This window comes from Niabella beijingensis (genome assembly GCF_020034665.1).
GTDB classification, from domain to species: domain Bacteria; phylum Bacteroidota; class Bacteroidia; order Chitinophagales; family Chitinophagaceae; genus Niabella; species Niabella beijingensis.
In genome coordinates this window covers 1,664,741-1,722,411 of record NZ_JAIQDI010000001.1, presented here as the reverse complement: position 1 = coordinate 1,722,411, position 57,671 = coordinate 1,664,741, and the positions used below count along the sequence as shown (strand labels likewise).

The 57,671-nt window shown below is 47.5% G+C and carries 49 protein-coding genes and 1 other RNA gene (2 of these 50 running past the window's edge); 32 read left to right on the top strand and 18 right to left on the bottom strand.

The window, feature by feature from the left end; all coding sequences use genetic code 11:
* Positions 1-1,006 carry the 5' portion of a UDP-N-acetylglucosamine 1-carboxyvinyltransferase gene (gene murA, locus K7B07_RS07215; RefSeq protein WP_223708572.1) on the bottom strand. Its footprint begins 305 nt before the window's first position, so 1,006 of the gene's 1,311 nt are visible here — the first part of the coding sequence; its start codon is at positions 1,004-1,006; its stop codon lies off the left edge, out of view.
* Positions 1,007-1,081: 75 nt separating this feature from the next.
* On the bottom strand, positions 1,082-2,314 hold the full coding sequence (locus K7B07_RS07210; protein WP_223708570.1) for a hypothetical protein: 1,233 nt from the start codon (positions 2,312-2,314) through the stop codon (positions 1,082-1,084).
* 140 nt (positions 2,315-2,454) lie between these two features.
* Here K7B07_RS07210 and K7B07_RS07205 point away from each other — a divergent pair, with 140 nt between their 5' ends.
* The 3 genes from K7B07_RS07205 to K7B07_RS07195 all read left to right on the top strand — a co-directional run bounded on the left by K7B07_RS07205 (position 2,455) and on the right by K7B07_RS07195 (position 5,318).
* Entirely contained in the window at positions 2,455-3,474 is a 1,020-nt protein-coding gene (locus tag K7B07_RS07205) for a right-handed parallel beta-helix repeat-containing protein (protein WP_223708569.1), read from the top strand.
* A gap of 183 nt (positions 3,475-3,657) precedes the next feature.
* The gene (locus K7B07_RS07200) at positions 3,658-4,191 is read left to right on the top strand and encodes a family 16 glycoside hydrolase (protein WP_223708568.1); all 534 of its coding nucleotides are present in this window, start codon (positions 3,658-3,660) and stop codon (positions 4,189-4,191) included.
* A complete protein-coding gene (locus K7B07_RS07195) occupies positions 4,188-5,318 on the top strand; it encodes a hypothetical protein (RefSeq protein WP_223708567.1) in 1,131 nt (376 codons plus the stop codon). Before K7B07_RS07200 ends, K7B07_RS07195 begins: the two co-directional genes overlap by 4 nt.
* 21 nt (positions 5,319-5,339) lie before the next feature.
* On the opposite strand, the gene K7B07_RS07190 is transcribed toward K7B07_RS07195, so the two are convergent.
* Entirely contained in the window at positions 5,340-5,879 is a 540-nt protein-coding gene (locus K7B07_RS07190; RefSeq protein WP_223708566.1) for a DUF420 domain-containing protein, read from the bottom strand.
* Positions 5,851-6,675 carry an SCO family protein gene (locus K7B07_RS07185; RefSeq protein WP_223708565.1) on the bottom strand — a complete coding sequence of 275 codons (825 nt, stop codon included), beginning with the start codon at positions 6,673-6,675 and terminating at the stop codon, positions 5,851-5,853. The genes K7B07_RS07190 and K7B07_RS07185 overlap by 29 nt, the downstream gene beginning before the upstream one ends.
* 173 nt (positions 6,676-6,848) lie before the next feature.
* Here K7B07_RS07185 and K7B07_RS07180 point away from each other — a divergent pair, with 173 nt between their 5' ends.
* The 12 genes from K7B07_RS07180 (at position 6,849) to K7B07_RS07125 (ending at position 25,173) form a co-directional block, all read left to right on the top strand.
* Complete coding sequence (locus K7B07_RS07180; protein WP_223708564.1) at positions 6,849-8,099, top strand: PQQ-dependent sugar dehydrogenase; 1,251 nt, start codon at positions 6,849-6,851, stop codon at positions 8,097-8,099.
* A gap of 129 nt (positions 8,100-8,228) precedes the next feature.
* Positions 8,229-9,887 (top strand): M28 family metallopeptidase, encoded by a 1,659-nt coding sequence (locus tag K7B07_RS07175; protein ID WP_223708563.1) that lies wholly within the window; start codon positions 8,229-8,231, stop codon positions 9,885-9,887.
* Between the two features lie 96 nt (positions 9,888-9,983).
* Positions 9,984-12,353 carry a S9 family peptidase gene (locus tag K7B07_RS07170; protein WP_223708561.1) on the top strand — a complete coding sequence of 790 codons (2,370 nt, stop codon included), beginning with the start codon at positions 9,984-9,986 and terminating at the stop codon, positions 12,351-12,353.
* A gap of 143 nt (positions 12,354-12,496) precedes the next feature.
* On the top strand, positions 12,497-14,572 hold the full coding sequence (locus K7B07_RS07165) for a ComEC/Rec2 family competence protein (protein ID WP_223708559.1): 2,076 nt from the start codon (positions 12,497-12,499) through the stop codon (positions 14,570-14,572).
* Positions 14,573-14,614: 42 nt separating this feature from the next.
* Positions 14,615-16,153, top strand: a complete 1,539-nt coding sequence (gene purH / locus K7B07_RS07160) for a bifunctional phosphoribosylaminoimidazolecarboxamide formyltransferase/IMP cyclohydrolase (RefSeq protein ID WP_223708557.1) — start codon at positions 14,615-14,617, stop codon at positions 16,151-16,153.
* Between the two features lie 168 nt (positions 16,154-16,321).
* Positions 16,322-16,879, top strand: coding sequence for a TetR/AcrR family transcriptional regulator (locus tag K7B07_RS07155; RefSeq protein ID WP_223708555.1), 558 nt, complete (start codon positions 16,322-16,324; stop codon positions 16,877-16,879).
* Positions 16,876-18,120 carry a beta-ketoacyl-ACP synthase II gene (fabF, locus tag K7B07_RS07150; protein WP_223708553.1) on the top strand — a complete coding sequence of 415 codons (1,245 nt, stop codon included), beginning with the start codon at positions 16,876-16,878 and terminating at the stop codon, positions 18,118-18,120. The genes K7B07_RS07155 and fabF overlap by 4 nt, the downstream gene beginning before the upstream one ends.
* Positions 18,121-18,281: 161 nt before the next feature.
* Positions 18,282-18,596, top strand: a complete 315-nt coding sequence (locus K7B07_RS07145; RefSeq protein WP_223708551.1) for an HPF/RaiA family ribosome-associated protein — start codon at positions 18,282-18,284, stop codon at positions 18,594-18,596.
* Positions 18,597-18,854: 258 nt separating this feature from the next.
* Entirely contained in the window at positions 18,855-19,829 is a 975-nt protein-coding gene (locus K7B07_RS07140) for a ribonucleotide-diphosphate reductase subunit beta (protein WP_223708549.1), read from the top strand.
* Between the two features lie 52 nt (positions 19,830-19,881).
* A complete protein-coding gene (locus K7B07_RS07135) occupies positions 19,882-21,540 on the top strand; it encodes a ribonucleoside-diphosphate reductase subunit alpha (RefSeq protein ID WP_223711350.1) in 1,659 nt (552 codons plus the stop codon).
* Positions 21,541-21,699: 159 nt separating this feature from the next.
* On the top strand, positions 21,700-24,654 hold the full coding sequence (locus K7B07_RS07130; protein ID WP_223708547.1) for a VIT domain-containing protein: 2,955 nt from the start codon (positions 21,700-21,702) through the stop codon (positions 24,652-24,654).
* Positions 24,655-24,771: 117 nt separating this feature from the next.
* On the top strand, positions 24,772-25,173 hold the full coding sequence (locus tag K7B07_RS07125; RefSeq protein WP_223708545.1) for a hypothetical protein: 402 nt from the start codon (positions 24,772-24,774) through the stop codon (positions 25,171-25,173).
* Between the two features lie 16 nt (positions 25,174-25,189).
* On the opposite strand, the gene K7B07_RS07120 is transcribed toward K7B07_RS07125, so the two are convergent.
* The 10 genes from K7B07_RS07120 to K7B07_RS07075 all read right to left on the bottom strand — a co-directional run bounded on the left by K7B07_RS07120 (position 25,190) and on the right by K7B07_RS07075 (position 34,770).
* On the bottom strand, positions 25,190-26,503 hold the full coding sequence (locus K7B07_RS07120; RefSeq protein WP_223708544.1) for a polysaccharide deacetylase family protein: 1,314 nt from the start codon (positions 26,501-26,503) through the stop codon (positions 25,190-25,192).
* A gap of 1,128 nt (positions 26,504-27,631) precedes the next feature.
* The gene (locus K7B07_RS07115) at positions 27,632-29,017 is read right to left on the bottom strand and encodes a LutB/LldF family L-lactate oxidation iron-sulfur protein (protein WP_223708543.1); all 1,386 of its coding nucleotides are present in this window, start codon (positions 29,015-29,017) and stop codon (positions 27,632-27,634) included.
* Positions 29,018-29,199: 182 nt separating this feature from the next.
* Positions 29,200-29,784 (bottom strand): TlpA family protein disulfide reductase, encoded by a 585-nt coding sequence (locus tag K7B07_RS07110; protein ID WP_223708542.1) that lies wholly within the window; start codon positions 29,782-29,784, stop codon positions 29,200-29,202.
* A gap of 70 nt (positions 29,785-29,854) precedes the next feature.
* Entirely contained in the window at positions 29,855-30,886 is a 1,032-nt protein-coding gene (darH, locus tag K7B07_RS07105; protein ID WP_223708541.1) for a BtrH-related acyltransferase DarH, read from the bottom strand.
* Positions 30,887-30,965: 79 nt separating this feature from the next.
* Positions 30,966-31,373 carry a flexirubin biosynthesis protein DarG gene (DarG, locus tag K7B07_RS07100; RefSeq protein WP_223708540.1) on the bottom strand — a complete coding sequence of 136 codons (408 nt, stop codon included), beginning with the start codon at positions 31,371-31,373 and terminating at the stop codon, positions 30,966-30,968.
* Positions 31,370-31,675 carry a type II toxin-antitoxin system RelE/ParE family toxin gene (locus tag K7B07_RS07095; protein WP_223708539.1) on the bottom strand — a complete coding sequence of 102 codons (306 nt, stop codon included), beginning with the start codon at positions 31,673-31,675 and terminating at the stop codon, positions 31,370-31,372. Before K7B07_RS07095 ends, DarG begins: the two co-directional genes overlap by 4 nt.
* Positions 31,672-31,926 carry a hypothetical protein gene (locus tag K7B07_RS07090; RefSeq protein ID WP_223708538.1) on the bottom strand — a complete coding sequence of 85 codons (255 nt, stop codon included), beginning with the start codon at positions 31,924-31,926 and terminating at the stop codon, positions 31,672-31,674. The genes K7B07_RS07095 and K7B07_RS07090 overlap by 4 nt, the downstream gene beginning before the upstream one ends.
* A 176-nt stretch (positions 31,927-32,102) precedes the next feature.
* Positions 32,103-33,251, bottom strand: a complete 1,149-nt coding sequence (gene darB, locus K7B07_RS07085; protein WP_223708537.1) for a dialkylresorcinol biosynthesis protein DarB — start codon at positions 33,249-33,251, stop codon at positions 32,103-32,105.
* Positions 33,252-33,356: 105 nt separating this feature from the next.
* Positions 33,357-34,280 carry a hypothetical protein gene (locus K7B07_RS07080; protein WP_223708536.1) on the bottom strand — a complete coding sequence of 308 codons (924 nt, stop codon included), beginning with the start codon at positions 34,278-34,280 and terminating at the stop codon, positions 33,357-33,359.
* Between the two features lie 7 nt (positions 34,281-34,287).
* A complete protein-coding gene (locus tag K7B07_RS07075) occupies positions 34,288-34,770 on the bottom strand; it encodes a hypothetical protein (RefSeq protein WP_223708535.1) in 483 nt (160 codons plus the stop codon).
* Between the two features lie 267 nt (positions 34,771-35,037).
* On the opposite strand from K7B07_RS07075, the gene K7B07_RS07070 reads away from it, so the two are divergent.
* From K7B07_RS07070 to K7B07_RS07020, 11 genes are all read left to right on the top strand, one after another.
* Positions 35,038-36,891 carry a type VI secretion system Vgr family protein gene (locus K7B07_RS07070; RefSeq protein WP_223708534.1) on the top strand — a complete coding sequence of 618 codons (1,854 nt, stop codon included), beginning with the start codon at positions 35,038-35,040 and terminating at the stop codon, positions 36,889-36,891.
* Between the two features lie 2 nt (positions 36,892-36,893).
* Positions 36,894-38,282, top strand: a complete 1,389-nt coding sequence (locus K7B07_RS07065) for a zinc metalloprotease (RefSeq protein WP_223708533.1) — start codon at positions 36,894-36,896, stop codon at positions 38,280-38,282.
* A 125-nt stretch (positions 38,283-38,407) separates the two neighbouring features.
* Positions 38,408-38,968, top strand: a complete 561-nt coding sequence (locus tag K7B07_RS07060) for a hypothetical protein (protein WP_223708532.1) — start codon at positions 38,408-38,410, stop codon at positions 38,966-38,968.
* Between the two features lie 40 nt (positions 38,969-39,008).
* Positions 39,009-39,851 carry a hypothetical protein gene (locus tag K7B07_RS07055; RefSeq protein ID WP_223708531.1) on the top strand — a complete coding sequence of 281 codons (843 nt, stop codon included), beginning with the start codon at positions 39,009-39,011 and terminating at the stop codon, positions 39,849-39,851.
* Between the two features lie 58 nt (positions 39,852-39,909).
* On the top strand, positions 39,910-40,386 hold the full coding sequence (locus tag K7B07_RS07050; protein ID WP_223708530.1) for a DUF4280 domain-containing protein: 477 nt from the start codon (positions 39,910-39,912) through the stop codon (positions 40,384-40,386).
* A 4-nt stretch (positions 40,387-40,390) separates the two neighbouring features.
* Complete coding sequence (locus K7B07_RS07045; RefSeq protein ID WP_223708528.1) at positions 40,391-43,444, top strand: hypothetical protein; 3,054 nt, start codon at positions 40,391-40,393, stop codon at positions 43,442-43,444.
* Positions 43,445-43,526: 82 nt separating this feature from the next.
* Entirely contained in the window at positions 43,527-44,354 is an 828-nt protein-coding gene (locus K7B07_RS07040) for a hypothetical protein (RefSeq protein WP_223708526.1), read from the top strand.
* A 389-nt stretch (positions 44,355-44,743) separates the two neighbouring features.
* A complete protein-coding gene (gene rpsP / locus K7B07_RS27955; RefSeq protein WP_338041173.1) occupies positions 44,744-45,199 on the top strand; it encodes a 30S ribosomal protein S16 in 456 nt (151 codons plus the stop codon).
* A gap of 65 nt (positions 45,200-45,264) precedes the next feature.
* A complete protein-coding gene (locus K7B07_RS07030) occupies positions 45,265-45,786 on the top strand; it encodes a ribosome maturation factor RimM (RefSeq protein WP_223708524.1) in 522 nt (173 codons plus the stop codon).
* 25 nt (positions 45,787-45,811) lie between these two features.
* On the top strand, positions 45,812-46,894 hold the full coding sequence (locus K7B07_RS07025; RefSeq protein WP_223708522.1) for a hypothetical protein: 1,083 nt from the start codon (positions 45,812-45,814) through the stop codon (positions 46,892-46,894).
* Complete coding sequence (locus K7B07_RS07020; protein WP_223708521.1) at positions 46,812-47,489, top strand: hypothetical protein; 678 nt, start codon at positions 46,812-46,814, stop codon at positions 47,487-47,489. The genes K7B07_RS07025 and K7B07_RS07020 overlap by 83 nt, the downstream gene beginning before the upstream one ends.
* A 13-nt stretch (positions 47,490-47,502) precedes the next feature.
* Here K7B07_RS07020 and K7B07_RS07015 read toward each other — a convergent pair whose 3' ends face one another.
* Positions 47,503-49,242, bottom strand: a complete 1,740-nt coding sequence (locus K7B07_RS07015; RefSeq protein WP_223708519.1) for an SGNH/GDSL hydrolase family protein — start codon at positions 49,240-49,242, stop codon at positions 47,503-47,505.
* 139 nt (positions 49,243-49,381) lie between these two features.
* Here K7B07_RS07015 and K7B07_RS07010 point away from each other — a divergent pair, with 139 nt between their 5' ends.
* The gene (locus tag K7B07_RS07010) at positions 49,382-49,849 is read left to right on the top strand and encodes a DinB family protein (RefSeq protein WP_223708517.1); all 468 of its coding nucleotides are present in this window, start codon (positions 49,382-49,384) and stop codon (positions 49,847-49,849) included.
* Here K7B07_RS07010 and K7B07_RS07005 read toward each other — a convergent pair.
* Positions 49,846-50,181 (bottom strand): hypothetical protein, encoded by a 336-nt coding sequence (locus tag K7B07_RS07005; protein WP_223708516.1) that lies wholly within the window; start codon positions 50,179-50,181, stop codon positions 49,846-49,848. The genes K7B07_RS07010 and K7B07_RS07005 overlap by 4 nt on opposite strands.
* 283 nt (positions 50,182-50,464) lie before the next feature.
* Between K7B07_RS07005 and dinB the strand changes: the two genes are divergently transcribed.
* The 4 genes from dinB (at position 50,465) to K7B07_RS06985 (ending at position 53,929) form a co-directional block, all read left to right on the top strand.
* Positions 50,465-51,637 (top strand): DNA polymerase IV, encoded by a 1,173-nt coding sequence (gene dinB / locus K7B07_RS07000; protein WP_223708514.1) that lies wholly within the window; start codon positions 50,465-50,467, stop codon positions 51,635-51,637.
* Positions 51,638-51,689: 52 nt separating this feature from the next.
* Positions 51,690-51,789: signal recognition particle sRNA small type (gene ffs, locus K7B07_RS06995), an RNA gene on the top strand.
* A 226-nt stretch (positions 51,790-52,015) separates the two neighbouring features.
* Positions 52,016-52,669: a fructose-6-phosphate aldolase gene (gene fsa / locus K7B07_RS06990; RefSeq protein ID WP_223708512.1), complete on the top strand. Its 654-nt coding sequence runs from the start codon at positions 52,016-52,018 to the stop codon at positions 52,667-52,669.
* A gap of 24 nt (positions 52,670-52,693) precedes the next feature.
* Positions 52,694-53,929 carry an ABC transporter permease gene (locus tag K7B07_RS06985; protein ID WP_223708510.1) on the top strand — a complete coding sequence of 412 codons (1,236 nt, stop codon included), beginning with the start codon at positions 52,694-52,696 and terminating at the stop codon, positions 53,927-53,929.
* Between the two features lie 70 nt (positions 53,930-53,999).
* On the opposite strand, the gene K7B07_RS06980 is transcribed toward K7B07_RS06985, so the two are convergent.
* The gene (locus K7B07_RS06980; protein ID WP_223708508.1) at positions 54,000-54,737 is read right to left on the bottom strand and encodes a TrmH family RNA methyltransferase; all 738 of its coding nucleotides are present in this window, start codon (positions 54,735-54,737) and stop codon (positions 54,000-54,002) included.
* A 117-nt stretch (positions 54,738-54,854) separates the two neighbouring features.
* On the opposite strand from K7B07_RS06980, the gene K7B07_RS06975 reads away from it, so the two are divergent.
* A complete protein-coding gene (locus tag K7B07_RS06975; RefSeq protein ID WP_223708507.1) occupies positions 54,855-57,122 on the top strand; it encodes a BamA/TamA family outer membrane protein in 2,268 nt (755 codons plus the stop codon).
* Between the two features lie 80 nt (positions 57,123-57,202).
* Here the strand turns inward: K7B07_RS06975 and truB are convergent, their stop codons facing one another.
* Positions 57,203-57,671, bottom strand: partial view of a tRNA pseudouridine(55) synthase TruB gene (truB, locus tag K7B07_RS06970; RefSeq protein ID WP_223708506.1) — the 3' portion only. 221 nt of this gene lie beyond the right edge of the window; 469 of the gene's 690 nt are visible here — the last part of the coding sequence; the start codon falls outside the window, past its right edge; it ends in the stop codon at positions 57,203-57,205.

Below are 57,671 nucleotides of genomic sequence, written 5' to 3'. Positions count from 1 at the left end.
GCACACTGCCATGCGCCTGGATGGCCGTTACCAGCACAATACTCAGCAGATCGGGTGTAAAGCCCGGCCAGGGGTGGTCGTAAATGGTGAGCACACCGCCGTCAAAATATTTTTGAATGGTATAGCTTTCCTGGGAGGGTATATGGATATCATCACCTATAATTTCAAGATTAATCCCCAGCTGTTCAAAACGGTTCGGTATCACACCCAGATCGGGAACGCTTACATTTTTTATAAGGATATCGCTTTGTGTCATAGCCGCCAGACCGATAAAGGATCCCACCTCGATCATATCCGGAAGGATGGTATGTGTGGTGCCGGAGAGGTAATCCACCCCTTCGATCGTAAGCAGGTTGCTGCCGATGCCGCTGATCTTTGCTCCCATCCGGTTCAGCATCTTGCAAAGCTGTTGCAGGTAGGGCTCGCAGGCCGCATTGTAAATTGTGGTAGTACCGGTAGCCATGGTGGCTGCCATCACCACATTAGCAGTGCCGGTTACAGAAGGTTCATCCAGCAGCATGTAAGTGCCCTTCAGTTCTTTGGCGGACAGGTGAAAAAATCCATCTTCCTCATTATGGTTGATATTGATCCCGAACTTTTCAAAGCCGATCACATGTGTATCCAGCCTGCGGCGCCCGATCTGGTCGCCCCCCGGTTTTGGAATAAAGGCTTTTTTATAGCGTGCCAGCATGGCGCCTGCCAGCATTACCGAACCCCGCAGTTTGCCGCTTTTTTTTCGGAAGGCCTCACTGTGCAGGTAGTCGATATTCACATCCTTTGCCCGGAAGACACAGGTGCTCCGGTCTACCCGGTTCACTTCCACATTCATCTCCGCAAGTAATTCGATCAGCAGGTTCACATCCAGGATATCCGGGATGTTTTTGATCGTGACCTCTTCGGGGGTCAGCAGTACCGCGCAAATGATCTGCAGCGCCTCATTTTTAGCACCCTGCGGGTGGATGGCTCCTTTTAAACGATTTCCTCCTCTTACTTCAAATACATTCATGCCAGGTTATTTGCCGGTTTAAAAATTAATAATGACAGGCAGCGAAGATAAAACGAAACGAATGGATTTTCAGAATTATCCGGCTGGTTTTAGTTCATAAGACCGGATAAAACCAGTGCCTTCAAAACTGACCCTGACACCGGCTATTTTCCCGATGGGATCTTTAAACGGCGCTTCAAATACCGGCTTGTCATTGATCAGTATTTTTATAGTACCCTGCCTTGAAATACAGCCCAGTGTTACCGGCTCATTGAAGGGAACACCAAATGCCGACAGATCGGTTGTGGTGCCGCGTATGAATTGTTGCGGACCAAGCAGCAGGTTCAGCTCTCCCACACAACCGATCCGGGCCAGGGGGATCATGATCGCCCCTTCGGTACCCAGGAGTGTAACGGCAGTTTTTCTGCAAACTGCATTATTGGTATTGTTGCAGGTATTCTGGACCTCCAGCCGCAGCGAAAAATCAGTGCTGTTCAGGTTGATGTCCCTGTTCACATTGGTGAGGATCACCTTCGGTGCTGTTTTTATATAATCAATGTGCAACTCCTTCAGGTCGTTTTCTGTTACCCCCATCTGCCCTGGTGTTTTAAAGATCCGCTCTCCCAGGTAAAGCGGAACAGGCTCCTGGTCGATGGCGCCCATCCAGCCGTTGGATTCTATAAAAACATCATGCTCCTTTACAATAGAGTCGTTCAGTACGAGCTTGGCCCGGTAATAGCCCGGTAAATAATAGGTGCTGTTGTATTGGTTATGGTCCTTATCCACCCGGAACCGTCTTCTGGGATCCCAGCTCTGCTGGATGAAAACACTGTCGGCATTGGACTGCCGGGCATCGTATTCAAATATTACCGTGTTGGGTACCCCCCTGGTAACCGGTTTGCTGGAAAAACGGATGGTGCCGTAACTGAGTTTTTTTGAGGTTTTTTTTATAAGAGCGAACCCGATCAGCAGGGCACCTGTGGCGATCAAAAGGAACCATACGGCGTTTTTACCCGCAGCCCTTTTTTTTCTTTTTGGCGCATCCACGACCTCCGCAGGGGGCTGTGCCGCTGTGAAGGCCCTCCAGTTGGCATGACCGATGAACCGGGCCAGCGCGTCCAGCGTACTGAGATTGGGCTTGCTGTTGTATTGTACTTTCCCCCATACCCGTTTCAGGGTGCTGGTACTCAGAACTACCCCCGTTTCATTAAAGAGTTGCTCGGAAAGATTTTCAAAATCCTGGTTCTGCCATCCGGATGGATCGCCCCAGGCCAGCTTTTTTTCGACGGCTTCCCGGCATTTTAATAAATAATCCGTGTTTTCATCCATAATAGACGCTGTGACGCGATTTGAACAAACTTGAACAGGGTATGAATTTACAATTTCTGGTAGTGCGGGCAAATTTGTGTGGTTATTTTTCACGAAACCATAAAAGAAAGATGAAAATCCTGAAATTGTTCTTGGCCGGAATGCTATTGATTATGTATACCAGGGTGGATGCCCAGCTCTTTTTTGTAGATCCTGTAAAAGGAAGTGATAACGCTCCGGGCAGCTCAGCGGCTCCTTTCGCCAGTCTGGAAAAAGCAGCGGATGCAGCAGCAGCGCTTCCGCAGGGGGCAACCATTACCATTCGGCTGGCGCCCGGTTTGCACCTGCTTAAGAACAAAGTGACAATTACCTCCAAGGGAGCACATTTATCCGATGGCCGGCTGATCATTGAAGCGGCGGTTATGCCTGATGATACTGCATGGACACCGGCAAAGATGCCCGTGATCCAGTCGGTTTCCGGTAATAATAATGACCCGAACCATAAATTCCCGCACAGCGTTGGACTGCTGATTGCGACCAATGACGTGGTGCTGCGGGGATTAAAATTCACTGGCAACGCCAATCCGGATGTAACATATTACTATCCGGTCAAAAAAGAGGATACGCTTTGTCACGGATTAAAGATCTCTCAATGTTATTTTATCGGAGAAAAGAATGCCGCCCCCATCCAGGGCGCCATATGGGCGCACGGACCAGGCACCGGGGTGGAGCATTGTATCTTCTACGGATGTAAGAATGCCCTGCTGCTTTTCCGGGGAATAAAAGATTTTTCGCTTACCCACTCCATAATTTACGATGCTTATGAGGCTGCCGTATGGTTCGGGCCCTTTACCGCTGCATTTACTTTCCGGGATAATATTGTATCAAATTGTAATTTTTTCTGGCTGCGCCCGGAAAATACCTACCCGGAATATACCTTCAGCAATTCCGTTATCGCCAATAATAAACATTATACCGGCATATACCGGGCCGCAGGGGGACTGCTTCCCATTGAGAAAAATAATTTTAAAGAAGAGCGTATCCGAAAAACCGCGTCGGTGGTATTAAATGAAGTGGAGCTGGATGGATTGAAAAAAGGGGACCTGCAGCTTTCTTCCGGATCGGACGGATATGATATCCCCGCCGGCATTTTCAGTAGCGCTATAAAACAAACCAGGTAAAACGACACGGTATCCTACCTCAACATTTAATCAATAGAACTCATGCAAAAAACGATTTTTATTTTTCTGTTTACACTTTTTGCAACCTCGTGTTGCGCACAAAAGACAAACGCAGTCATCCCCGACCTGGAACAGCTTGTTGCTCAAAAAAGGATTACCGCATTTAACCGGAATATAAATCTTATGAAGAATGCAAAAAATAAGATAAGTCTTTATATGAATGCAAAAGAGCACTATGGGGTAGCCTGGCTTACCGGTTATGCGTTCAGCGATGGCACCCTTGAGTTTGATGTAAAAGGAAAGGATGTGTTGCAGCAAAGCTTTGTGGGGCTCGCTTTTCATGGGGTAAATAACCGTACGATGGACGTGATCTATTTCCGGCCGTTTAATTTCCAGGCACCGGATGCCGGCAGGAAAAGCCATTCGGTGCAGTACGTTTCATTGCCGGAGTACGACTGGCAAAGGCTGAGGACGGAACATCCGGATAAATATGAACAGGCGCTGAAACATCCCCCGCAACCGGATGAATGGTTTCATGTGCGTATGGTCATCAAACAGCCGGAGGTAAAAGTGTATGTGAACAATAATCCGGAACCGGATCTTGTAGTGGAACAATTGGGTGACCGGAAAGGGGAAATGATCGGCTTCTGGACCGGGCACCAGTCGGATGGAAACTTTGCGAACCTGAAAATAACCCCTAAAAAATCAAACAAATGAAAAAAGCCGTTTTAATACTTGCCGCTTCTTTGCTTGTTATAAGCAGCATTGCTCAAAAAAAAGCCCTCCCGCGCGAAATGCTCATTCCTATGAAACCGGAGGCCTGGTTGTATAAAGAAGGAAAGGTCTCCTTTGTCGGGCACAATGGTCAGCCGGCAATCAGGTTATTGCAGTCAGCGGATGTGGTAACTTCAAGAGACCTGTTATTTTCCAATGGAATCATTGAGTTTGATGTGGAACCGCTGGAACCGGGCTTTACCAGCGTATATTTCCGGATGCAGGACATGAGGGAAACGGAATGCTTTTACTTAAGGGCCCAGCGTGCGGGCAACCCCGCAGCTGCGGATGCAGTGCAATATGCGCCTTTTATAAGGGGGGTTAACCTTTGGGATCTTCTGCCGCAATACCAGGCCGCTGCGGACATTTTCCTGAATAAGCCGAATCATATAAAACTGGTAGTATCCGGGTTGCAGCTGCTGGCTTATGTGAACGATATGCAGCAGCCGGCACTCCGGGTATCCCGACTTGAAGGCAATACGAAGGATGGAGCCATTGCGTTTGACGGGAAAGTGATCCTCAGCAATGTAAGAGTGAGACCGGATCAAACCGAAGGCCTGCCTCCGGAGGCAGGATTTGATCTGACGCTGAATGACCCCCGCTATATCCGCAATTGGCAGGCGAGCGCTCCGCTGGATTTTCCTGCAGGAAAAGAGCCCTACCAGCAGAACCTACCCGATTCTCTGGTAACCTGGAGCACCGTTATTGCGGAACGGGCCGGACTGATCAACCTGACGCGTTTATATGGCGGTTCCCGCGAACTGAACCGGCGGCTGGTGTGGCTGAAAGCTACACTGGATGTAAAGGATGCGATGAAACGGAAAATGGCCTTTGGATTCAGTGACGAGGTATGGGTGTTTTTGAATGGCAGGATGGTGTTTGCGGATAAGAATCTTTATCTCGAAGGCATGCGCAAAGAACCGGATGGCCGGATCTCCATTGAAAATGCCACCTTCGATTTGAACCTGAAGCAGGGTAGCAATGAATTGCTGATTGGGGTAGCCAATAATTTTTACGGATGGGGGATTATTGCCCGGCTGGCGTCGATGGATGGGGTTGTGGTAAAATAAACGGAAATTTGATGTACCGCATTAATAATACGGACTGATCAGGATATAAATAATGGGTCCGGTAACAGCCACATAAAACCAGATGGGCCAGGTGATGCGGGCGATCTTGCGGTGGCGGGGGTACTCGCCGATCAGACCTCTGTAAGCGGTAAATAAAATAAAAGGAAGGATGATGCCCGCCAGCGGAATATGCGTGCCGAGAATAAAATAATAAATAAAGCGGATGGCACCGGTGCCGCCGAATTTGGTATCTCCCGCCAGCAGGTGGTGGGCGATATAGCTCACCAGGAAAAGGATGGAAAGTACCATAGCTACGAGCATGATCCGTTTGTGTAGCAAATATTTTCCGCTTTTTGCAGCGAATAACGCAACAACCAGGAGCACGGCAACGACGGAGTTGATAACCGCATTGGCCAGGGCAAAGATGTGTACATCAAAACCGGGTTGTACATTCAGCTGAACGCGCCCCAGGGCAACCACAACGGCAAATACGATAATGGAAAAGGTATAAATAAGAAGCTTGGCTTTCTTATCATTTTTGGTCCACGACGGGGTCAACATTTTTTTTCTTTTTAAACACGATCAGGAATAGGCCAACCAATACTGCCACAATCAGGAACACCACAGCCAGGAAATTGAGTTGTCCGGAAAGCTCACTTTTTTCATTTGGATTTTTTTCAAGCGTCAGCAGTACGATGTCCCTGGAAAGTTTTGCCAGTGAGGTACTGTCGAGCCCATGGTAAAATCCCCTGATGACCCGGCTGGTATCGATCAGTACAAAATGATCGGTATGGATAAAGCTGGTATCAATGCCCTTTCCATCCACCAGCCCGATCCGCATATCCTTCAGGGCCAGGTCATAAATGGTTTTTTTATCACCCGTCAGCAAATCCCATTGCTGGGGGTTGATCTGAAAGCGGTCGGCCCAGGCCTTGAGCTGGTGCACCGAGTCGCGCTCGGGGTCAATGCTGAACGAAATAAACTGTACGTCATTATTGGTACGGTCGCCCACCCGTTCCGAATTGGTGATGGAGCCCTGCAGCCGCCGCATGTTCATGGTGAGCGGAGGGCAGATGGTAGGGCAGTGGGTAAAGAAGAAATCGGCAACAATGATCTTTCCCCTGTATTTATCCAGCGTTGCCGTTTCTCCCAGCTGGTTGGTCAGCTTAAAGTCGCTGATGCGGTGCCATACGGTATCAGAAACCTTTTTACCGCCTTTTAATGTCGAATTAATGGAGTCCGGGAAAAAACGCTGCGGCAATACTACGGCCTGTTCGCTGTAATGCTTGATGATAAAGTAGCAGGTAAGCGGTAAGATGATCGCAATGAGAATACCGTATATTGCTTTTTTGTTCAAAAGAAACTGTAATTAAAGTTTTGCAGCCGCAAAAGTCGTAAAAAGCTTTTAAACGGCTCCTGTTTTTTAGAAAATATATTTTTATATAAAACGTTACTGCGGCTATTTTGTTAACAAAACCATTCTTTTAAAAGGAATTGTGTTATTTTTAAATGGTCTAAAACAATTACACAATGAGTTTTCATGTTAAACCACTATTGACAGGGGTGCTGGCGGCGTCCCTGCTTGTAGCCTGTAATTCCAACAAATCGCATGGGGTAAAACCCGGCGAGGGGAATACAGACTCTTCCTCTAATCCCGTGGAAACAAAAAAGCCCAACAGCGATTATAAACCGGCGTTTGAAGGGCAGACCCGCATTAAAGGAGTACATACACAAACACCGCTGGATGTAAAAATGCTTTCGGACAGGCTGGTGTATCCCTGGGGTATCGTTACGCTTCCGGATGGTCGTTTTCTTATTACAGAGCGGAAGGGCACCCTGCGCATAGCCACTGCGGCGGGGCAATTGAGCGCGCCCATTACCGGTCTGCCAAAAGTGAACAGTGACGGGCAGGGCGGACTGCTGGATGTGATACCGGATCCCGATTTTGCAACCAACCGGATCATTTACTGGAGCTTTTCGCAGGATGTGCCACCGGGCACTCTTACCGCCGTGGGCAAAGGAAAACTGGCAGCCGATGAAAAGACCGTCGAAGGAGCTGCAGTGATCTACCAGGCACTTCCGGCATTTCCCAGCAAGCTCCATTATGGCTCAAGACTGGCATGGGATAAAGAAGGGAACCTGTTTGTAAGCACCGGGGAACGTTCAGACATCAAATCCCGCCCCATGGCCCAGCAGCTGAATGCGGCTCCGGGTAAGGTGTTGCGGATCACAAAAGAAGGCAAACCCGCTCCGGGCAATCCGTTTGCCAACACACCGGATGCAAGACCGGAGATCTGGTCTTACGGACACCGGAATGTGCAGGGGCTGGCCATACACCCCGTTACCGGTGATCTCTGGGAAGATGAATTTGGCCCCAAGGGTGGTGACGAGGTGAACCGTATCGAACCGGGGAAAAATTATGGTTGGGCAACCATCACCTACGGACTGGAATACAGCGGTGAAAAAGTTGGAGAAGGTATTACGCAGAAAGAAGGCCTGGAACAGCCGGTCTACTACTGGGACCCCGTAGTGTCTCCGAGTGGCGCCACCTTTTACAGCGGTGACCTGATACCCGAATGGAAAAATAATCTGTTTATAGGCGCCCTTAGCGGTATGCATATTGTAAGGCTGGTGATCGAAAACAATAAGGTGGTGGGTGAAGAACGACTGCTGGCCGATCAGCAGCAGCGCTTCCGGGATGTGGTACAAGGTGCAGATGGCGCGCTTTATGCCATCAGCGACGGAGAGAAGGGAAGACTGTTCCGCATCGGTAAGAAGTAGCGATCAGCAATCAATGATGCATTATCGGCTCACAAATTTTAATGCTGCGTTCTGGATCCGGAATCGCAACGCTGAGATCTCAAAGCGGATCGTCCAGGTTAATCTGAAAATAGTTTAAAGAAATCCCAAATGTATTATAAGCGGTTCACTGCGGCAATTGCAGCACTTGCTTTTGTTGCATGCAATACCCCGGAAAAAACAAAAAACGGAGAAACTGATGCTTCGGCATTCAGTGCCGACAGTCTTGTGCGGCATATTAAGGTCCTTTCGGCAGATTCATTTGAAGGGCGCAAACCTTTTACAGAAGGAGAGAAAAAGACCATCGGCTACCTGGAGGAGCAATTCCGGCAACTGGGTGCAGAACCGGGTAATGGCAGCAGTTATCTTCAGGATGTGCCGATGATCGATATCCTTTCAGAACCGGAGCCGGTCATGAAGGTCCAGGCCGCTTCGGGTGTCATGGAGTTGAAAGGACTTGATGAATATGTACTTTCCACACCCAAAACGGATTCCGTCATCCGCCTCAGCAATGTACCGGTAGTGTTTGCCGGTTATGGTGTGGTGGCGCCCGAATACAACTGGAACGATTATGAAGGACTGGACGTGAAAGGGAAGATCGTTATGGTGCTGGTAAATGATCCCGGGTTTAATAACGGGGACACAACCCTGTTCAAAGGGAAAACCATGACCTATTACGGACGTTGGACCTATAAGTTTGAAGAAGCGGCCCGGCAGGGTGCCCGTGGCTGCCTGGTGATCCATAGTACCGCGGCTGCCAGTTATCCGTTCAGCGTGGTACAGAACAACTGGCATACATCGGAGCTCCGGCTGGACAATAAAGATGAAAAACTGCTGGATGCCCAGGGCTGGATCACTATGGAAGCGGCTAAAAAACTGATCATGGCGGGCGGACAGGATACCGGTATCATTGCCAAAGCAGATATCCGCGGATTCAGGGCACAGCAGCTGAATGCCACCGTGTCCACAGGTATAAAAACAAAAGTGACCCGCAGTCAGTCGCACAATGTGATTGCAAAGATCACAGGAAGCAAATACCCGGATGAATACGTTCTTTATACCGCTCACTGGGACCACCTGGGCATCGGGAAACCGGATGCCCGCGGCGATTCGATCTATAACGGGGCGTTGGACAATGCCAGCGGCACCGCCGCCCTGCTGGAGTTTGCAAGGGTATGGAAAAGTCAAAAGACACCGCCGGAACGCACCATTGTTTTTCTGGCTGTGACCGCCGAAGAGCAGGGATTGCTGGGATCGGCCTACTACGCACAGCATCCGGTATACCCGCTTGCAAAAACAGTAGGGGTGCTGAATGTGGATGAGGTCAACAACTATGGCCGTACAAAAGACATTATGGTGGTGGGCCAGGGACAATCGGAAATGGAGGATCTTTTAAAAGAAGAAGCTGAAAAACTGGGAAGGTATATTTCCTATGACGCCACGCCGGAGGCGGGACATTATTTCCGGTCGGATCATTTCAGTTTTGCAAAAGCCGGCGTACCGGCCCTTGCCCAGGGATTTGGTATTGATGTGATCGGTAAGGATAAAGAGTACGGCAGGAAAATGCAGGAGGCATTCAATACTCAACATTATCACGGACCTTCCGATGAATACAATACCAGCTGGGATCTGAGCGGTGCCGTGGATGATTTGCAACTGCTTTTTATGGTAGGCAAACGGCTGGCCTATGGCCATAACTGGCCCGGCTGGAAAGCCGGTTCCGAGTTTAAAGCCGAGCGCGACAAGAGTGCAGCAGAAAGGGCCCGCTAACAGCATCGGCTTCTGTAATTTTGTACTATAACATAAGTGTACGCTTTTGGGGACATACCAAAAGTGGGGATCAAATAAATTATGCTGCTTTACAGGATGAAGAGATTATTGATAAAGGCCGTTGCAGTTCCTGCAATGATGGCTGCTGTTACCGCAGTGGCACAGAACGATCCCGGTGTACTGACGGTAGACCGGATCATGCGTGACCCCAAATGGATGGGCACATCGCCATCTGATGTTGCCTGGGGGAATGAGGGAAACACCTTATTTTTTTCCTGGAACCCGGAACAGGCACCTGCCGATTCGCTGTACCGCATTACACCTGCGGATAAAACACCCCGGAAGCTGCAGCTAAATGAACAACGCAGGGCAGTATCCGAGTCCCTGCTGCGCTACAGTAACAACAGGTCGGCTGCAACCTGGACAAAAGACGGGGATATTTATTACAGAGCACCTGCCGGTAAGATCATTCGTATTACGCAGACGCTGGAAGGTGAGTATAATCCGGTGTTCAGCTTTAATGATACCCGGATCGTTTATACCCGCGGTCAGAACCTTTATTCCTGGGAGATCGCAACAGGTGCTTCGCAACAACTGACCAATTTTACCAATGATGCGCCTCCTGATAAAGACAAAAAGACAAATGCAGAAGAAGCGTGGCTGAAAAAAGAACAGCTGGCCCTCATGGATGTGCTGCGGGAGCGGAACAACAAACGGGTGGCCGGGGAGGGATATACGCGGGCCCGTGAGCTGTCCGGACCCAAACCCATTTATCTGGCGGGGGGCCAGCTGACCGGTACAAACATCAGTCCGGACGGGCGGTTTGTGACTTACCAGCTTTACACCGCAGGAAACGGGAAACGAACCATTGTACCGGATTATGTAACCGAGAGCGGCTATACCACAGACATTCCCGGTCGCACAAAGGTGGGCAGCCCGCAGGGAAGTGCCCGTTTTTTTGTTTATGACCGTATACGAGATACTGCTTATAAGATCAGTACAGAACAGATCCCCGGCATCCGGGATATCCCCGCATTTGTAAAGGACTATCCGCTGCAATGGGAGCGGATGAAGCGGGATACGGTCCTTCGCAATGTGAATGTATGGGGTGTGGAATGGTCGCAAAACGGCCGTTATGCCCTGCTGGATATATATGCAGACGATAATAAAGACCGGTGGCTGATGCTGATGGATACCGCAACAAGGCACCTGAAGCTGGTCGACCGGCAACACGATGATGCCTGGATCGGCGGACCGGGGATCAGTCCCCGCGCTACCGGGTGGACGGATAATGAAACGGTCTGGTTCCAGAGCGAAACCACCGGCTACACGCATCTGTATCTTTACAATGTGACATCGGGGGTAAAACGTGCGCTTACAAAAGGACCGTATGAAGTGCAGGAGGCAAAACTTTCCAATGATAAAAAATCGTTTTACATTACTACCAATCAGATACATCCCGGCGAAAAACAGTTTTACCGGCTGAACATAAAAGCGGGACAAACAGTACAGCTGACCACACTTCCGGGAGCGAATGAAGTAAGCCTGTCACCGGATGAAAAATACCTGGCCATCAGGAATTCATTTATTGATAAACCCTGGGAGCTCTACCTCCAGGAAAACCGCCCCGGTGCCCACCCGGTGCAGATCACCACAAAAGCACAGAGCGAAGAATACCGGCAGATCAAATGGCGTATCCCGGAGGTGATTTCATTTACGGCAAGGGATGGTGCACCGGTGTATGCCCGGTTGTATAAACCGGAAAATGCCCGGCCCGGCATGCCGGCTGTATTTTTTGTTCATGGTGCAGGATATCTTCAGAACGCTCATAAATGGTGGAGTTCCTATTTCCGGGAATATATGTTCAACAACCTTCTTGCAGATAATGGTTATTATGTGATGGACATCGATTACCGTGGGAGTGCCGGCTATGGCCGCGACTGGCGTACCGGTATCTACCGGCACATGGGGGGGAAAGATCTTACCGATCATGTGGATGCGGTAAAATATCTTACGGACACCTATAAAATTGACCCGGCAAAAGTGGGCATCTATGGTGGTTCTTACGGTGGGTTTATGACGCTGATGGCGTTGTTTACAACACCGGATGTGTTTGCCAGCGGCGCAGCCTTGCGGCCGGTTACGGACTGGGCCAATTACAATCACGGCTATACCTCCAATATCCTCAACGAACCGTTTACTGACAGCATCGCCTATCATAAAAGTTCGCCTATTTATTTTGCGAACGGATTAAAAGGCAACCTGCTTATCTGCCATGGCATGGTGGATGTGAATGTCCATTACCAGGACGCTGTGAAGCTGGCCCAGCGCCTGATGGAGCTGAAGAAAGCCAATTGGGAACTGGCTTCCTACCCAATGGAAGACCATGGCTTTGTGGAGCCCGTAAGCTGGACCGACGAATACAAGCGGATCTTCAAACTCTTTGAACAGACACTGAAGAAATAGTATGGCTAGGTATACGTCTGAGGAGAAGCAATTAACAGATGGCTGCTGAGGGCAGATGTCTTCCAGCCGGCACTGGTCTATTATTTAGTTAAAAAATATTATATATAATATTTTTGTAACTTAGGGTGGTTAATACATCACCTATGCAACCCTCCGCTGATCTGTTTCTCGCCCGCGCACCGTTTATAAAGTTATTGCTTCCGTTTGCCTGCGGTATCCTGTTCTGCTTTTATCATCCGCTGCCTGTAACGGGCTGTATGACCGGCCTCCTGGTTTCCGGTTTAATGGTATTGTTGTTCCGGATGCTAGGCAGTTATCAGCGGTTGAAATTGCAGATGCTGCAGACAGTACTGATCCTGCTGATACTTTTCTTTTCAGGGATACTGATTGCAGCGCTTAAAGATACCGGGAACCGGCGCAGCTGGTTTGGCCGGCATTATGCTCCGGGAATGTACCTGGTGACTGACCTGGAGGAACAGCCTGTTGAAAAGAGCCGCTCTTACAAGGCCGCGGCCGTGGTAAAACAGCTGATCATTAATGACAGCGTTATCCGGGTCAATGGAAAAATGATCCTTTATTTTAAAAAGGAGCCCGGTCACCGGCAATTGAATGCCGGCGACCGGCTGGTGTTTAAGAAAGAGCCTCAGACGATCCGGAGTACGGGTAACCCGGGTGCATTCGACTATAGGCTTTATGCCCGGTTCAATGGGATCACGCACCAGGTATATCTCACCGGGCAGGATGTTTTAAAGATCAAAGGACCGCAGCCGTTCTCCGTAAGCCTGTGGCTGTACCGGGTAAGGGCATCCATTCTTGCTGTTTTAAAAGAGTACATAAAAACACCAAGGGAAGCAGGGCTGGCTGAGGCCCTGCTGATGGGTTACCGCGACGATCTGGATAAAAGCTTACTGCAATCCTACACCGATACCGGTGTGGTACATGTGATCGCTGTTTCGGGAATGCACCTGGGGCTTATTTACTGGTTGCTGGAGCTTTTACTGGGCCCGCTATTGAAACGGCGGCAAACGCGCTGGCTGCATCCCGTTCTTGTTTTAACGGTATTATGGACCTTTAGCCTGCTGGCGGGTGGTGCGGCTTCCATTGTTCGGGCAGCTGTTATGTTTACCTGTATCCTGCTTGGAAAACATTTTGGCCGCAATGTTTCTGTATACAATACACTGGCGGCTTCAGCCTTCCTGCTGCTCGGTTATAACCCCTGGTGGTTGTGGGATGTGGGATTCCAGCTTTCTTATGCAGCCGTACTGGGTATCGTTATTTTCTACAGACCTCTGTATGGTCTTATAACAGTAGAGAATAAACTGTTGAATGCGGTGTGGCAGCTCATTGCAATAAGTATTGCTGCACAGGTCTTAACCACCCCGCTAAGCATCTATCACTTTCATCAGTTCCCGGTTTATTTCCTGATCTCCAATTTGCTGGTGGTGCCTTTGTCGAGCGGGATATTGATCGGAACATTGCTGCTGGTAGCTGTGGCACCGTTTCCTGCTATAGCTGCAGCCACAGGCGTATTGCTGCGCGGCGCTATAGTCTGGATGAACCGGATCATCGAGAACCTGGAACACTATCCCTTCGCGTTGTGGAAGGGATTGCAGATCAGCATGGCACAGGTATTACTGTTGTATGTTCTTATAGCCGGGGTTGCTTTGTTACTGCAACAACGAAAGACAGGGCTTTGGATGGCAGTACTGGGTCTATCCGGATTCATCGTGCTGCGGGGACTTTCTTTCTATCAGGCAAACCGGCAGTCCAAGATCATCGTGTACAATAGTTCCGGAAGCAGCATTATCGATTTTATCAACGGCCGGGACCATTTTATCCTTGCGGATACCGCCGGACTACAGGATCCTGCAATAGCAAAAAATACACTGGAGCCTTCGGCGATCCGTCATCGTCTCCGGCAACCGGAGGCGCTGCGGCATATCAGAGGGGACGAGCGTTTGTTGTTTGGTGGCCGCTCCGTATTGCTGATACATGCGCCTCTGAACGGAACCCGGTACGGAAAAGCAGACCTTGTGGTCCTTACCGGGAATCCCCGGCTGTATATCTCCCGGCTGCTGGAGGTAGTGCAGCCCCGGCAGGTGGTGATCGGGGGCTCCGTGCCGGCCTGGAAGGCCCGCTACTGGCAGCAGGACTGTGATGCGCTGGGTGTGCCCTGTTACAATGTTGTGAACAAAGGAGCTTTTGTAATGACCCTTTGAACGCTTACCTTTGCGGCTCATTAAGCATTCCAATTCAGTTTTATGAACAAAAAGATACAATCTGCACTGATTTCCGTTTTTTATAAGGATGGTCTGGAGCCCGTCGTAAAAGAATTATCCCGCCTGGGAATTACGATCTATTCAACCGGGGGGACCCAGAAATTTATTGAAGACCTCGGCATACAAGTGGTTCCTGTAGAGCAGCTGACTACCTATCCTTCCATTTTGGGCGGACGTGTGAAAACCCTGCACCCTTCTGTGTTCGGGGGAATCCTGGGCAGGAGAGACCTGGAATCCGATAGAGCGGAAATGGCAGAGTATAAGATCCCGGAGATCGACCTGGTGATCGTGGACCTGTATCCTTTTGAAGAGACCCTGGCACAGACCAGCGAAGAAAAACTGATCATCGAAAAAATTGATATCGGGGGTCCTTCCATGATCCGTGCAGCTGCAAAGAACTTTAAAGATGTGGTGGTAGTAGCCGCCAAAAAAGATTATACAGGTCTGGAAGAACTGCTGAAAACCCAGAACGGGGAAACCACGATCGAGCAGCGCAAATCCTTTGCTGCAAAGGCTTTTGAGATCGTAGCACATTATGATGTGGCCATTGCTGCTTATTTTAACGGAAACAGCGGCGAATATTTTCTTCAATCCGTTAACAGTCCTAAGGCCATGCGTTATGGCGAAAACCCGCATCAGTCCGGAACATTTTATGGCAATCTGGAAGAACTGTTCAACCAGCTCAATGGTAAGGAACTTTCCTATAACAACCTCGTGGATGTGGATGCTGCGGTTCAGCTGATCAACGAATTTCCGCAGGGCGGCGAAGTAGTGTTTGCCATTATCAAGCATACCAATGTTTGCGGTGTGGCAGCGCGTGCTGCAATAAGCGAAGCCTGGAAGGATGCCCTGGCGGGAGATCCGGAAAGTGCCTTTGGCGGCGTGCTGGTAACCAATGGAACCGTGGATGAAGCCACTGCTAATGCCATCAACGAGATCTTCTTTGAAGTACTGATAGCACCTGCTTTTGACGAAGCAGCACTGAACATCTTAAAATCCAAAAAGAACCGCATACTGCTGCAACTCAAATCTCATCCCGATAGATATCGGGACTTAAATCCCAGATCTCAGACAAAATCCATTCTCAACGGTGTTCTCATCCAGGAACAGGATAAGGGAAATTATACGGAATGGAAAGAAGCCGGAGGCCGTGAAACCACAGCAGCAGAAAAAGCCGACCTGGAATTTGCCAATATCATTGGCAAGCATCTAAAATCGAATGCCATTGCGCTGGTAAGAAACAAACAGCTGGTGGGTAAAGGTGCGGGACAGACGAGCCGCATCGATGCGCTGCGCCATGCCATCGAAAAAGCAAAGCAGTTCGGTTTTGATCTGAAAGGTGCCGTGCTGGCCAGCGACGCTTTCTTCCCGTTCAATGATTGTGTGCAGATCGGTCATCAGGCAGGTATTGAAGCCTTTATTCAGCCGGGTGGTTCCATCCGAGATAAGGACTCCGTTGAGTACACGCAGCAGAATAACCTGGCCATGGTGATCACCGGCATGCGGCATTTCAAGCACTGATACTGCGGGAGAACGTTACTCTCGCAGGTACTGCCTTCCCGATACTCTAACTTTTATCTGGATGATCTTTTCCGGGACCTTAAAGAAGCCGGGAGGGAGAGCTGTTGTAGTTTGTGCACGACAAAAAATTTGTCTACCTACTAATAGGTAGATATCTTTGACTGCTGAATGAGTACCCGGTCTGAAATATTACGCATTGGCGATGCCCTTTTAAGGGCGCGGGGTTACAATGCTTTTAGCTTTACCGATATTTCGAGATCATTGAACATCAGGAATGCCTCCATTCATTATCATTTTCCTACAAAAACCGTATTGGGCCTGGCGATCATTGCGGAGTACGGGGAACGGTTGGACCGGCTCCGGGAAAAACTGAAAGACCGACCGGTGATGGAAAAGCTGGAAGCTTTTTTTAATGTGTATATTGCTGCCCGGGAGGAAGATAAGATCTGCCTGGTGGGTTCCCTGGCCACTGATTTTTATACAGTAGAACCGGAAATGCAGCAAGCGCTTGACCGGCTGGTACAGCAGATACTGCACTGGCTGATAGGAATACTGGAGGAAGGAAAGGAGGATGGCGTATTTTTTTTCGAGGTTCCCGTGCGGACAAAAGCACTGCTGATCACTACCAACATGATAGCTGCTTTGCAACTGACCCGGATTACGGGAACGCAGGATTTCAGAGCAATAAAACAGACATTAGTAAACGATTTAACAATAAAAAAATGAAACGTGTAGTAGTAACCGGATTGGGTGCCTTGACCCCCATCGGCAACAACGTAAATGACTTTTGGCAATCACTGGTAAAAGGGGTTAGCGGGGCAGCACCTATTACCAGGTTTGATGTTTCAAAGTTCAAGACCCGGTTTGCCTGCGAGCTGAAAAATTTTGACCCGCTTCAATATATCGAAAAAGCCGAGGCTCGGCGATACGACCTGTACACCCAGTATGCATTGATCAGTGTGGCCGAAGCCGTGCAAAATGCCGGTATCACCTTTGAAGAACTGAACCGCGACCGCATCGGTGTGATCTGGGGATCCGGCAACGGCGGTATCCAGACCTTTCAGCAACAGGTAATGGAATTTGCACAGGGCGATGGTACGCCGCGGTTCAATCCGTTCTTTATCCCCAAGATGATCGTGGACATTGCTTCGGGCATCATCTCGATCAAATACGGGCTGAGGGGGATCAATTTTACTACAGTTTCCGCCTGTGCTACGTCAAATACGGCGATCATCGACGCATTTAATTATATCAAATGGGGAAAAGCCGATATGATCATCACCGGCGGGTCAGAAGCAGCCATCAATGAAACAGGAGTGGGCGGCTTTAATGCCGCCAAGGCACTTTCCACCAACAATGAGGAGGCCGCTACCGCCTCCCGGCCGTTTGATGTAACACGTGATGGGTTTGTAATGGGAGAAGGTGCTGGCGCGATCATTCTCGAAGAGTTGGAATGTGCCAAACGGCGGGGTGCGCCGATCATTGCAGAGATCGTAGGTGGGGGTATGGCAGGGGATGCCTATCATCTTACCGGAACCCATCCGGATGGTGATGGTGCCCGCCTGGGAATGCTGGCCGCCCTTGAAGACGCCGGCATCGGGCCGGAAGCGATCGATTACCTAAATACGCATGCGACCTCTACCCAACAGGGCGATCTGAGCGAGCTGAAAGCTGCGGAGCGGGTATTTGGCACGGGTACAGCGCTCAATATCAGTGCTACAAAATCAATGACGGGGCACCTGCTCGGAGCGGCAGGGGCGGTAGAGGCCATTGCCTGTATCAAAGCGGTGGAGCTGAATATCGTACCGCCTACCATCAACTCCAAAACAATAGAGCCGGCATATAAAGATGCGTTCAACCTTACCCTGCATGAAGCGCAGCAAAAACAGGTCCGTTATGCTATGAGCAATACCTTCGGGTTTGGGGGGCATATCGCTACTTCTGTTTTTAAGAAATATGAAGCTTAATAAGGGCTGAGAATTGGGAGGCAAGAATGGAGATTGGAGAACCGGGAATCGGGTACCGGATTCTGTCCCTGAATCTGCGGTCTCAAATCTCATTTCTCAATGCGCTGTCATCAACTTTTTACGTCCGGAATTGTAGTACTTATAGATCAAATCATCACGCTATGGAAATACGTTTGAACACAGATAACAACTTTACGGCATCAGAAGCTTTTGTTGTAAAAGTGAACGAAGAATTAACGAAAAAATTACATCGGTTTAGCGAATATATAACGACTGCTGAAGTGTTTTTTGGAGACGAGAACAGCGGTAAAAGCGGTACCCATGATAAACGCTGTACCATAGAAGTACGTCCCCGTAATATGCATGCCGAAGCGGTGACGCATTTTGCAGACACGGTTGATCATGCCTTTAACGGCGCAGTGGATAAGATAAGAAATTTGCTGGACAGTCGTATCGGGAAACTTCAAAGCAGGTGACAAAATATTTCCACAACCTGTGTATAACAAGTTTACCCCATCTCAATTTTATATAATTAATTTGTAGTCGGCTTTTTTGGTAAATCATCCCAGGCAGGTATTACCAGTAAAAGCCTCCCCTGTATCATTATGCGATGCTTTCGTGCGGAAAGCAGCGTGCCTATTCCGGTAGGAAATAATCTTATTTCCAAGGGATAGCGTCGTCTCTGTACTCTGCACTGAACGGACCGATTTTTAAAGAAAAACAATATTTTATATATGGCCTTATTCGATAAACGTGTAAACTACAAACCCTTTGAGTACCCGGAGGTACTGAAGTTCACAGAAGCGATCAACAAATCATTTTGGGTACATTCGGAAGTGGATTTTACTGCTGACGTGCAGGACTTTCACAGTCACCTGAATACAGCGCAGCGGAACGCCATAAAGAACAGCCTGCTGGCGATCGCCCAGATCGAGGTGGCAGTAAAATCGTTCTGGGGCAACCTGTACAACCACATGCCCAAGCCGGAACTGAATGGGCTGGGCAGTACTTTTGCCGAATGCGAGTTCCGCCACTCTGAAGCCTATTCAAGATTGCTGGAAGTATTGGGTTACAATGATGAGTTTTCCAAACTGGTAGAAGAACCCGTGATAGCAGAACGCATCAAATACCTTTCTGAAGCATTGAGGGACGCAAAATCTTCAGATCCCAAGGAATATACGCTATCACTGATCCTGTTCTCCATATTGATCGAGAACGTTTCCCTGTTCAGCCAGTTTGCTATTATTCTTTCCTTTACGCGTTTCCGCGGATTGATGAAGAATGTAAGCAATATTATTGCCTGGACCTCGGTGGACGAGCAGATCCATGCCAATGCCGGTGTGTACCTGATCAATAAAATCAGGGAGGAATACCCGGAGTTGATCGATGAGGCTATGGAATACCGTATCATGGCCCTGGTAAGGGATTCTATAGAAGTAGAAGGACGCATTATCGACTGGATTTTTTCCGAAGGAGAGATCGATACGATCAATAAAACGAACCTGCTCAATTTTATGAAGTTCCGGGTGGACGAGAGTTTTGAAAAACTGGGCTTTCCCAAGCAATTTAACGTAACACTGGAAGAGTACCGCCCGATGCAGTGGTTTGAAGAAGAGGTCTTTGCCAACAGCCTGGATGATTTCTTTGCAAAACGGCCGGTGGAATACACCAAGCACGACAAGAGCATTACCTACAACGATCTTTTTTAACAGTAGGTAATAGCAATAATTGAAGACAACCTAAAATAAACAACCTCAAACAATAAATTATTATATGGAAAGGCTTTGGTGGAAAAACGAAGAAAGTGAGCAAATCTTAAACAGGGGCTATCTATTATATGGAGAAACTGTGGAAACCGCGATTGATCGTGTATGTACGGCGGCTGCCCAGCGGTTGTATAAACCGGAATTAAAGGAGGCGTTTAAGGAAATGGTGGAGAACGGCTGGATGAGTTTCAGTTCCCCCATCTGGGCCAATATGGGTACGGAGCGGGGATTGCCTATTTCCTGTTTTAACGTGCACATGCCGGATAATATAGAGGGCATTACCCATAAACTGGGCGAGGTGATCATGCAGACCAAGATCGGCGGAGGAACTTCTGCCTATTTCGGATCCCTGCGCGGACGGGGCAGCGCGGTTACGGATAACGGAAAAAGCAGTGGTGCGGTGAGTTTTATGCGGTTGTTTGATACGGCAATGGACACCATCTCACAGGGGGGCGTGCGCCGCGGGGCTTTTGCTGCTTACCTGGACATTGACCATCCGGATATTTCAGAATTTTTGAATATTAAAGATATCGGTCACCCCATTCAGAACCTGTTCTATGCCGTTTGCGTACCGGATTACTGGATGCAGGAAATGATCGACGGTGATATTGCAAAAAGGGAAATATGGGCACGGGTACTGGAAAGCCGCCAGCAGAAAGGACTGCCGTATATCTTCTATACGGATAATGTGAACAAGAACAAACCCCAGGTCTACAAGGATCTTAATCTTACAGTTAACGGCAGCAACCTGTGCTCGGAGATCATGCTGCCTTCCACGGAAGATGAATCGTTTATCTGCTGTCTTTCCTCGCTCAACCTGGAACTGTATGATGAGTGGAAAGATACTGATGCCATCAAGCTGGCCGTATTTTTCCTGGATGCGGTGTTGCAGGAATTTATCGCAAAAACAGAAGGCAACCACTACCTGGCCAATGCCAACCGCTTTGCCAAGCGGCACCGGGCGCTGGGACTGGGGGTGCTGGGCTGGCATTCTTACCTGCAACGCAATATGATCGCGTTCGAAAGTATGAAGGCCAAACAACTGACCCATTCTATTTTTACTGAACTGCACGAAAAAACAGAAAAGGCAACCATGGAGCTGGCCCGTATTTACGGCGAACCGGAATTGCTGAAAGGATACGGTCGCCGCAATACCACTGTAATGGCCATTGCGCCTACCACTTCTTCGTCGGCCATCCTGGGGCAGTCATCTCCCGGTATCGAGCCTTTTGTAAGTAATTATTACAAAGCTGGGTTGTCAAAAGGAAATTTCATCCGCAAGAATAAATACCTCAAGGCATTACTGGAAGAAAAAGGGATGGACACGGAAGATGTATGGCGCAGTATTATGCTGAACCATGGCAGTGTACAGCATCTGGAAGGACTGACCACACATGAAAAAGATGTGTTCAAGACCTTCCGCGAGATCAGTCAGCTGGAGATCATTCAGCAGGCTTCCATCCGGCAGAAATTTGTAGACCAGGGACAGAGTCTGAACCTGAACATTCCTCCGGGTCTGCCTGTAAAAGAAGTAAATAAATTGCTGATCGAAGCCTGGAAACTGGGTGTAAAGACCCTGTACTATCAGCGCAGCCAAAGTGTTTCCAAGGAGCTGGTGAACACCCTTACCGTGTGCAGCAGCTGCGAATCGTAACAGATCGCTTCACCTGCAGAATTTTTAAAATAAGATCAAATTTTTTTTGATCTTATTTTTTTATACGGACAATTGTTCTGCCTGCACCGGAAAAATAAAATTACGGGTCATTATGTAATATCCCTGTTTCTGCATCTTATACCCAAAAGAGCCAATAAGATGAACAGTAAACGGATCCGCCAGCTTGTATTAACACCCCTTGCATTATTTGTAGCCGTTCTTACCCGGGCACAGATCCCGGTAATGGAGATCCAGGAGAACGGGAAATACCACCCCGATCAAACAGTAATACTGCAGCAGCTTTCAGCCGATATAAAGATCGTTGGAAACATTGCCACTACAACGATGCGTATGAGTTTTTACAACCGTTCCGCCCGGTTGAAAGAAGGCCGGCTGACCTTTCCCCTCCCTGAAGGGGTAAGTGTAAGCGGCTTTGCACTGGACATCAACGGTGTACTGCGGAAGGCCGTACCCGTGGAGAAAGAGAAGGCTACAGCAGTTTTTGAAAGCATCGAACGACGGCAGGTGGATCCCGGAATCCTGGAAAAAACTGAAGGCAATAATTTCAGGACCCGTATATATCCGCTCAACCCGAATGGAGCACGGACCATTGAGATCACTTACAATCAGGAGCTGCGCAACAGCAATGGTCAGCTGGTTTATCATCTTCCGCTGGCAAATAAAGAGATCGGCTCCTTTTCCCTGTCGGCCAGCGTATATGAAACGGTTGATGTACCACAGCTTGCTGAAAAGCCCGATGGCAGTTTTGTTTTTGAGAAAAAAGGAAATGTGTGGAAGGCTTCCGTCAATAAATCAAACTTCACCCCCACCCAATCTTTAAAAATAGCATTCCCCCAACAGGCAGATGCGCCCAAAACCCTTGTGAAAAAAAAGGATGCCGGTTCCTGGTATTTTTTAACCAATGTACATATAACACCTCCGGCGCCTGTAGCCAGACCGCTGCAGCAGGTTACCATTTTATGGGATAATTCGCTGAGTGGATTAAAACGCGATCATCAGAAAGAAAAAGCGTTTTTAGAAAAATTGTTTGCAACCAAAAGCAATATAAATGTTACACTGTATGCCGTTGCTACCACCACCAAAAAAGTGGGTGATTACACCGTATCCAATGGCGCCATCGGAGCATTGTTGAAAGCTGTGGATGAAATGACTTACGATGGCGCCACGGATTACAGCACCATTCCTGCATCCCTGGCCGGAGGTGGGGACATACTGTTCTTTACGGACGGCCTTTCCAACTTCGGGGAATGGAGCCGTCTGCCGGCAAGGCCGGTGTATACCGTAGTAGCCACACCGGTGGCCAACTACAGCAAACTGCAATATTACAGTAACAGTACCGGAGGACAGCTGATCAATCTCAACCAGACAGAAGGCGATGCAGCCGCGACGCAGGTGCTCAATAAGCCTTACCGCTTTTTAGGTGTAAAATATTTATATGATGTTACCAGCGTCAACCCAGCAACAGCAGTGGTTTCCGGCGGAGACCTGATGATCACGGGTATCGCCCGTAAATTGCCGGTGACCATCACCCTGCAATTCGGTTATGGCAACAAGGTGGAAAAAGAAATCCCTGTTACACTGGATGCCCGGCAAACCGCCGGCGACTGGACCATTGAAACTTTTTGGGCGCAACAGCAACTGGCACAACTCGAACCATTTTACGATCAGAACAAAGACGCCATTTCCCGTTTGGGAAAAGAGTTTGGCATTGTTACTGCCAATACCAGTCTGATTGTCCTGGAAAGTGTGGAAGACTATGTAAAGTATAAAATAACACCGCCCGCCGAATTGTTACAGGAGTATAAGGCGCTGGTAAAATCGAGAAAAGAAGCGCAGGACGCGGCCTGGGGCGATTATCGGGAAGCAGCCCGCGAACGTATGAAGGAGTTGAAGGAATGGTGGAATACCAGTTATCCTGTAAAAAGATCAATAAAGAAATTTACCCCACCCCGGCCGGTGCCGGATACCCAGGTGATGTATGAAACCACTGTCGCACCAGCCGCAACTGCTGATGGGCGCGCCCGGGTAGTTTCCGGAGAGGAACTGAAGGAGGTGCCTGCTGCCAATACATCCGGGTTTCTTCAGGGAAGAGTGGCGGGGATAAGTGCTGATGCCAAACTGGAAGAAGTAGTTGTAGCCGGCTATAGCGCTCCGAAAGGAAAGGTACGGACCATTGACATTAAAAGTGATGCGGCCTACCTGAAGCAAATGGATGCAGCTGCAACTATTGATGCGGCCTATAAGGTCTACCTGCGGCTGCGGGAGACCTATCAGACAACACCTTCTTTTTATTTTGATATGGCCAACTGGTTCTACGATAAGAAGGCAGCCGTGCTGGCAGTAAGCATCGTAAGCAACCTGGTGGAGCTGGAGCTGGAAGATGCGGAGTTGTATAAAACAGTAGCCTACCTGCTGAAAAAATACGGAGAATATGATAAGGAGCTGATCATTACAAAGAAGGTATTGGACTGGCGTCCGATGGATCCGCAGAGCTACCGCGACTATGCGCTGGCCTTGCAGGACAACGGGAAATACCAGCAGGCCCTGGATACCCTGTATGCGGCATTGACGCAAACCTATACAGAAGAGTCCATGAACCGCGACAACGGTATTGAAGAAGTGCTGCTGATGGAACTTAATAATATTGCCAGCCGTTATGGCGCACGCGTAAGCACTTCAAAGATCGATAAAGCCTTGTTATATGACTTACCGGTGGATATACGCGTGGTGCTGAACTGGAACATGGACAATATGGACATTGACCTGCACGTTACCGATCCAAGAAACGAAGAATGTTATTATGGCAGCAAAGAGACCAGTCTGGGGGGACGGATCAGCGATGATTTTACAGATGGCTTTGGCCCGGAACAATTCCTGCTGAAAAAAGCGGTTAAAGGAAAGTACCAGATCAAAACCAATTTTTTCGGGGAACGCCGGGTTACTGTTGCAGGACCGCCCACCTTGATGGCAGAAGTGTTCCTGCGGTATGCCTCCGGCAAGGAAGAGCGGAAGATCGTTGTGTTCCAGGATGCAAGGGGCAGCCAGGCCAGCAGTTCAAACGGCCAGACCCTGATAGCAGAGTTTGAGTTTTAAGGTTTAGATAAGGTTTAAAGAAGGGAGTATCAGTCTTGTTACTCCCTTTTGCATTGAAAAAAGACGGTGTCCGTTGCGTTTTGGTGCCGATCTACGTTTTTTAAAAAAAGGTCTGATATGAAAATAACGATGGTGCTTTTATTGACGATAGTGGCGCTGGGCGCCTGTGAAAGGAGGTCCGTACCTGCAGACAGGATGTGCACTGAGGAGTACCGGTTCCTTAATGTGAAACTCCGGTCGGTATCCGGTGAAACGGTAAAGCTGGACACGTTTTACACCCGTATTGTTGGCAGTAATGTTACTTTTCATGCGAACAATACGATACCGGATGCCGGTAATGGCTATTATGCAGTAGTAACGGATGGTCAACTGCAACTTTTACCGGAACAGAAGAATACGGAGCTCCGGTTCATTGGTATCAAAAATGACAAAACCATCGTAAACGAGCCTTATATGGTTAAAAACAATGGTTGTCATATTGAAAAAATTTCCGGTAAAACCGAAGTAGTGGTACAATAGAAGAAGGGATAAGCTTTTATTTGATAGTGCTGTTGTCGCGCTCTTTTAAAAAGGTCTCATACATATTTTTCCATCCCTTAAAAACGCCTTCCTCCGTAAAGGAAGAGTTATGCCAGATCATGCTGAAAAAGCCGTTCACTTTTTTAACTTCATTGTAAAGCTGCCGCAGTTCTGCCAGTCCTGTTTCCGGGTCATCCTTTTTATAAAAAACAGAAGTGCCTTCCATAAAACAGAAAGGAAAGATCAAAAGATCCGTGGCAGCTTCTGCATCAAGATCATACCAGCAAAAGGGCGACGCCACAGAAGCGCGGAAGCCGTTATCATCGGCGTAGCCCAAGGAAAAATCAAAAAGGATGCCTGTCTTCAGCAGGTTGCGGTAGGTTTCGGGGAAGGAAAGCCTTAAAAAATGTTGCCGTGAGGCATTGATAGCCGTGCCCGTAGCAGCAGCAAGCAGCTCCTTTTCTCGTTTTAAAATGGCAGGAGTTGTATTGCTCTGCCAGGAAGGATGCAGGCCAACAGGATAACGGATCGCCTGATCGGCAATCAATGCTTTCATTGCTTTGTTATGTGGCGAAATATTTTTATCGCAGCTGTTGCGCTGTTCCGCGACCAGGAAAAAATAATAGGGTTTTAGCTGGTATTGTTGATGCAGTTGGTTCAGCCAGGCATACTCATCAAAGGGATCCTTTTCTTTTCCGGTTAATACCTTAAAACGTTTGCGGACAGCTGATAGCTGAAGGCTGACCGCTTCTTTGATAAAATTGATCCCATTTCTCCAAATGCCCTTGTGCCGGTAGCTCCAGGCCATATCGATATCATAGGTGGGAATGAACTGGAAGACGGTTTCGCGGAACTGTTCGCCCGGGAATAAGGCGGTGAGTTGTTCTTTTAACAGCCGGGTCCAGTGATTGATCAGCGGGGTTTTTAAAAAGCCGTTTTTTTGAGCCAGGGATTGTGCTGCTGCAAACCGCCCGTACCGGTCCTTTTCAAAAGGCAGGTATTCTTCATAACGGCTCAGCAAATAAAAAGCCGCGGCAAACAGATCAAAGCCCAATGCCCCGCCGGTTTGAAAGAAGACGGGCTGGCCGTTCAGCTGCGTAACATTGACCGGCTGCTGCTGAATGCCCGTCTGTGACAGCAATCCATGAGGTAGCATGTGCAGGCAGCGTGTATCCATTGTGTCTGTGGAATAATTGATCTTGGCACCCTGTTCCAGCAGAAACATTTCCGGATCATCCGTAAGCTGCCATTCTGTTGTGCCCGTTTCCGTTGAAAAGAACCGGGTGATGTACCGCAACCGCGGGGTGATATGTACACAGTATACCAACATATTTGCCCCTCAAAAATAAGGTGAATATTGGCATTTGCAGACAATGTCTGCTTATAGGCCTGCGGCTACTGATCTTTCAGGCGCTCTATCGCAGCTGATGGGCCGATGGGCCGAGCCGACGGCTCTCATCGGCTCCTTCACATCCAGCGACGAACTGAAGTTCATCGCTGGAATATAAACGAGGCGCTGCCTCTTTTTTTGGCTCCGTTCTGAGAAAATGACTTTAGGATACTTTGAAGAGACAGCAGCTGGTACGGCCCTATTTGGGGGTGCGATGTCATTCGCCTGTTGTTGATCCTCGCAAACTAATTGATGGACTGAGCCGATGGCTCTCCCTGGTCCTTTCACATCCTGCGGCGAACTGAAGTTCATCGCTGAAATATAAATGAGGCGCTGCCTCTTTTTTTGGCTCCGTTCTGAGAAAATGACTTTAGGATACTTTGAAGAGACAGCAGCTGGTACGGCCCTATTTGGGGGTGCGATGTCATTCGCCTGTTGTTGATCCTTGCAAACTAATTGATGGACCGAGCCGATGACTCTCCCTGGTCCTTTCACACCTTGCGACGAACTGAAGTTCATCGCTGAAATATAAACGAGGCGCTGCCTCTTTTTTTGGCTCCGTTCTGAGAAAATGACTTTAGGATACTTTGAAGAGACAGCAGCCGGTACGGCCCTATTTGGGGGTGCGATGTCATTCGCCTGTTGTTGATCCTTGCAAACTAATTGATGGACCGAGCCGATGACTCTCCCTGGTCCTTTCACATCTTGCGACGAACTGAAGCTTATCGTAAGAGAATAAACGAAGCGCTGCTTCAGGTTCTCTGGTTTTCAATCTGTTTATAAAGGCGCCTACTTCTTACTGTTGACAAACAAGGACCGTAGGTCCGGCCCGGTTTTAAAAACCCGGAATTTATTCCGGAACGAAAACTGGCAACATAAGCAGGAGTGCCGTAAGCACGGTTCATATAAGGCCGCTTACGGCTTCCGTTATCCCTGTTCCGGAAGCCGATATTGCTGAAGCCAGCACTGCAGCACAAGTGTGCGACGCAAGGAAGCTGCCACCTGCACCAGGCCGGGACAAAACCTATGAGGATTTTGAACTACAGGGAAACGAATTTGGGTGTTCTATCAGGCTTTTCCCTGTTTCTTCCGTTCTTCCCATTGTTCGTTGAATGATTTTTTGGGGAATTGAAGCTTGCTGTGGTTTTTGGTCCAGGCTCCGGCCACCATATTGATGAAGGTGCTTTTGAAATTACCATTCACCATATTGACCATACTGCGTTTGAGCATGGCTGTCTTCCACATTTTCCACGAAAATTTTTCTACCAGCGGTGCATAGCCTTCTTCAACCGCTTCATAGCGGTTTTCCAGCAACAGCTCGTGCAGGTTGATCTTTACAGCACATACTTCTGTGCAGTTACCGCAAAGGGAAGAGGCATGACTAAGGTGCTTCCATTCCTTCATCTCTTTCAGTTGCGGAGTGATCACCGAGCCGATGGGGCCGCTATAAGTAGTGTTATAAGTGTGTCCACCGATATTTTTATAAACCGGACAGGCATTGAGACAGGCACCGCAGCGGATGCAATACAGCGCCTCACGCGCTTTTTCGTTCGCCAGCATTTTACTGCGGCCATTATCCAGCAGGATCACATACATTTCCTCGGGGCCATCCGCTTCATTTTCCTGCCGGGGACCGGTTACAATGGTGCTGTAGGAGGTGATACGCTGACCGGTACCAAAACTGCTGAGCAGCGGCCAGAAAAGGGCCAGGTCCGTCATCGATGGGATTACTTTTTCAATACCCGCTACAACGATATGTGTTTTAGGCATGGAGCAGCTAAGCCGGGCATTGCCTTCATTTTCGGTAATGGCGATACCGCCGATGTCTGCAATGATAAAATTGGCGCCGGTAACACCCACCTCAGCTTCTGCATATTTGCGGCGTAATTTTTCGCGGGCGGTAAGGGTCAGCTGCTCGGCACTGTCGTTGGGATCGGTGCCCAGTTTTTCTGCAAAGAGCTCGGCGATCTGCCCGCGGCTTTTATGCATGGCAGGTGTTACGATATGGTAGGGCGGCTCGCCGGCAAGCTGCTGGATGTACTCCCCCAGGTCGGTTTCCACACTTTCAATATTATGTTTGGCGAGGTGGTCGTTCAGGTGCAGTTCTTCGGTCACCATACTTTTGCTTTTTACCAGCGTTCTGCAATTCTTTTGCCGGCAGATCTCGAGGATCACTTCATTGGCTTGTTTGGCATCTTCACACCAGATCACTTTGGCCCCCCGTTTTGTGATATTGGCTTCAAAATTTTCAAGGGTCTGGTCCAGCACTTCGATCGCCTTCCATTTTAAATTCTTGGCCCGTTCCCGCGCCAGGTTAAGGTCGGCAAACTGTGCCTGTCCGCCCGGCACGGCCGCATTGTACCGGGAAATATTGAAATTGATCACGTTCCGGTGCTCGCGGTCGTAGGCTTTTTCCTTGCTTTTCTTTTGAAACTGGGATGATGTATGCGACATGAAGCAAATTTAGCCAAATGCCACGAATGCACGGATGGGGAAACGTTAATTTGTGTTGCGGGATATAAGAATTGAGGTCTGGTTACCGGAATGCGATTTGAGACGTGCGATCCGGGCGCTATGTGTTTGTGGATAACAGCTTTTAGCTTTCACCAGCTTTCTCCATCCTCATGTCTCGGTTCTCAGTTCCCCAACCCTTCCAAAAACTCCCGGAATTTCTTACTGTTATAATCAGCAACCCCTTCGTGGTGATAGACCAGGGTTCCTGTTTTGTCAAGTACAAGCGTGGTGGGCAGGGTACCATTATACCAGGAGGTCGGTATTGCTCCCCGGACGGAGGATACCGGAAGCCCGAGCCGTTTCTCTTTCAGGAAGGCCATAGCTTTGGGCAGGTCATTATCGGCATCCACCAAAAGAAAAACTATAGCGGGATTGTTTTTAAAAGAAGTGTACAATTCATTGATGGCGGGCATTTCCGCAATACAGAGCGGGCACCAGGTGGCCCAGAAGTTAATGAACACCACCTTTCCTCTTAAGGATTTCAGGGTGTGGGTTTCGCCGGTTGCGGCGACAAACTGTACGGATGCTGCAGCGGCTTCAGATGCCGGGACGTTGTTGGCCGTGACCTGGGGCTGAAAAAAGCCCGCTTTCATCAGTCCGCGGATGGCCCATGCTTTAAATTCCGGGAAGACAAAAAGCGCCACTGCAAAAGCCAGCAGACCAATCGTGAGTGCATTGGATACTATTTTCTTTTTTGATGCTTCCACAGCGCGTATTTTTAGGGATAACACCTTGTTTCAGGAATTGTTGCATACCTGCCGCGCTCATGCCCAGCAATTACTTTACTTTTCCGATCAGTGCTTTCAATTGTTGAAAAGCCTGTTTTTCCAGCGCGGATATTTCAATCAGCCGGTCGCCCATATTGTCGTAATCGGCCTGGGTATTCAGCCGGCCTTTGTAGATGCCTGAGGCCTGGATGGCCGCATCTCTCCATTTATCACCGGTAGCGGTAAATTGTTTGGAGATATCAAACAGTTCGTCATTTTTTAAATAGGGATGTGCCTGTTGCAGGAAGGCGCCGTAGATAAACCGGAAGCCGCCGCCGCCGGTGCCGATCTCTTCCTGCATCCGCACCAGCTGGGCCAGATAACTGCGGGCTTTTTCATCTCCCAGTTTGGTTTTCCATTTTTTAATCTGCCTGCCGGTATACGCAATACCGCTCACACCACCGAACGAACCGGGAATATGCAGCATATCCCGGCAGTTGCGTTTGATACCGGTAATAATGGCCCTGCGCAGTTGCTCATCGGTGGCCTCTGTTAAATTGTCGCCGGGGTAGTAGAGCTGACCCCGCGGGGCAAAAGCTCCCTTGGCAAAACGTACCCGTTCCAGTTCATAACTGTTCATGGTAACCAGTCCTTCCATAATGGGATCGCTGATCACATAGTTATCATCCTGTTTATCTACCACGATCAGGTTATGCGCGTTAAAATGAAAGCGGTATTCTTTCGGAAAATAGGTGAGATAAAATACGCCCACCTGACAGGCGGTGGGTCTTCCGGCCGCCAGCCGTTCGTCCAGGTCGGCCATGGCTTTTTGACGGGAGCTGTATTTTTTCCGGGTTACCGGTATCCCCAGCGACTTGCAGGTGCGCTTAAAGATCAATCCCGGCATGGTACGGAACGAAATGGCCGGACCCCCGTTTACTTTCATAAACGGCAGCTGGATATAAAACAGCCCCGAGCCAATGCCAAAGGCCAGGGGTTCGGTTAATTTATGTACGCCATAATGACCCAGTAACGCAGTAGTAACGCCATTCTCGCAATGAGCCGCCTGGAGATGTTTGAAATTTGATGTCTGAAGTTCCAAGTGTGTTGTTTATATGTAGTGAGAAGTGAATGGTAAATAGCAGGTACAGGAATCCATCCCGCTTGCTACCTGCTGTTCCCTATTCACTTTGTTTAAACGGATTTTTTAATTCCTCCACGCTCACTTCAAAAAGTGCCGCGTATTTTTTCAGTTTATTTTCCGGAAGTTTTTGAAAACCGGTCGGGGTCAGGTGTTTTTTTATCGTCCATTTCCAGTAGCCGGTATAAGAGGCCAGGATATTCAGGTCCATGATCTTTTTTTCCATAAAATACAGGATAGGACTGGCGGCACCGGAGAGCACTTTTTGTTTGGCCGCCTCGATCTTCGCCTCTACATCCTGCCAGGCCACATTCAGGGCTTCGGTTTTTACCTCCCAGCCGGTGCTCTGTCCCGTGGAGTAGTTGCCGTTTTCATCAACCACATATGTAAGCTCTTTGGCGATCTTGCCAAGGGCTCCATTGTCTTGCGGGATCTCTTCTTTTTTCATTTTTTTCCGTACTTTTTTGCAGGATTGCGGCTCGTATGAAATACAGATACGATGATTAACCGGTTTGACTTTTCATCGAGTCTGTAAATGATTAAATAGGGGAATACATCAATTGCAGTTTCACGATATAAACGATATCTTTTAGGGTATCGTTTGGGCGCTTCTTCTAATTGTTTAACTTTTTGGAATATCTCTTTCTCAAATCGGTCTCCTAACTGAGCCTGCTGCTTTTCATACCATGCCCAGGCTTCTATAAACTCCCTTCTGGCCCGGTTAGAATACTCCGCCTGATACCCCATCATTTCGCTTTTATCCTCTTGTGTCTCAGCTGCTGTAATTCTTTCTGAATTTCAAAAGAGGAGTGGGTTTTGGCTTTTCCAGACACAGCAGCCTCATATTCTTTGTCTAATGCCGCCACAAATTCCTTATCTTCAAACCACTGGTATTCGGTTGTGATCTCCTCTTCCAAAAGGGTATATATCGCCTTCACTTTTTTATCATCAGCAAAACGTATATAGTCCTGCAATTTATTCCTGATAGCCGCTGTTGTCATTATAAATTCCTTTCCTACGAAGTTAAGAATTTTAAGGAAAAAGCGTTTTTTGTCTGTCCGGAACCAGTCCGGAATGAAACCGTACAGGATGTTTAAAATTCCGCGGCTTTACAGACCGAAATAAAAAAGTGAAAAACAAAACGTTCTCCACTTCTGATTTTTAGGTATTTAGATTTTTATACCGCCGTCAGCAAGGCATACATATAGCTGAAACGGGAGCTTTCCGGCACCAGCAGGAACACTTTATCCCCCTTTTTCAGCTTGCCGCTGTTGAACAATTCGTCCACCATAAAATACACGGAAGCCGCACCCACATTCCCTACCTGGCTCAGGTTCACAAACCATTTTTCATAGGGTATATGATGCCCCAGTTTGATATGCTCTTCGTATATTTTATCTTTAAAGAAGTTGCTGCTCATATGCGGCAGGTACCAGGTAATATCATCCGGGTTCAGTCCGCGGCGCTCAAACAGTTCCGGCAATATCTTTCCGCCCAGGGGTACGATGTTCGGACTCAGCAATTTTACATCCTGTTTAATGCTGAGCACGGATTTCTCATTTTGTGCTTCATGATCAAATTCCAGCCAGCTTTTCAGGTGTCCGTCTCCCTGTTTTTCCGCTCCCATATACATACAGGCTTCCATATAATCGGCATAGGAAATGCCTTCCATCCATTCGATCTTCAGGCTCAGTCCTTCCTCGTTCTTTTTATTGGAGATCAGGAAAGCAGAAGCACCATCCGACAGCATCCAGCGTAAAAATTCCTTGTCAAAGCTGATATAGGGGTTTTCCGCCAGCGCCTCCAGCTTATGCACTTCATCTTCAAACTGGTTGGCCACCAGCGAGGCCGAAAACCGCTCGGAGCCGGTGGCAACCGCAGTGGCGGCATCGCCGGTCTTTACTGATAAATAGGCATACTTTAAGGCGTGCATGCCTGCGCAGCACACACCGCTGGGGGATACCACCTCAATGGAACCCAGCTCCGGCAGCCAGCCGTGCACCATTACGGCATGTGAAGGCATCATCTGGTCCGGCGACGAAGTACCACAGGAGAGCACATCAATCTGTTTTGCACCTTCCGGGTCGTTCCTGAATAATTCCTTGATCGCTGCAGCAGTTAACTGGGCGTTGGTATGTGTGATCTTACCGCCTTTTTCCAGCGCATAGTAACGGTTGGTGATGGCGTTGTTCCTCAAAACAATTCGCCGGGATTTGGAGGGTTTTCCATTGATATAACCCAGGTATTCCTCCATCTCGTCATTGGATACCGGGTTGTTGGGGAAATAATGAGAAGTACGGTTAATATAAACGTCGTTCAAATTCATAATGTTTTTTAATCATTTATTTTTTATGGGCCCGGCTGCAGAACAGGTTTCAGCATCCTTGCGTCGCACGCTGCAGCTGCAGCACTGCTATTGGCCAATACGCGGTTAAATCTTTTCCCTCCATTCCACACCTGCATAATAATCCATCTGCCGCCGGATCTTTTTCTGGCTGAACGGGCGCACCAGGATCAAATCTACTAATAAAATAATAGGAGAAGCGACCAGCAACGCCACCGCAAGATAATATTTATAGGCAACAAGTATTTTTTTTCTGTTCTGCGGATGTTTATTGATAATGGCTACCCATTTCCTGAATATTTTCCCCGCTTTGCGCTCAATGAACATCAGGGAGTATTTAACAACCACGGCCTTCTGTTTTACCAGCTCCGGCTGCAGGTCCTGCCATTGCGGATTTCCGGCCTGCAGGAACCGGTTTACCGTAGCTCCGAAAACGGAGGCATTGGCAATATCGGCCGGCGCCACACCCGGTTTGGGGAAAATGCCCCATTTGCGGTCCTTTCTGCCCGTACCCAGCCAGTGAAAAATGGTAAAATAGCTGAGATGGTTGAGGTGCCGGTCAAACAGGGCGATATTGCCCACCAGCCGGGCGCCCGCATCAACGAGGAGTTTTTTGTTCTTTTCCTGGGCATTGATCCACATATTGCGGCAGCCGCAGATGGTGATCAGCGGCGTATTGTTTATAAGTGCTTTAAAGCGCTCATCCTGTAATATAGAACTGATGGGGATGCTGGGCGACAGGTTCCAGGGCTGCCAGGCCAGGATCACCAGGTCGTAATGTTGCTTCGGCACCGACCAGGGTTCCAGGGCTGTCGGGATCACCTCCACCGATTCGGGCACGGTGTCAAAGAAAACGGGTATGCTCCAGGGGAAGGGAAACTGATGCCGGGTCCGCACCTGCAGAAAATCCACCGTAACCCCGTCCGCAAGCAGCGGTTGTAAAAATGAATCAAGGATCTCCTTTGTTTGTCCTGATTGTGTAAAGTAAACCGCTAAAACATTCTTGCTCATACCTGAATTATAAAAAGCCCGACAGTGATTTTGATTTTTTACTGTAATTTTTTACACTTTGCTGTGTAACAGCCGGTAACGATGCAAACTGATCCCGGATCATTTTGCTGTCTTCCGCAATGTTCCTGGAATATCCCAGTGATTTAGGCGCATTTTCCTGGATCATCAGGCGGAGAAAACGGAATTCTGCTTCCTTGGGGTGTGCGGCAATGGCCGCTTCCAGTTTTTTATGTCCCTGTTTAAACGTTGAGAGCTTTTTGGCGGGTATGGTCACCAGACCGGCTTTCCGCATCTCAAGGGCACCGGTAAAGGCAGGGGCTTCCGCAGGGCTGGCATAGGCATTCACCTGGCTGATCTGCGCATCGATCGCTTTTACAGAACTGCCGGCCAGCGCATTATAAAATGCTGACTTTGATTGAGCTGTAACGGTATTGATACTCAGGAACAGCAGGGTCAGGATACCAGTAACTATTAAAAACTGCCTCGTCATAAATAAAGTTTGCAAAGGTAACGGAATATTTGAGAGTACGATGGGGTTTTGCCGATTTCCCCGGTGGGCCGGATACTTTCAAACCGTACTATCTTTTTAAGGATGCAATTATAGAAACAGCCGTTGGACGGGCGGTTTTTTTTAATTGTTAAAACATCTTTGGGTGTGCATCCAAAAAATTGATATGATACAAGTTTTTTATGTAATAAATACATTATTTTTACTTTAGAATATAACTTTTATTTCGTCACAGACAATATCTTATGTATGGCGCAATTAACCGAACCTATGTTCAGCATCAATGGTGTGCCGTTGATGCAGTTTACCTCCTTTGCCCTCAACCAAAGCATTTTTTCCCATCATGAATTTACTTTAATATGTCCGGCCCAGTCGATCGATGGCACTTCCGGGATGTTCACGTCTTCCAAAGAAATGATCGGCGGAAGCTTCGGTGCACGGATTACGGGTATTGGCCTGAAAGGAACACTGCTGTTCAATGGGATTATAACCGGGATAGAAACCGCCCGTTTTACCGGACATCACGGTGATGTGATCATCCGCGGATATAGCCCCACTATTGTACTGGACAGCGGGCCGCACTGCAAAAGCTGGGAAAAAAAGGCCCTGAAGAACATTGCACAGGATGTGCTGAAATTCTTTCCCCAGAACCTGCTGGAGCCTAAGGTACAACCACTATATGGTGAAACCCTGGCCTATACCGTGCAGTATAAGGAAACGGCCTGGCAGTTTTTGCAACGCCTCACCGGAAGTTATGGAGAATGGCTGTTCTGGGACGGACGCAGCCTGGTGATAGGGCCGCCACGGGGCGCGGAAAAAACAGAGCTCATCTATGGCCGGCACCTGAGCAGCTTTAACGTGTCTATGGAGGCGCGTGCCACCCAGCAGCAGTTAATGGGCTGGGACTATCTGAACAGCCAGGTATATACCAGTGAGCCACAGGGGGTGGAGCAAAAAGCCGGTCTGAACCCCTGGGGGGAGCAGGCGTATAAGGCCTCGCAAACGGTATACGGAACACAGCCCAAACAATGGAATAATAAATTTCTGACCAATAAAAAACAACAGGACGACCTGGTGACGCTGCGCAGTGCAGTGGAAAGCAGCAAACTGGTACAGTTCCGGGGACAGAGCGGTCACCCGGGCGTAATGCTGGGCGGCCGTGTGGAAGTGAGTGGCAGCAATGTATTCAGTGCCGCTTCCGAGGGGTATGGAGAATACCTGATAACAGCAGTAAGTCATCATGTGGACGGACAGGGACATTATGAAAATCATTTTACGGCGGTGCCCTCAAGCATCAAAGTAGCGCCCATTACTGTTCCCCGGGATCCTGTATGTGAAACACAAAGTGCGATTGTAACCGATAATAACGACTATAACGGTCTGGGCCGGGTACGGGTGAAATTCCACTGGATGAACGGTTCGGAGAAAACGCCCTGGATCCGCGTTACCAGTCCGCACGGCGGGGGAGAAAAAGGACATTTCTTTATACCCGAGATCGGCGAGGAAGTGATGGTGGGCTTTGAAAGTGAAAGTCCCACAAAGCCCTATGTGATCGGTACGGTATACCACGGAAGCGCCAATACCAGCTTCAGCAATGCGGGCAACGATATAAAAACCATCCGGACACGGAGCGGTCATATGGTAGAGTTTAGTGATGCCGGATCCGGTACGCATATCATTATCCGGGATCCCGGGGGCAACGAGATTTACCTGGACACCACGGGGAAAAATATAACAATAACAGCTCCTGAGACAATGACCTTTAATGCAAAGAACATGCATTTTAATGTAACGGAGAATATGACAAGCACCATCGGCAAGGACAAAGCGACCAGTGTTGGCCAGAACCAGACGGTGTCGATCGGTAAAGACCATGTGCATACTACGGGCCGGCTGAATACGGTTACCGTCGGCGGTGACAGCATGTTAAACATCAGCGGAAAACTCACAGAAATGATCGAAGGTGATGTACATTCCGAAGCAAAACAGGAGCGTGTTGAGTCCAGTCATGGAGATTTTAATCTCAGTTCCAAACAAAGTTTACTCAAGCATGCACAAAAAGTAGTGCAGAACAACAGCGGTGAAAACGGAAAAGCGAACTAATCATGAGCAGGACAAGAATTGTAAAAGGAATTTATACCAAGATTACGCACGGGAACCACAATATGTATTCCCGGGAGAACATCAATTCCTTTGCAGGCAGCGTGGTTAAAGAAAAAGGAGAAGATGAAGGGGTAAGCTATGGTGATCCTGAAGATCCGCCGGCGCAGGAGCTGAAAGCAAAGTGTATCGTCCAGTTTCGTCCGCACGCCAAATACGACGGGGAGTTTGGCTTCGATTGGGTACGGATGGGAGATACGGGCGCCAAGGGCGATACCTGGTACCGGGATATTCTGGGCCAGGTACTTTATAAAAAAGATGCCCAGGGGTATGAAGATTGGTGTTCCCCCATATTTAAGCAGGAAACAAAAGTCTATGATCGGTTTGTAATGGAGTTTGACCGCTTTACTGTTCCCTGGAAGATGAATGGACGATATGCTTTTGTATACGCCATCCCGTATTTATCACTGCTGCCCACTTATACGGCAAAACTGAATATAAAAGTGGAGGTGGAAGAGGAGCCCGAGAAGTACGAACTGGAATATGACAACAGCTATTTCGATATCTCCTTGCTGAAAGAAATTCCCACACAAAAGGGCAAGCATGATATGCCTTCCGCAGTGGAAATTAAGTGCAAGGAGTATTTTGAAACGGATCAGAAAATAAATGTGTATGCCGTAAAAGAAGACAGCAAAGAACTGGCCGGCAGGATCATTGTAAAAAAGAACGATAAGAAATTTCATAAGGAAATAAAAGTGTTGTTTGTCAAAATTCAGTGTCCGACAAAAAAAGCATCGACGGCCGGAGAAGCGGAAATACTGAAAAAGTTTATGCGGCAGGCGTATGTAAATGTGAATCTGCAAAACACGGTCCTGGACCTGCCCGCCGATTTTGATTTTGAAGAATGGTATAACGATTATGCGAAGGGTGGCCCTGAAAATTTGATGAATTACCTGAACCAGATGCTGAGCATGAAAAGAAACAAAGCAGGTAAGTCATTTGGTCATACGTTTGATTCTTTTTTCAGGATATTTTTCCTTCCGGATGTATGCACTATAGAAAGCTGTGGCGGCAAAGGCTGGTTACTGGGGCATTCCGAAGACATTCCCAAAGGGAAATTAAAAAAAGGCGGCAAGCGGTACAGTATTTTGATTTTTGATAAAAAGAAAACAGCCGCCGAAACAAAATCGTCCACCAAGGTAGATGAAAGTACGGTAGCGCATGAACTCCTGCATTGCATCGGGTTCTGGCATACATTTCTAAACCCGAGCAGGTATACTTTTAAGGAATACTCCACAGATAATGTTATGGATTATTATTCCTCCAAGACAAAAATTATTGCAAAACAATTGTATAAATGGCAATGGGACCAGGTACACCAAATCTTACCATAACGTTTAAGCTGTTTTTAGTAATAGCTGTCTGCGGCCTGTGCTTAAGCTGTAAAAGCCAGGCCGGGTCATCAGAAAAGAACGTGTTGCCGCTACCTGTAACGAAGGACAGTTTAAAAAATGCTGTTATGAAGAAGTTCAACATAGACGCGTACGAAGAAAAACTAAAGAAGAATCCGGAATATGAGGGCTACACGGAGAAGGACGGAACGGAGATTTCAGAATATTACCGATTACGTCCAGATGCAACTACAGACGCATTCGACCGGAAGCAGGTGGAAACCTATACAAGGATTGAATCGCGGCCGGATGCCTACAGAACAGCCTACCTCTTTAACAGGGAAGGAAACCTGATCAGCGTGGCCCATTATTTCTCAACAGCGCTCGAAATCGGAATCTGGCAGCAATTTGACAGTACTGGAAAGTTAACCGGAGAGACGGATAAAGACAAGGAATATCCTTTTGCATTAAAGGATGTAATTGAGTTTGGGAAAAAGCACCAGGTGGATTTTTCAAAAACAGGTCGTGTCAGGAGAGGATATGATAGCGTTTATAAGGCAAATGTGTGGAACCTGCGATGGACCGTAGATGAAAAAGTGCCCGAGCCGTATCAGCAGTTATTTACGCTGGATGGTACAACGGGCAAGGTGCTGGAAGAAAAAAAAGAGGGCCCGCCCCGGCGTTTGTAGCGGTCCCTGATAATATAAACAGTAAAAAGGTTATTCTGACGTGAGCTCCGTTAACAAAGAAAAAATATTTATTTCAAACCTGACGGGGTTAGGTATGCGTAGCTATGGCGTCTCTGTAAAATATTACGAAGGGACAGAATTCAATCCTCACAAGCGGATTGATTATAACGCTGCAATAACACTGGCGGAGCATGAGTCGGGGTTCCTGATGCGTTTAAATAAACAGGAAGTATTCTTTAACCAACATGAACCGGATACCATCAGCGAGCGGTTCGCTGCTGTGATTTCCCGGTCGTTATATCCTGTGGAAACGGTGATTGACGGATGGGGTAAGCAGGTTGCCGGAATTGTGAATCACCAGGAGATCTTAAACCGGTGGGAAAATAATAAGCGGCAGCTTTTAGAGAAATATGAGGGACCCGTTGTAAGTGATTTCACAGCAGCAGCAGACCGGAAAATCGCAACTAGTTCTTTATTGCAACGGTCGATGGATTATGATCTGTTCTGGAATTTGTTTTTTCATCCGAAGTATATGGCTTATTCGGAAAAATACATGCAGCCGGCAGATCTTTATTTATCAGTAATTCCTTACCGTTCCCCGGTCAGATTCCCGGGAATGCAAAGAATTATACCGCAGGTAACGGAATACGGATCTATAGAAGTAAAATTTGTTTCAGAAGAACAGGAGGCACCGGAGGAACTATTGCCGGAAGCTAAAAAAGAAACCCCATGCTTTATGAAGGCAACAGTGAGTTTTGATCTGGATGTGAAACATCATTTTGCGATGCACACAAATGCAGTACTGGAGATCTATCAGCAGGAGGGTAAGTATACAGCAATACCGGTGAAGAAACTGCAGTTTGTTATGTATCAGATGATGTAGCGACCTGCATACAGGCACAGGTATAAACTTTATTGGACGGACTTAAAAAAACACAACAATGGCTCAAAAAGAAAAAGTGGTTCATGGCGCTCTTTGCAAATGCCAGTTTGGAACCACTCCGGATAAGCTGGCGGTGCTCACCCATAAGAAATGGTATGCCAATGATAAGGAAGGCAGCGAAAAGTTGCTGGCGACCCATAAGGACATCGGCGTTCCGTTTCAGAGCAAAACCTTTGGCTCCTGTAAAAAGATGAACAATAGTGCCTGTGTACCAAGCATTACAAAATGGGAGGGGTATTACGAAAAAGAAAAGTATGATCCCCCCGGGGGATATGTGCTGGTAGAGGATTGTAAGGCTACCTGCGCTGTTGCCGGTACGGCTTGTATTGAGATCGTCAAGAGCGGTCAGATAGGAAAGCCCACGAAAAAGAATATGGAAAATGCCGATCCGGAACAGCAGGCGAATGTGAATCCATTAGTGAATATGAAAGAAATGAACAAGATTGATCCGTATGATTTTTTGAACATAAACTAATATTATGTCCAAGGTTATAAAATGTAAGTTTGACAATAGTGTCTTTAATAATCCCCTCCTGGATAAATTTAGTAAAGGATATGTAGAAAAGGGACAGACAATATCTGTAAGAGAAGGATCCAAGATACGGTTTTATGTAGATGAGAGTTGTTTTGATGACGCTGTTTTATCGAAGGAAACAAAATGGGCATTTATTTATGAACAATATTACAATAGCGGCAGCTCAAAAAATTACAATACACTTTGGGCAGATATAGGTGGAGAAATCAGCAGTGCCAACAATACGCCTATTGATAAAGCTCCGGATGTCGGAGAGCTTATGGCAAAAAAGGAAAGTAATGCGCCTGTAGCGGCTTTGGGTATCGGTACACAATACAAAAAGGGAGCAGAATTTTTCATTTCTCCTGCTGGTGCCAATTATTATTATGGATTTAAACAGAGAGTTGTAGTATTTACTGATAATCCCGAGCAAGAGTTTTATTTCTTTATAATACCGTATACATATCCCAATATCACCTATTCGTATTTTGATAAAAATATCAAACCTTTTCGATTTGGCGATATTGTTAGTTTGACGATTTGTTTTCATCAGTATCCAGATTATGTTTTAGGGAAGGAAACTTATTTCGCAAATATTTATCTTTTAGATAAGGATGAAGCGGTAAAATTCACTACCCGTAAAAATGCTTCCGGCGAACTTGAAAGCCAGACGGATGAACTTACGGATGCGGATTTATTTAAGGGTAAGCATAAGGGAGCAGAATTGAACCCAAGTGCCAGCAGTAATAATATAAATACGTATAAGGTATTTAATTTCCCATTAAGTTTAGAATGGCGCGATCACAATCCCGGAAAGAAACAGCGATACTTTGTTCCGGTGGTAGAGGTTTTTCAGGTGGAGAAAGGGGTGTTTATTGATTCAAAAAAAATTGTTGATTATAGAAATTTTGCGGAGGTTCCTACATCTGGACTGATGCAATATGATCAGAAATTAATAGGAATAGAAATCGTCAAAACCTACCAGGATCAGCCCAACAGCGAGATTTTGGTTGAATATGAAACAACGGATGAAATACTCTCCAGAGTGGAGCGGGAAAAAGGAGAAATGATCCAGTATATTGGAGACATTCAATATAAAAGGAAAGAGAATAATCCTTGTGCTTATTCTATGATCAGCATTAAAGAAGGAAAGGGAACGCCGGTTGTTGTTTTTGATGAGTTTGAACTAAAAGATTCCGTTGATGACAAAACGGAGAAAGTGGCTTTTTCGATTGTAGCAGGAGAAACGGAAAAGAAAGAAGTAACCGTTACCGCCAAGTATAAAGAAAAACCAGGTGCGACTGAAGAATCCATTCACATTGGCAGTAAGTATAAATGTGAAAGGGTCTTAAATGATGACAAGGCCCATAGCAGTAGTGCGGAAGTATTTAAAATGCAGTGGATTGTCGGTCAGATGAAGCCATCGAAGGAAACTGGGTTTTATATAGAAAATTTTTTGAATTATTATCAGCCCAGCCTGCTGGCACCTTCAAATGCTGCGAAAGCCGGAGTTTTAAGACCGGTGACGAAACGGAAGGAATATAAAGATGACCAGGAGGCAAAGGGAGTACCCAAATCTGAAGCAGAGCAGGAGAAGTATAAAGCAGTAACCGTTTCGGGAGTGCAGGGCCTTTTAGACAGCGATTATTCAATAAACGGGGATTCTATTACGCTAAAACTGGCATATAACTTTTACAAAACTTATGATAATGAAGTGTTGGACTACCTGGCAACCCAAGACTATCTGGAAGGGGGAATTGTGTCTGATAACTTTAAAAATATCTGGATTGTCCGATATTTGATAAAGCTTATCAAAAAAGAAGATTTGGCACAAACCTACTTTGTTCCTGTTACTACCTGCCGTTATCCCAATCAAATTGCATTGATTAAAGTATACCCCTCGATGAGTTGGGTGATAAACTTTAATTACGCTATAAAAACTCCCCTATACTATGAGGCTACAACCGAGTTAATGGAGCATTATAGCAGGTTCAACGAGGGCGAGGTTAATACGAGTAACAATAACACCAGAAAAGGAATTGCAAATAAAATCGTATCAAATGGGTTACAGCAATATGTAGGCCGGAATACGACATTTGGACTTTATGTGGAATGTAAAGTCGGAGACGGCGGTGTCATTAAACTGGGGGATGAGTTTGGTGAAAAATTCCGAACCATGTTGGCGCCTCTTTTGTGGATTGCTCAAAAGCTGGATGGCGACATGGGAATAAATGCTGCAAGGCAGGAAGAAACCAGGCTAAGGGCTACAAATAAGGGAATCCTCGCAAGATTAAGCAAACTTCCAATGAGTTTTACCCTGGATCTTCCGAAGATTGGTGTTGGTGTGGGGATTAAGTCAGCATCCCAAAATGGTGTGTTAACTTATGAACTCGATGGGCGGTTAATAGCGAATCCGGTAATAGAAGCAAATGTAAAATTGGACATTTTGGCTTTGGGAAGTAAATTTAAGCCCTGGGGAGCCATTATAGATGCATTGGATCTGGCAAGCTGGCTGGCGAATTTGGTTAGCGGAGGAAGATTAGAGATTAATTATGAATTATACGTTTCTTTAACGGCTAAAATAAGTCTGGTAGGGAGTGATTCAAAAGATGGCACTGTTACGGAGGCAAAAGTAAAATATAATTTTGCCACTAAAAAGTATACCGGTACTATCGCATTGCAGGGAGTGTTGGAAGGTGCAATTGTTTTTAGCGCCAGTTTGCAATATAAAATCAACTATGAGAAGGGACGCCAGGTTTCGCTGGTTGATGATAATGAAAAGAAAAAGAAAGCATTTGAGCTGGGGATAGAAATTGAAGGGAAAACAATGGTATCGTATACGGTTGGAAAAGAGTTTGGCAACGGAGGCTCCTGGGATACTGATTTTTATTTTTCAGGCTTTACTTTAAGTATAAAAATTAAGGCAGGAGGGTTTAATAAAGAAGAAAAAGACTTGCCATTAATTCCCAAAGTAAATAAAACAATAAATATTTTTAAAAATGCCGGCGAGTATAAATAATCTGCTATTGTTACTACTATTGGGAGGGATGTATCCCATGATTTTTAGCTGCAGGGATCTAAATAATAAAACACACGAAAAAATGGGAAATCACAAATTGTATGGAATCGAATTTAATATTCCAGTGCCCTCAGAGATTTTGGTGAATGATGTACCGGTAAGCAAAAATTTTGTTTCCGGAATTGTGGGTCCTGAGTTTATTAACCAGTACATACTGGACTCCGGCCGGCAAAGAGTTAAGATAAAATTACTACACCCTTTTTTAAAAAATGGGGGAATGTTTACAGGGGAGCAATTGAAAAAATTAACGGAGAAAGTTCAGGTTCAATTGATCGATATCAATGAGGGTTATAAAGTGACTCCAATAGCTCCTTTACATTTTCCAGAGGTAAAGGAAAAGGTGCCGTCTTTCGAATATGAATGGAACTTTGATGCCGGAGTTGCGTATAAAATCGATGGCTGGAAAAATTCTGTAGACCTTAAAAAAATGAATGAGGACCTATTAAAGCAAGAGGTATTCACTACATTTCAGCGGCTGCATACTGAATTGGATAGAGGAAATGTAGATGCTTTTTTTGGTGAAATAAAAAAAGCCAACCAAGAGCTGTTTATTTCGAATTACTATTCTGATGAAAAAATAACAGAATATAATTCAAATTGCAAAAAATTTTATTCCAATCATGCAGGCCAGATGCTGCCGATTGAAAAGTATAGAATGGTTTTTTATGCAGATGGGAAAGCTGTTTCTCTCGAGCGGGTGGATGAGGACTATGCCGGGTTAGGAGTTCTTATTGCAAAGGGCAAGGAGGAGAATGCATACTATACAAATTATATTTTACTGCATAAACCAACAACTGATGCTCCTTTGCAAGTTTTACGGATTAATTCTGAGTATATAAAAATGCAGTAGCAGAAGATGATAACCTCCCGACTCAAATCTAAAAAAGCGCAGGCATTGCCCGGCCTGAGAAAGGACGCTCTTCAGGACATCATTGATGCCGGTTCCGTTTCAATTGCTTATTTATCAGGGCGATACATGTTAAAAGCTGCTTACTGATTTGCTTGGGACAAACGAAAATAGTATAATGGGAAGTGATGGTATAATCGTTAAGCTGGCCGATCTTTTGCATATTTTTAATAAAACCGGATTCTATAATAACAAAATCTTAAAATCAGCTCTTTTTTTTAAAACCTGTTAAAATATGAAGGTTTTTATTCTGAAATGAATTACTTTTGGTGCCCCATATGAGGTGTATGGGATAAATTTTATTGTTTAAAAGCCTTAAATTTCTATTTAAAATGGCAGCTAAGATTAGATTGCAAAGACATGGGTCAAAGAAAAGACCTTTCTACTTTATCGTAGTGGCAGACGCCAGAAGTCCTCGTGATGGTAAATTCATTCAAAAATTAGGTACGTACAACCCCCTGACCATCCCGGCCACAATTGAGCTGGACCGTCAGAAGGCATTGGAATGGCTGAATAAAGGAGCTACTCCTACAGATACCGTTCGTCGTATCCTGAGCTTTAAAGGTGTATTGTACCTGAAACACCTGTTACGTGGTGTGAAACTGGGACTGTTTGATGAAGCTGCTGCGATGCAGAAATTCACCGCCTGGAGTGCAGAGCATGATGAACAAATCAAAAAACGTACTGCAAAAGCGATTGAGGAAAGAAAAGCTAAACGCAGAGTGGCCAGCGCCGCCCCGCGTAGATCCGCTGCTCCCGAGGCAAACGCTGAAGGCAACGGCGAATAATAGTAGAAAAATTATTCTTGAAGTAAAAGCGGCCTGGCGCCGCTTTTTTAGCACCATACCTGAAGATGAAACAGGAAGAGTACATCAGCATCGGAAAAATAGCAGGTGTTTACGGGCTCAGGGGGGAAATCGTGTTGCAGCACGCCCTTGGAGATACGACATTTGAAGCGCTCCGGAAAATATTCACGAGGGATACAGCAGGAAATTTTTTCCCCTGGTTTGTGGAAAGCGTCCGGGTGAAGAATGAAACAGAGGCATATCTGAAGCTGGAAGAGGTCAACACCCCGGAGCAGGCCCGCCCCATGGTACGCAAAGAAGCCTGGTTCAGCGCAGAAGATTTTAAACGGTATGCCAGTAAAACGGCGCCCATCAGCCTCCTGGGCTATACGGTAAAGGATGGGAAACAGGTACTTGGTGTTATCCAGGAAGTAATAGAACAACCCCACCAGGTGTTGTGCCGCCTCACTGTCCGCGGCAGGGAAGTGTGGATTCCGCTGCATGAAGAAAGTCTGAAAAAAGTAGACCACCGGTATAAAAATATTACCGTACAACTGCCGGATGGGTTGCTGGATATTTACCTGGGCTAGGATCACTCAATCAAAATAACAATATATGAAAACGACCTGCTGGATAACGCTTTGCGCCCTGCTGTTGATGTCCTGTAAAAACCAACTGTCTGAAGAACAAAAAGTTTTCCTGGACTTTGCCCGGCTGGAAGACCGGTACTCCGGTACGCAGTTCTATAACAATCTGTACCTGAGCGACTACACCGTACCGGGAACCACATTTGATGATAAGCAGTTTTCTATAACAATCTGTACTGAAAAACTAAAACAACAGTTGAAGTTTATTAATGATCCTGAAGAAGGCTCCATCAGCTTTGGAGGGCTGGATGAAGTCAGTATACAGGAAATACTTCCCTATCCTTCAATGTTTTTCCTGAACCGCCAGGGCGATAGGGTGCAGGTTACAGGAAAAGTACTGGTTCCGGAATCGGTTCATACTTTTTCTTTTGACAGCACGGAAACCGGTAAAACCATCCATAAGGACAGTATGAAGATCACCCTGCTGGATATGTCCAACAATGTAGCCACCCTGCTGGTAGCGGATGAAACAGAGCGAAGGGATTATAACTATACCTACGATATGTTCGATCGCAGCGCCCGGGAGTTTAACGGGAAAAAGGCAGATTCGTTAAACCCCGGCTATTATAATCTTTTTTCCAACGATTACAATGTATCCGCCCAGAGTTTCCTGAACCGGAGACTGGTGGACAGCACGGTTTATTTTGACAACTCCCGGTTGCAGCTCAAAGGGGTAAATAAGAACGGGGCTGCTTTATTTATGTCGTGCAGACAGGAAGATTTCAGGCATTATCTGTGGTACCGGAACCATGATATGCCTTACCCTGATATGGTCAGCGATTATGCCATAGTCCGGTCGGCTTTCCGGGAACCCGGTAAAAACCCGGATCATTTTTTCAGTCCCCTGTACATCATGACCATTGCTGTTGCCGGAAAGCTGCAAAAGGTGGAAGGAGTTATCCGGTCTTCAAAAGGGAAAACAGAAGAAATGGTATTGGGGCAATTTCCTGTTTTGTCTGCCGATCAAAATGATGGATTTAAACCGGTCCGGAAAAATACCGGAGGTCAACGCGCAGAACGTATCGGATTTCATTCGTGCGGGTTCCTTTGAAGTGCACAACAGGGATCTTTCAAAAAATATATGCCTTTATGTGTCGGTACCGGTTACTGAAAACATACTGGAACAGAATCTTTTTTCGGTTGGCCGGAAATCTGTTTTTTATCCGTATATCCGTGAAGTCCTGGGGATCACAGCAAAAGGAGATACGATTGAAATAAAGAATACGGAGAATGTACAGTACCTGCTGCCGGCGGACCTGTCGTTGCTTCCCGCTGATCATATAGCGGCGGTGACCATCCCAAAACCGGGGGTAGCGATCAATGCTTATATCTGTATAACCGACTTTTCACTGCTGCCCATGCAAACTTCAGCCTATAATAGTTCAAATCTTCCGCAGGGTTTTAATATCAGTAGCGACCGGAAGCAGGTACTGGTTCCCAATGATATGTATCCGGCTAAAATAAACCTGTATAACGGGAATACCCCACTACTGGATATCCGCATTAAAGAACAGGCCGACAGCTCCGGAACCTCCCTGGTTTACAGAACACAGGCTCCCGTAGACAAGATCGAAGTGCTCCGTTTTAAGGACGAGCGGGTGAATTTGCCGGTCAATGTGCGTATAACGCCTCAAAAACAAAAATGAACAGTTATACCGGTCAATGGCCCGGCGCTATTTCCGGGGCCAGCCTGGAATACCCGTCCTCATTGGGATGCAGCCCATCAGTAAACAGCGATTCATCTATTTTACCGGAGGGCAGCAGCAGGTGTTTTCCCGGGTCTGCAAATTGCAGCCGGCGGCTTCCGGCTACCTGCTGCAACCGTTTGTTTAAAGAAACGATGCGTGTTTCGGTATTTCTTCTCGGAAGGATACCCACCAGTTTGATATGCGCCTGTGGTTGCCGTTGACGGATCTGTTGCAATAAAAAATCGATGCCTTTCACTATTTCATCATCCGTACAATTGCCGATATTGTTGGTGCCGATCATCAGCACGATATTCTTTGCGGAAAAACCGTCAAGTTCACCATGATAGATGCGCCACAGCACATTTTCAATACGGTCCCATCCAAAGCCCATATTGCGGAAACCGGCCAGATACCGGTTCCAGCTTTTTTCGCCCCGCGCGATATGCGCTTTTGGCTCGCCGGCCCAGTAATGGGTAATGGAATTGCCAATGATCACATTTACGGGCGGCTGCTGGACGTTCAGCTGCAACTCCTGTTCATGTCTTTTTTTCCATTCGTAACCACCCGCTTCCCTTCGCTGGCTTATGGGGTGTTCCGTAACCAGGCTGCCTGCCGGCATTTTTAAAACGGCCCGTAGTTGCCGTTCATAAGCATCTGCGTACGCCTGCATGCCAAGATCATTAGGATGTACATAATCCACTGTGCCATCTTCCGGGAACCGGATCGAATCCCTGGTCAGATAGTAAAGATCCTGTACACCCTGTTGCTTTAATGCGTTATAGGCTTTCCATTGTGTGGCATTTAACCGCTGCCAGATGACCGCTCTTGTGGAATCGGTCTGATCATTAAAGTATCCGATATGGTCGGTGAGAAGGATGGGGGCCTTGTGCTGTTTACGGATTGTTGTCACTCCGTAAATGATCCGGTTGTATACTTCTTCCTGGGAAAGCGCTCCCATATTGGGAAGACAGTCAAATACATAAGCGGCTGCATCCTGTTCGTTGATGAGATCTACCACTGCCTTTTCAAACGGGCCATTCCCTGAAAACGCAAGGTTGACAACCGGGTAATCGAGTTTGCGCGATAAGATATTGGTCCAGCCCATTGCAGGCCGCGAAGCACATCCGCCCTGGGCGATGGAAGTACCATAAACAATAACCGGTTTTTCCTTCAGTACGGGAATGAATTCAAAATAAGCATCTTCCGGAACCCCTATTTCCAGCCAGTTTACACTGTTGTAGAGCGGCAGGTACAGCCGGTATTCAAATCCTTTTTTATGATAGCGGCTGGGAAAAAGATTTTTATACTGATAAACGATGGTGTCTGAAAAGGAGTAAATACCCCAGGCCCGTTTCCACCGCCCCTCCTCATCAATAGCGTACAGGTCCACCCCCGATACACCTGTGGCGGGCATATGATTCATGGCAAAAGGCCCCTTAACATTGTAACGGACGGTGATCTCGGGTGCGCTGGAATAAAAATGAATGCTGAGGCCGGCGGCATTTTTGGAAAGATTCCATACCACTTTGCGGACCTCTTTTTCTGCTCTTTCGGGCAGGCGGGTAAAAGTATGGCCGATTTCGGTGCTCCATCCCTGGTTCTGGATCACGGGTGCTTCGGATTGAAGCGGGTTGTACCAGCGGGTTTGGGCAGTTACGGCGGAAATAAAAAAGATCAGTAAAAAGGCAGTGGTAAGTTGTAATCGTTTCATGCTGCAAATGGATTGTACCGGGGAATTAACAGTTGGATCGTTTTTTTATCCGGTGATAAAGATAAAGGCAGCCGGTGAAACTAAAAAGTTTGAGTACCTTGTAACAGGATGTTTCAATACCAAATACAAAATAAGCACCATGAAAAAAACGGAATTGATCGCGCAGCACCTGATGGATGTACACAACGGTGAAAACTGGACCAGCGTAACCATTACCGATGTGATCGGTGATGTGAGCTGGAATGAAGCATATACACCGGTACCGTTTTCACCCAATACCATTGCGTCTTTGTTAAACCATATCAGTTACTGGAACCAGGTAGTGGCAGAGCGGGGGCTGGGGATAAAACCGGTGATAGCGGACCACAACGGCTTTGATATCCCGGAAGCGGCTCCGGAACATTGGGAAGCGATTAAAACAGAATTATTCCGGTCGGCTGCCGCACTGGCGGAAGTGATCCGCCGTTTTGACGAAGAAAAACTGGATGCTCCCATATTGCCGGAACATAGCAGTGCTTACAAAAACTTTCAGGGGCAGGTGGAGCATGCCCATTATCACCTGGGACAGATCCTGCTGCTAAAGAAATACCTTCGGTGGGCAGGCTAAAGATCCCTGCAGGTGGCCAGGATCCTGGTGTCCTGCACCTCGCTCCAGCTGGCGACCCGGATCGTATCGCCTTTACAGGTCAGACCGTATTCAGGCGGGGTAACATCGCAGGCGACACAGCTGATGCTGGTATAATAAAGAACAGTACCCTGGTATACGCCTTTCCCAAGGTAGTGTTTGAATTCAGGACTGCAGCTGGACAGTGCCTTCCATTCTTCCTTTTTTTTAGCGATCCAGTAATCATCGCAGCTTTTGCCGGAGGTTCCGTTCTTATGACAGGCAAAGAAAGCAGTTACAGTAAAAAGCATTAATGAGATTTTCAGCATTTTCATTTAATGATTATTTATATGGTTGGACAATAACAACAGCGTTTTATATTTTTATTACAGTCATCCGGTTTTATCCCTCTTTCCGCTTCCGGATCAGCCACGGTTTCCGGGAAATGCCGGTGTTGTCTCCGGCGGGGTCATAAGATACAATAGTCTGGGTTTTTATAATTCTATACGGCTGTTCATATGACCAGATTTATTATATGTAACGCGAAGAGGAGCGGTAACGCAACAGGGAATCCAATAAAATTCATAGGTATTGGGATCGGGGTTCTAACTTTGACAGGTGAGTGATCCGAAGCCTTATATTGTTCATTTTGACCTGGATTCCTTTTTTGTAGCAGTGGAGATCCTCCTGGACCCCTCCTTAAAGGGCAAGCCGGTAATTGTAGGTGGTTCAGCAAAGCGGGGCGTTGTATCTACCTGCAGCTATGAGGCCCGTAAATACGGCGTGCATTCTGCCATGCCCATGCAGACGGCGATGCGGCTCTGTCCCCATGCTGTTGTGCTGCGGGGGCACTACGAGGAGTATGGAAAATATTCGGCTTTGGTCACGGATATCATCGCGTCCAAAGTACCCCTGTACCAGAAAGCTTCGATCGATGAATTCTATTGTGATCTTACCGGGATGGACCGTTTCTTTGGCGTAAGCCAGTATACCCGCCAGCTCCGGGAATACATCATTAAAGAGACCCGTCTTCCCATCTCCTGCGGGTTATCATCGGCAAAATTCATCAGCAAAATGGCCACCAATGAAGCCAAACCCAATGGGTTTTTAGAGATCCCTCATGGAAAGGAAAAAGATTTCCTGTGGCCCCTGGGTATCGAAAAAATCAATGGTGTGGGAAAACAGACGGAGCAGCGGCTGCGTAAAATGGGGTTGCATACGATCCGCGATATTGCCCTTACTCCAAAGGACCTGCTGATCAGTCAGCTGGGTAAATGGGGCGAAGACCTCTGGAGAAAATCACAGGGTATCGGTAGCGGGGAAATAGAGCAGCACTGGGAGCAGAAAAGCATGAGCCATGAGACAACGTTTCATGACAATCAACTGGACACGGATTTCTTACACAGAAAACTGGTGGCCCTCACAGAGCGCAATGCCTACGATCTGCGGCAGGACAATAAACTGACGGGCTGCATCACCGTAAAGATCCGTTACAGCGATTTTGAAACCACCAGCAGGCAGGAGGCCATACCCTACACGGCACTGGACGATGAACTGATCAAAAAAGCAAAAATGATCTTTGATAAATTTTACCAGCAGGGACGCCCGGTACGGTTGATCGGTGTGCGTTTCAGCCAGCTGGCAGACGACGGGATGCAGATGGATCTGTTCAACCGTCAGCATGAGAAACTGAACCTGTATAAGGCTGTTGATGCCATCAAAAACCGTTTTGGAAAAACAGCGGTTTCAAAAGCGGTGACCAGCGGCCCGAAAAACGAAAGTAAAAAATGATTTTCCTGGAGGGTTTCTTTTCCTTTTAGCTGCTTTACCCTATATTTGCCGCCGGCAGGTCTCATACGGCCAGCTCCTACTGAACCTCCCCAGGGTCGGAAGACAGCAAGGATAGGTGGTTGTAGCGGCGCGATGTGAGTAGCCTGCCCTTTTTTATTGCCTCAACTGATGGTTTGTCAATGAGATAACGAATGCCTTTCCCGACACCGAACAATTTTTTCTTCCTCTTGTTCCTAAAAAATAGGAAATTTACAATTACCGGTACGTCAAAAAATGCAGTGTGCACAAAATTTCTGCATGCAAAACTTAACATAGTTTTGAAAAATGCGATGCCGCCGGTGTGGCACAATGATGAATTAATAACTAAAAATAAAAAGCATGAAATTTTTTATTGATACCGCGAATTTAGACCAGATCAAAGAAGCTAATGAACTGGGGATCCTTGACGGAGTTACCACCAACCCCTCCCTGATGGCGAAGGAAGGGATCAAGGGGCAGGATGCGATCGTCAAGCATTATAAGGATATCTGTGAGATGGTGGATGGGGATATCAGCGCAGAAGTGGTAAGCACCGAGTTTAAGGATATTATTGAAGAAGGAAAAAAACTGGCCGCCATCCATCCGAACATAGTGGTGAAAGTGCCGATGATCAAGGACGGTGTAAAAGCGATCAAATGGTTTACGGATAATGGCATAAAGACCAATTGTACGCTTGTATTCAACGCAGGACAGGCTATTTTATGTGCAAAGGCAGGCGCAAAATATGTGTCCCCGTTTGTAGGCAGGATCGATGACAGCGGCTGGGATGGTGTACAGCTGGTAGAGCAGATCGTGCACATCTACAATATACAGGGCTTTAAAACGCAGGTGCTGGCGGCCTCCATGCGCAGCGCCAACCATATTATCCGTTGCGCTGAAGTGGGTGCACATGTGGTTACCAGTCCGCTGGATGCCATTCTCGGATTGCTGAAGCACCCGCTTACGGACAGCGGATTAGCGAAATTTTTAGATGATGCAAAGAAGCTTCAATAAATTCGCGGAAAATAACATTCGCAATTGAACACAGCTTCCTTTATTGCCCACCGGATCGCCTTTAATAAACAGCGTTCTTTTTCACGGTTTATAATCAGATTGTCGGTTATAGCCACGGCGATCAGTGTGGCGGTAATGATCATTACGCTGGCTTTTGCCAATGGTTTTCAGCAGAAGGTAAGCGAAAAAGTATTCAGTTTTTGGGGGCATATCCGTATCCAGGAGATGGCCCCTTATCAATATGTCGTATCGGAAGAAATACCCATTACGGCCAGTCCGGCACTGGTGGCGCAGATAAAAAAGAATCCGCAGGTGACCACCGTACAGCCTTTTGCCACCCGTTATGCAATTGTAAAAACAAAAGATGACCTGGAAGGAGTACTGGTAAAGGGAGTGGACAGTACGTATAATTTCAAAAATCTGCAATCCTTTATCCGGCGCGGCCGTCCACCCGTATTTAAAGATTCCACCTATAGCCGGGAGATCATGATCTCGGAGTATACTGCCACACAAATGAAGCTGGATACGGGCAGCAGGGTGCTGATCTATTTTATACGTCCTGATAATTCCCTGCGTCCGGACCGCCTTACAGTAACCGGGATCTATAAAACCGGGATCGAAGAGTATGATAAGACCTTTGCCATCGGGGATATCCGACTGATCCGCCGGCTGAACGACTGGGAGCCGGATCAGATCGGGGGATATGAGATCTTTTTGAAAGACTATAAACAGATCGGGGCCGTATCCGATGAGCTGACCCGTTTACCGCAAATGCCGGAGGAATGGGATGCCCAGGACATCAAAAATTTCGCACCCAATATTTTTGACTGGCTCAATATGCAGGATGTAACACGGAACCTGCTGATCGCTATTATGATCGTTGTAGCGGTCATCAACCTGATCACCTGCCTGATCATCCTGGTGCTGGAACGTATGCGGATGATCGGGGTGCTGAAAGCTGTTGGTGCCACAGACTGGACCGTACAGAAGATCTTTCTGCGCCACAGCCTGCTGATCACGCTTTCCGGCATTGCCGCGGGGGCAGCTGGTGCGTTGGGATTGCTGTATGTGCAGGTAAGGACCGGCTTTATAAAACTGGATGAAAGTGCCTATTACCTCAGCCAGGCGGCAGTAAAGATCTCGTCCTGGGAAGTGCTTGCCATTTGTGCCGGAACCTTCCTGGTATGCCTGCTGGTACTGCTGATCCCCACCTATATTGTAAAAAAAGTACAGGTGGTAAAGGCGATTCATTTCAGGTAGGATACTGTCAGCAGTCAGCCATCAGCGGTCTGAGAGCTCAATTCTCGAACCTCAATTCTCAATTCAGCAATCACAGCTTCAGATGCGATAATAAGATACCCGTAGCCACGGCGGCGTTCAACGATTCGGCGCCCCCGATCCGTTCTATGGTTATTTTTTCGGTGATACAGGCCGTTACTTCTTTGCGGATGCCTTTGGATTCATTACCGATCACCAGAACGCCGCTGGTTGCCGGGGCGCTTTTGCCCAAAGGTGTACCATCGAGCACAGCACCATACACAGGTACCTCGTTCTGGTCTTGCAGCCAGGCGGAAAGACCGGCATAGATCACCGGTATCCGGAACAGACTGCCCATGGTGGCCTGAACTACCTTGCTGTTATAAACATCGGCGCAATCCAGACTGCAAACGATACCCGGCACACCAAACCAATCAGCAATACGCACAATAGTACCCAGGTTGCCAGGGTCCTGGATCCCGTCCAGGGCCAGTACCAGGCTGGTCCGGCAGTCCGGAGCGCTGTTATGCGGCGGCTTTTCGATAAGAGCGACCACTTCATTAGGGGTTTTCAGCTGGGAGATCTTCTCCAGTTCGAAGGCCGCTACTGCAGTTATATCGGTTTGAGGATGTAATACTGCGTGGATCTGTATCCATTGTTCCAGCGCCCAGACCTTTTTAACAGTCACACCGGGTGTTTTCAGGGCTTCATCCACTATTTTTGGCCCTTCGGCCAGGTAACAGTTTTCTGTATCCCTGAATTTTTTTTGGAACAAACTTTGAATATATTTGATTTCAGATTTACTGAGCATGATCTATCAATTAAAAAATTAAACCATACGGTCCTGGTAAAAACATTCAAAAATACATTTCTTCCTTTAGCAGCCGGCCTTACGTTGTTATTTTTATCCTCCTGCAACATCTTTACAGTGGTAAAAAAACATCCAAAGGATGCTCCGTTTGTTTTTGAAACCCGGATAAAAGTAGGCGATGCGGTGACGAAAGATGAAAAAGCCCGGCTGGAGGCAGGACTTTATGAGCAGCTGGACGATAGCATCCAGTCGCGTAAAGTGGATAAGGTATTGTGGGCGGTAATAAAAAGCCCTCCGCGGCTGGATACCGCACAGATCAGCCAGTCGATACAGAACATGCACTACTACCTGAATGCAGAGGGGTATTTCCGGGACTCGATCAGTTATTCAACAGCGGTAAAAAAAGTAGATGACCAGCAGCGCGCCACCATTCAGTTTTATGTGTGGCCAAGACAGGTAACAAGGATCGACTCGCTGACCTATGTATTGCCGGGCGACAGCCTGCAGAAAGTGACCGACGCATCGCTTCAGAACGCGCTTATAAAAAAAGGGAACCCGTTCGCGCAGGGGCCGATCTCTTCGGAAATGGACCGGCTGGTGGAGCTGTACCGGAACAACGGGTATCTCCGGTTCTCTCGGGGATTGCTGTTCGGCCTCTGGGACACGCTTGATGTATCGTTGCTGGAACCCACACTGGACCCGCTGGAACAGGTAGCGCAGCTGGAGCGGCTTAAAAACAGGCGACTTAATCCTACGGCCAACCTGGAGATCCGGACACGACCGATTGAAGACAGTGCTGCCATCCGGAAATATTATGTGGGGAATTTTACCGTGTATCCCAACAGCAACGATACCACAGGCGCCGGCCGGAAGGAAGCGGTGCTGGGCAATGTTACGGTCATCCAGAATAAATATGCATTCAAGCCGAAGATATTCCCGCCGAATATTTATCTCAAAAAAGGTGATCCCTATGATCAGCGCCGCTATATCCGGACACTGAACCGCTTTAATAATATCGGTTCGTGGCGCATGGTGGACATTGCCCAGCTGCCCCGTGACAACCAGGATACGGTGGATTTTGCCATCCGGATGCTGCCCGCAAAAAAATATAATTTTACCACCAATGTGGAAGGCAGTTTCAGCCAGAGCGTTCTTTCCGGCAACTTCGTAGGACTGGGTTTCAGCCTGGGGCTGCAGAACAGGAACTTTGCGCGGGCGGCCAACCTGATGAGCACCAATGTGAACTACCTGGTAGAACTGGGCCGGTTTACAGGAGGAGATATTATACAAACGCAGCAGTTCAGCGCTACCAATACCATTTCCTATCCCCGGTTCATTTTCCCCGGTTTGCAGGGTTTTAAGGATAATTTCAGAGGAAACTTCCGGTCGCTGTTTATCGTGAGCGGTGCCAGTACCGAGCGTCGTTACCTGTTCAATCTTACTTCCTTCAGCAGTTCCTGGGGGTACGAATTTGGCTGGCGCGGAAGGGATTATATCCGTAATAACCGCACGTTTAACCTGTCGATCAAAATACCCAATATTGAATACTCGTACCTGATACGCAGGGACAGTCTGGATAAAATGATCGCCCAGAACCCTTCTATCAAGAACCTGTTTTCGGACGGGCTGATCACCTCTACCATTGCCAAGTTTATTATGCCCTGGGGCGATGTGAATGGCCGGAATACCAATGTGCTGCGGGCTAATTTTGAAGAATCGGGTCTGTTGACGGGGCTGATCCGGAATAGTTTTATGGATCAGCATTTATACCGGTTTGCCAAACTGGATGTGGAGTATGCCAAATTGTATAAATGGACAAAGACCTCACTGGTGCTGCGCGGGTTTGCAGGGGCAGGCTATGAGCTGGAATCCACGGCCAATCCGGATAAGCGTACACAGCTGCCCTTCTTTAAACAATATTACAGCGGCGGACCCAACAGTATGCGGGCCTGGCAGTTGCGAAGGCTTGGGCCTGGCTCCACTATAAAAAGCTTCCAGGGGTCCTACAGCTTCCCTGATCGCTTTGGTGATATGCAGCTGGAGGCGAATATTGAATACCGGATGCCCCTGTTTAAAATGGGAGGGATACCTGTGAACGGTGCTGTATTTACAGATGTGGGAAATGTATGGCTGCTCAAAAAAGAGGCGGGCCTGGAGGACGAGATATTCAAGCTGGGCCGGCTGGGTACTGATCTTGCCGTTGGCTCCGGGGCGGGCGTTCGGGTCGATCTTGGTTTTTTTGTGATCCGCCTGGATTATGCATATAAGGTAAAGGACCCGAGCCCCTCGCCTGATAATGTTTCCTACAGAAATAAATTGTTTGCCTATCCGTTCATCAAGGGAAGCCAGCTGCAGATCGGTATCGGCTATCCGTTTATTTTTTAGCGGTCAGCTTTCAGATTTGAGAATCGAGAATTGGGAGTGGTTATCATAACGGATCTGCGCTGTTTCAGGCCTGCAAAACGTTAAACCTCTTTTATTCCCGCAGTAAATTCTTCGATCGTCAGCGCATCGTTCACTGAAAAATCACCGATACGGGTGCGGCGCAGGCTGCTGAGGTAGGCCCCGCATCCGAGTGCCTGTCCGAAGTCGTGTGCGAGGCTCCGGATATAGGTGCCGGTGGAGCAGACCACTTTAAAGGAGATCTCCGGCAGATGTGTGGCATCTATTTCAAAGCTGGAAATGGTTACGGGGCGCGGGTCCAGCTTTACATCGATCCCTTTGCGGGCCAGTTCATATACCCGTTTTCCGTCTTTTTTGATCGCCGAGTGTGCCGGGGGGATCTGCAGGATGTCGCCCACAAATTTTTTTGTGGCAGTTTCCATATCAAAGATGGTAAGGTGATCGAAGGATTTGAAATCCGTTGGCTCGCTTTCCAGGTCGTAGGTAGGTGTAACGGCCCCGATGGTAAAACTGCCCGTATATTCTTTTTCC

What these genes read in the sequence shown, in the direction of transcription:
- K7B07_RS07210 (WP_223708570.1), bottom strand. Translation starts at nt 2,314, where the DNA reads ATGGATGAAAACACGGATTATTTATTAAAATGCCGGGAAGCCGTCGAA.
- K7B07_RS07205 (WP_223708569.1), top strand. Translation starts at nt 2,455, where the DNA reads ATGCTATTGATTATGTATACCAGGGTGGATGCCCAGCTCTTTTTTGTA.
- K7B07_RS07200 (WP_223708568.1), top strand. Translation starts at nt 3,658, where the DNA reads ATGAAGAATGCAAAAAATAAGATAAGTCTTTATATGAATGCAAAAGAG.
- K7B07_RS07195 (WP_223708567.1), top strand. Translation starts at nt 4,188, where the DNA reads ATGAAAAAAGCCGTTTTAATACTTGCCGCTTCTTTGCTTGTTATAAGC.
- K7B07_RS07190 (WP_223708566.1), bottom strand. Translation starts at nt 5,879, where the DNA reads ATGTTGACCCCGTCGTGGACCAAAAATGATAAGAAAGCCAAGCTTCTT.
- K7B07_RS07180 (WP_223708564.1), top strand. Translation starts at nt 6,849, where the DNA reads ATGAGTTTTCATGTTAAACCACTATTGACAGGGGTGCTGGCGGCGTCC.
- K7B07_RS07175 (WP_223708563.1), top strand. Translation starts at nt 8,229, where the DNA reads ATGTATTATAAGCGGTTCACTGCGGCAATTGCAGCACTTGCTTTTGTT.
- K7B07_RS07170 (WP_223708561.1), top strand. Translation starts at nt 9,984, where the DNA reads ATGAAGAGATTATTGATAAAGGCCGTTGCAGTTCCTGCAATGATGGCT.
- K7B07_RS07165 (WP_223708559.1), top strand. Translation starts at nt 12,497, where the DNA reads ATGCAACCCTCCGCTGATCTGTTTCTCGCCCGCGCACCGTTTATAAAG.
- purH (WP_223708557.1), top strand. Translation starts at nt 14,615, where the DNA reads ATGAACAAAAAGATACAATCTGCACTGATTTCCGTTTTTTATAAGGAT.
- K7B07_RS07155 (WP_223708555.1), top strand. Translation starts at nt 16,322, where the DNA reads ATGAGTACCCGGTCTGAAATATTACGCATTGGCGATGCCCTTTTAAGG.
- fabF (WP_223708553.1), top strand. Translation starts at nt 16,876, where the DNA reads ATGAAACGTGTAGTAGTAACCGGATTGGGTGCCTTGACCCCCATCGGC.
- K7B07_RS07145 (WP_223708551.1), top strand. Translation starts at nt 18,282, where the DNA reads ATGGAAATACGTTTGAACACAGATAACAACTTTACGGCATCAGAAGCT.
- K7B07_RS07140 (WP_223708549.1), top strand. Translation starts at nt 18,855, where the DNA reads ATGGCCTTATTCGATAAACGTGTAAACTACAAACCCTTTGAGTACCCG.
- K7B07_RS07130 (WP_223708547.1), top strand. Translation starts at nt 21,700, where the DNA reads ATGAACAGTAAACGGATCCGCCAGCTTGTATTAACACCCCTTGCATTA.
- K7B07_RS07125 (WP_223708545.1), top strand. Translation starts at nt 24,772, where the DNA reads ATGAAAATAACGATGGTGCTTTTATTGACGATAGTGGCGCTGGGCGCC.
- K7B07_RS07120 (WP_223708544.1), bottom strand. Translation starts at nt 26,503, where the DNA reads ATGTTGGTATACTGTGTACATATCACCCCGCGGTTGCGGTACATCACC.
- K7B07_RS07115 (WP_223708543.1), bottom strand. Translation starts at nt 29,017, where the DNA reads ATGTCGCATACATCATCCCAGTTTCAAAAGAAAAGCAAGGAAAAAGCC.
- DarG (WP_223708540.1), bottom strand. Translation starts at nt 31,373, where the DNA reads ATGAAAAAAGAAGAGATCCCGCAAGACAATGGAGCCCTTGGCAAGATC.
- K7B07_RS07095 (WP_223708539.1), bottom strand. Translation starts at nt 31,675, where the DNA reads ATGATGGGGTATCAGGCGGAGTATTCTAACCGGGCCAGAAGGGAGTTT.
- K7B07_RS07090 (WP_223708538.1), bottom strand. Translation starts at nt 31,926, where the DNA reads ATGACAACAGCGGCTATCAGGAATAAATTGCAGGACTATATACGTTTT.
- darB (WP_223708537.1), bottom strand. Translation starts at nt 33,251, where the DNA reads ATGAATTTGAACGACGTTTATATTAACCGTACTTCTCATTATTTCCCC.
- K7B07_RS07080 (WP_223708536.1), bottom strand. Translation starts at nt 34,280, where the DNA reads ATGAGCAAGAATGTTTTAGCGGTTTACTTTACACAATCAGGACAAACA.
- K7B07_RS07075 (WP_223708535.1), bottom strand. Translation starts at nt 34,770, where the DNA reads ATGACGAGGCAGTTTTTAATAGTTACTGGTATCCTGACCCTGCTGTTC.
- K7B07_RS07070 (WP_223708534.1), top strand. Translation starts at nt 35,038, where the DNA reads ATGGCGCAATTAACCGAACCTATGTTCAGCATCAATGGTGTGCCGTTG.
- K7B07_RS07065 (WP_223708533.1), top strand. Translation starts at nt 36,894, where the DNA reads ATGAGCAGGACAAGAATTGTAAAAGGAATTTATACCAAGATTACGCAC.
- K7B07_RS07060 (WP_223708532.1), top strand. Translation starts at nt 38,408, where the DNA reads ATGAAGAAGTTCAACATAGACGCGTACGAAGAAAAACTAAAGAAGAAT.
- K7B07_RS07050 (WP_223708530.1), top strand. Translation starts at nt 39,910, where the DNA reads ATGGCTCAAAAAGAAAAAGTGGTTCATGGCGCTCTTTGCAAATGCCAG.
- K7B07_RS07045 (WP_223708528.1), top strand. Translation starts at nt 40,391, where the DNA reads ATGTCCAAGGTTATAAAATGTAAGTTTGACAATAGTGTCTTTAATAAT.
- K7B07_RS07040 (WP_223708526.1), top strand. Translation starts at nt 43,527, where the DNA reads ATGGGAAATCACAAATTGTATGGAATCGAATTTAATATTCCAGTGCCC.
- rpsP (WP_338041173.1), top strand. Translation starts at nt 44,744, where the DNA reads ATGGCAGCTAAGATTAGATTGCAAAGACATGGGTCAAAGAAAAGACCT.
- K7B07_RS07030 (WP_223708524.1), top strand. Translation starts at nt 45,265, where the DNA reads ATGAAACAGGAAGAGTACATCAGCATCGGAAAAATAGCAGGTGTTTAC.
- K7B07_RS07025 (WP_223708522.1), top strand. Translation starts at nt 45,812, where the DNA reads ATGAAAACGACCTGCTGGATAACGCTTTGCGCCCTGCTGTTGATGTCC.
- K7B07_RS07020 (WP_223708521.1), top strand. Translation starts at nt 46,812, where the DNA reads ATGATGGATTTAAACCGGTCCGGAAAAATACCGGAGGTCAACGCGCAG.
- K7B07_RS07015 (WP_223708519.1), bottom strand. Translation starts at nt 49,242, where the DNA reads ATGAAACGATTACAACTTACCACTGCCTTTTTACTGATCTTTTTTATT.
- K7B07_RS07010 (WP_223708517.1), top strand. Translation starts at nt 49,382, where the DNA reads ATGAAAAAAACGGAATTGATCGCGCAGCACCTGATGGATGTACACAAC.
- K7B07_RS07005 (WP_223708516.1), bottom strand. Translation starts at nt 50,181, where the DNA reads ATGAAAATGCTGAAAATCTCATTAATGCTTTTTACTGTAACTGCTTTC.
- fsa (WP_223708512.1), top strand. Translation starts at nt 52,016, where the DNA reads ATGAAATTTTTTATTGATACCGCGAATTTAGACCAGATCAAAGAAGCT.
- K7B07_RS06980 (WP_223708508.1), bottom strand. Translation starts at nt 54,737, where the DNA reads ATGCTCAGTAAATCTGAAATCAAATATATTCAAAGTTTGTTCCAAAAA.